The following is a 57,671-nucleotide window of genomic DNA, read 5'->3' on the forward strand; positions in this document are numbered from 1 at the left end:
ACGTCCTCCGGCCGGACCCCGCAGCCCTCGACGCCCTCAGCGTCCTCGGCGCCCTCGGCGTCCAGGAAGGACAGCAGCCGGACCGCCTGCTCCCGCAACGCCTCGTCGCTCTTCGCCGACAGCACCCATGGGACCGGTCCCAGGGTGGCCGTCCCGCGGACGGGCTCCTCGCTCGTCGCGGCCTGTTCGACGATGACGTGCGCGTTGGTGCCGCTGATGCCGAAGGAGGACACCGCCGCCCGGCGCGGCAGATCGCCCGCGGACCACTCCACGGCCTCGGTCAGCAGTCGTACGCCGCTCGCCGACCAGTCCACGTGCGGGGTCGGCTCGTCCACGTGCAGGGTCCGCGGCAGCACACCGTGGCGCATCGCCATGACCATCTTGATCACACCGGCGACGCCCGCCGCGGCCTGCGTGTGACCGATGTTCGACTTCAGGGAGCCCAGCCACAGCGGCCGGTCGCCGTCCCGTCCCCGGCCGTAGGCGGCGATGAGGGCTTCCGCCTCGATCGGGTCGCCGAGCCTCGTGCCCGTACCGTGCGCCTCCACGGCGTCGACGTCCGCGGGCGCGAGTCCGGCGGCCGCCAGGGCCTGGCGGATGACGCGCTGCTGGGAGGGGCCGTTGGGCGCCGTGAGTCCGTTCGACGCGCCGTCCTGGTTGACCGCGCTGCCCCGCACGACGGCCAGCACCTGGTGGCCGTTGCGCCGGGCGTCGGACAGCCGCTCCACGAGGAGCATGCCGACGCCTTCGGCCCAGCCCGTGCCGTCCGCGCCGGCCGCGAAGGCCTTGCACCGGCCGTCGGCGGACAGGCCGCGCTGGCGGCTGAACTCCACGAACATGCCGGGTGTGGACATCACGGTGACGCCGCCGGCCAGGGCCATCGTGCACTCGCCGCTCCGCAGCGACTGGACGGCCAGGTGCAGGGCCACCAGGGACGACGAGCAGGCCGTGTCCACCGTGACCGCGGGGCCTTCGAAGCCGAACGAGTAGGCCACGCGACCCGAGGCGACGCTGGTCGTCGTGCCGGTCAGCAGATAGCCCTCGATGCCTTCGACCGGCTCGTGCAGCCGGGGGCCGTAGTCCTGTGCCGTCGCGCCGATGAACACGCCCGCACGGCTCCCGCGCAGCGTGGCCGGGTCGATACCGGCCCGCTCGAAGGCCTCCCAGGCGGTCTCCAGGACCAGCCGCTGCTGCGGGTCGACGGCGGCGGCCTCGCGGGGGCTGATGCCGAAGAAGCCGGCGTCGAACTCGGCCGCCCCGTGCAGGAAGCCGCCGTGCCGCGTCGAGGACTTGCCGGGTGTGCCGGGCTCCGGGTCGTAGAGCGCTTCGACGTCCCAGCCGCGGTCGGCCGGGAATCCGGAGATGGCGTCGCCGCCGGAGGCGACCAGCCGCCACAGGTCCTCGGGGGAGCTCACCCCGCCGGGCAGGCGGCAGCTCATGGCCACGATGGCGATGGGCTCGTCGGGGTCGGCCACCGTCGCGGGCGCGGAGGCCGCCGCGTCCTCGCCGCCCAGGGACTGGGCGGCGAGATGGCGGGCGAGCGCGGCAGGGGTCGGGTGGTCGAACAGCAGCCCGCTGGGCAGGCGCAGGCCGGTGGCCCCGCCGAGCTGGTTGCGCAGTTCCACCGAGCTGAGCGAGTCGAAGCCGAGGTCCTTGAACGTCCACTCGCTCTCGACCTGGCGGGCTTCGGCGTGGCCCAGGACGGCGGCGATGTGTGCGCGGACCAGGTCGAGCACGACCACGTCGCGTTCGGACGGGGGCAGTCCGGCCAGGCGCCGGCCCAGGGCTCCGACAGGCGTGCTGTCGGTCTCGGCGACGGCGTCCGGCCGCGGGGCCGCGGGGGCCCAGCCGGTGGTGGGCACGGGTGTCGTGGCGTCGCCGTCCAGCCAGTACCGCTGCCGTTCGAACGCGTAGGTGGGGAGCGCGATCTTGGGGCGTGCGCCTCGACCGCCGCCGAACAGGGCGTCCCAGTCCGGCTCCACGCCGTGGACGTGCAGCGCGGCGATAGCCGCCAGCAGGGCCTGCGCCTCGGGGCGGCGGGCGCGCAGGGCGGGGACGAGCAGGGACTCGTGGTCGGCGCCGGCGCGGGCCATGGAGGTGAGCACGCCGCCGGGACCGAGCTCCAGGTACGTGCGGACGCCCTGCTCGTCGAGGCGGGCGACGCCGTCGGCGAAGCGGACCGCGTCGCGCACGTGGCGGACCCAGTAGGCGGCCGTGCACCCTTCGTACCCCGAAGGCTCCTCGGACAGCCGGCCCGTCACGTTGGACACGATCGGGATGCGCGGGGCGTGGAAGGTCAGGCCCTCGGCCACATCGCGGAACTCCGCCAGCATGGGCTCCATGTGCGGGGAGTGGAAGGCGTGGCTGACCCGCAGCCGGCTGGTCCTGCGGCCCATGGCGGCGAAGGCGTCGGCGATCTCGGTGGCGAGTTCCTCGTCGCCGGAGACGACGACGGAGTCCGGGCCGTTCAGGGCGGCGATGCTCACGCGGTCCGTGCGGCCGCCGATGCGGGCGCGGACCTCGTCCTCCGCGGCCTGGACGGCGATCATGGCGCCGCCGGCGGGCAGCGCCTGCATCAGGCGGCCGCGCGCGGCCACGAGGGCGCAGGCGTCGGCGAGCGAGAGGACGCCGGCCACGTGCGCGGCGGCGAGTTCGCCGATGGAGTGGCCCATCAGCACGCCGGGGGTGATGCCCCAGCTCTCCAGCAGCCGGAACAGGGCGACCTCGATGGCGAACAGCGAGGTCTGTGTGTAGAGGGTCCGGTCGAGTGCGGCGGCTTCCTCGGTGCCTTCGGGAGCGAACATGACCTCGCGCAGCGGCCGCGGCAGCAAGGGGTCGAGGTGGGCGCACACGTCGTGCAGCGCGGTGGCGAACGCCGGGAAGGCATAGGCCAGTTCGCGGCCCATGCCGGCTCGCTGGCTGCCCTGGCCCGAGAAGAGGAAGGCGAGTTCGCCGCGCGGGCCGGTGCGGCCTGTGGTCAGTGCGGCGTCGATGCCGCCGGTGGACAGCTCGCGCAGGGCGCGCAGGACGTCGTCGCGGTCCTCGCCCACGATGACGGCCCGGTGTTCGAAGGCGGTGCGGCCGGTGGCCAGCGACCAGCCGACGTCGGGCAGGGAGAGTCCGGGGTGCGCCTCGGTGTGTGCGAGCAGGGCGGCGGCCTGGGCGCGCAGCCCGGACGCGGTCCTGGCGGACAGCGGCCAGGGGGTCGGCGTCGCACCCGTCCCCGCCTCCGCGGTCGTGCCCGCCGGGGTCGCCTGGTGTTCGGCCAGCACGAGGTGGCAGTTGGTGCCGCCCATGCCGAACGAGCTCACGCCGGCGAGCAGTGGGCGGCCGTCCTCGGCGGCCCATTCGCCGTGTTCGGTCTGCACCCGCAGGTTCAGCCGGTCCAGCGGGATCGCCGGGTTCGGCGTCTCGAAGTTGAGGCTGGCGGGCAGTTCACGGTGGTGGAGCGCCAGGGCCGCCTTCAGCAGGCCGGTGATGCCCGCGGCGCCCTCCAGGTGGCCGACGTTGGTCTTGGCCGAGCCGACCCGCAGCGGGCGGCCGGGCTCGCGTCCCGTGCCGAGCACCGCGCCGAGCGCGGCTGCCTCGACGGGGTCGCCGACCTTGGTGCCGGTGCCGTGCAACTCCACGTAGTCGACGTGCGCGGGGTCGATTCCGGCCCGTTCGTAGGCGAGCCGCAGCACCTGTTCCTGCCCGGCCTGCAGCGGCACGGTCAGCCCGTCGCCGCCACCGTCGTTGTTGACCGCGCTGCCGCGGATCACGCAGTAGACGGGGTCGCCGTCCGCGACGGCCCGGGCGAGGGGTTTGAGGACGACGATGCCGCCGCCCTCGCCGCGGACGTAGCCGTTCGCGCGGGCGTCGAAGGTGAAGCAGCGGCCGTCGGGGGACAGGCCGCCGAACCTGGCAGCGCCCAGCGTGCTCTCGGGGACGATGTTGAGGTTCACACCGCCCGCGAGGGCGATCGTGGATTCGCCCTTGCGCAGGCTCTCGCAGGCCAGGTGGACCGAGACCAGGGAGGAGGACTGGCCGGAGTCCACGGTCAGGCTGGGGCCGTTCAGACCGAGGAAGTACGAGACCCGGTTGGCGATGATGCTGCGGTGCAGGCCGGTGACGGTGTGCGGCGAGATGGCCGTGAGTCCGGAGCGGTGGTGCAGGGTCGCGTAGTCGTCCCAGATGGCGCCGACGAACACTCCGGTGCGGGTGGAACGCAGCGTCTCGGCGCGCACATGCGCGTCCTCCAGCGCTTCCCAGGCCAGCTCCAGCACGAGCCGCTGCTGCGGGTCCATGGCGGCGGCCTCCTTGGGGGAGAGACCGAAGAACCCGGCGTCGAAGTGGCCGATGCGGTCGAGGAATCCGCCTCGGCGGATGTCGGTCCTGCCGGGTGCGGACGGATCGGCGTCGGCCAACGCGGCCCCGTCCCACCGGTCCGGGGGGACGTCGGTGATCGCGTCCGCGCCCTCGCTCAGGAGCCGCCAGAAGGCGGCTGGGTCGGCGGCCCCGGGCAGTCGGCACGCCAGGCCGACGACCGCTATGCCATCGGCGGAATCCGCCGAAGCCGAACCGGCACGATTCCCCGTTCCGTTGAGCTCGGACTCGACCATAGTGCACTCCACCCACCCACACAGAGAATGAAAAGGCACCGCACCGTGCCGGCCCACGGACGATCGGTTCGACCGGGCGGCAACAAGTCGCGGTGTGGCCCCAGTTTCGGTCCCGCGGTCACGCTCCGCCGCCGCAGCAGATCAGTTTTAGGGGAATCCCCAAGGGACGAGGTGCACGGGCATTGACGGCCGGGGACATCTCTAAGGAGAACCCTAGGGACGGTCGTGGGAGAATTACCGTCTGTACGACCCCTCAATTCTCCTCAGGGCAGCGTCCAGAAGCGGACGGTGACGAGATAGAAGAGGGCGGCCCAGAATGCCATCGCCGCCACGACGATGCCGAGGCCGCGGACGTTCGTCCTTGCCGCTGATTCGTCCGGTGGCGGCCGCAGCCACCGCCCCAGCAGCGGGTTCACGTAGTAGGGCATGGTGAGGAAGCTCATGATGAAGCTCGACAGCAGATTGCCCACGAGCAGACCGATCCAGAGCGGCATGTGCAGCGGGAACAGCACGAGCGTCAGCACCACGACGGTCGGGTACAGGCCGACCCACACGGCGAGGGAGGTCCTGGTCTCGGAGGGCGGTGGCGGTGCCTCCTTGCCGTTGCCCTCGAAGGCGAACCAACTGCCGAACGAGTTGTCGATCGTGCGCAGCTTGAAGTCGCTGAACTTCTCGCCCTCGGCCAGGATCTCGTGTCGTTGGGGCGACGTCAGCCAGGCGTCGAGGTGTTCGGCGCTGTCGTAGCGGTACAGGGTGGTCCATTCCTCCTGCAGGCCCTCGATGGGGCGGAACAGCTCGGTCCCGCGGAACCCCTCGAACTTGCTCTCCTCCTCGACCATACGGTGCTGCCAGGCGAGGAAGTCGTCGACGTGGTTCGGGTGGACGCGGTGGGTGACCACCACGGTGACCAGTGGATCCAGTGACTGGGTGCCGCTGCTGACCACCTGCTGGGTCGCCGGACCGTCGAAGTACTTGGCGCCGACATCGAGATACGTCTGCCTGGTCGCGCTGTTGATCCACGCCTGCAGGTGCGCCACCGAGTCGAACCGGTACACGACGACCCAGTCGGGTTGCAGCGCTGTCGGCGGAGAGACCTCGGCGCCGAGGAAACCGGGGTAGTAGGCGGCCGCGGCGTTGAGGTCCTCCTGCCAGGTCTCGAACTCCCGCCCCATCCCGGGCAGGACCTTCTGGCCGATGATCGCCGTCGCCGCGGCGGCTACGTTCTTCCGGGTGGTGTTCATGTGGCTCACCCTGTCGACACCGACTGCTCCGCGGGGAGTCGGCCGTAAACACGTTCCGGTGTCAGCGGCAGCGCCCGGTAGCGGACGCCCGTGGCGTCGTGCACCGCGTTCGCGAGCGCGGGGGCCACCGGGTTGACGCAGCACTCCGCCATCCCCTTCGCGCGCATGGGCCCCACCGAGTCCGCCGACCCCACCAGGAGGACCTCGGTACGGGGGATGTCGGCGTAGGTGGGGATGCGGTAGTTCCGGAAGTTCGGGTTGACCATGACGCCGCTGTCGTCGACGTGATGGTTCTCGGTCAGCGCGAAGCCGATCCCCTGGGCGACGCCGCCCTCGATCTGGCCACGGACCTGCGCCGGATTGATGATCACCCCTGCGTCCGCCGCCTGCACGCTGTACAGGATCCGTATCTCACCCGTCACGCGGTGCACGGCGACCCGGAAGCCCTGTGTGTTGGAGGTGACGCTCCGGGGCGAGCCGTATGCCTTGCGTGCGGCGGTGAACCGGATGCCGCGCGCCCGCGCCAGCGCGACGAGTTCGGCCAGTGACACCCGCCGGTCCCCGCAGACGACACCGTCGTCGTCCATCGTGCACATCACCACGTGGACGCCCGTGTGTGCCGCGGCGAACTCCAGGATGCGGTCGCGCACGGCATTGGCCGCCCGCAGGACCGCGTTGCCCGCCACGAACAGGCCGGCGCTCGCGAAGGCTCCGGTGTCGAAGCCCGTGCGGTCGGTGTCGGACTGCACCAGCCGGATCCGCGACGGCGTCGTACCGAGCTGGTGGGCCGCGATCTGGACGTGGGCCGTGGAGGTGCCCTCGCCGAACTCGACGGTTCCGACGGCCAGTTCGTAGATGAGGTCGTCGCCCAGCGTGACCCAGGCCTCGGAGAGGTGTTCGGTCGGGGGCGCGGTCTCGTGCAGGGAGCTGGCCACGCCGGTGCCGACGAACCACTCGGGACCGGGGGGCGGCTGGTCGGCCGTACGGGCCAGGGCGTCGCCCACCAGATCGATACACCGGGCGAGCCCGTCCTCCGTGAAGATCACGTCGTCGGGGCCGTCGTGCAGGGCGACCAGGGGCTCCCCCGGCCGCACGATGTTGCGTCGGCGCAGTTCGAGCGGGTCGATGTGCAGGGCGCGGGCCAGTTCGTCCATCGCCGACTCCACGGCGAACGCCGGCTGTGTCATCCCGTAGCCGCGCAGGGCCCCGCTCGGGACGGTGTTCGTGTAGACGGAGTACGCGTCGTACTTCTTGTGGGGGCAGCGGTAGATCATGACGGCGGCTCCGCCCGCGTACACCGTTTCGCCGCCGTGGTTGCCGTAGGCGCCCGTGTTGGACACGTTGCGTACCTGGACCGCGGTGAGTGTTCCGTCGGCCTTCGCGCCGAGCTTCACCGTCAGGGTCATCGGATGCCGCGGCGACGCCGTGGTGAACTCCTCCTCACGGGTGTACTCCAGGCAGGTGGGCCGCCCGGTGTCCAGGGTGGCGAGCGCCACCAGGTCCTCGGCGATCACCTCCTGCTTGCCGCCGAATCCGCCGCCGACCCGCTTGCAGAACACCCTCACCTGGTCCGGGCGCAGCGCGAACAGGTACTCCAGCTTGACCTTCGCGATCGACGGTGACTGCGAACTCGTGCGGACGTGCAGCCGGCCGTCCTCCAGCCAGGCGATCGAGCCGTGGGTCTCCAGATGCGCGTGCTGCACCCGCGGTGAGAAGTACGTCCCTTCGTGGATCACGTCGGCCGCGGCGAACCCCGCGTCGACGTCGCCGATGTGTGCGTGGAGTTCGAGCAGGATGTTGTGGACGGGGTCGCGGACGAACGGATCGTGCGAGCCGTGCAGTTGGGGCGCGCCGTCGGCCATGGCCTCCTCGGGGTCGAACACCGCCGGCAGCACGTCGTACTCGTCGGCGAGCCGTCGGCAGCCCTCCTCCGCGGCCCCGACCGTGTCGGCCAGGACCACGGCGACGCGCTGGCCGGCGAAGCGGACCGTGTCGTCGAGGATGCGGGTGTCGTCCGGGTCGACCAGGTGGTCGGTGTGGATCGCCGTGGTGAAGCGTTTAGGGGGTACGTCTTCCCAGGTGTAGACCCGGTGCACGCCGGGCACCGCGAGCGCGGCCGTCTTGTCGACCGAGATGATCCGGGCGTGCGCGTGGGGTGAGTGCAGCACCTTGAGGTGCAGCATGCCGTCGATGTGTGTGTCCATGGTGAACTCGGCGTGCCCCGTCACCACGTCGTGGGCCGCGGGCGCGCCGACGCTCGTCCCCACGGCCTTGCCCGGGGCCGCGGTCTCCACGGCGCCGACGCCCTTCACGGCGTCCTCGATCGCCCGGTAGCCGGTGCAGCGGCAGAGGTTGCCCTTCAACGCCCTCGGCAGATCCCCCTTCTGGTCCTCGGTGAAGGTCGCCGACGTCATGATCATGCCTGCGGTGCAGAAGCCGCACTGGAAACCCGGGGCGTCCTCGAACTGCCGCTGCATGGGATGCAGGGCGCCGGGCCGTCCCAGGCCCTCGATCGTGGTCACCTCATGGCCGTCCGCGCGGAAGGCGGGGGTGATGCAGCTGTGCACCGGTGCGCCGTCCAGCCATACCGTGCAGGCGCCGCAGTCGCCCGCGTCGCACCCCTTCTTGACGCCGAAGTGGCCGAGTTCGCGCAGGAAGGTGCGCAGGCACTGACCCGGGGCCGGTTCCCGGTCGAACTTCCGGCCGTTCACGAGGTAGGTCATGGCAGGTCCCCAGCCATGAGTTCGCGGCGTATCTCCTCGGCGAAGTGGTGGGTGAGATGGCGGCGGTGGTCGGGGGTCCCGTTGGGATCGGCGAACCACACGTCGGCGGGCACGGCGTCGATGCTCTGCCGCAGGGTACGGGCGTCGGGCAGGGAGTCGAAGGCGATACGGACCGGACGGGTGGTCCCGGCGGTGACGGTGAGCAGCAGGTCGCTCGCTCCCAGGCGTTGTGTGCCGACGAGGAACACCGTCGAACGGCCGAGCCGGGTCAGCGTGAAGCGGCGGTGCGCGGCGCGTTTGCGCAGTGCGTGTTCCGGGATGGTGACGCGCCGGAGGATCTCCCCGGGTGCGAGAACGTTGCGGTGGTCACCCGTGACGAAATCGAGGGCGTCGACGAAACGCACGGAGCCGTCGGCCGCCCATAGTTCGTACCGCGCCTCCAGCGCGACCGCCAACGTGATCATCGGGCCGGCCGGCAGGGACATACAGATGTTTCCGCCGACGGTCGCCGCGTTCCAGACCTTGAACGAGGACAGGAACGCCTCACAGCTTTTCCGGAGGAGAATTCCGGCGGTCCAGCCCTTCGGCCATCTGAAGGCGTACAGGTCGCGAATGGTGCAGGTGGCGCTGATCTCCAGGCCCTCGCCGGTCGGGACGAGAGGCTCCCAGGGCAACGCCGTCAGGTCGATCAGCCTTCGCAGGTCCGGCTGCTCCGTGGAGTAGAGCCAGGTGCCGCCTGCGAGCCAGGCGTCGCCCTCGTGCCAGTCCACGCCTGGCCGCTCGGACGGTCGCCGGATTACTTCGGTGATGGTGTTGAGGTCCATGAGAACCGACCTACGGGAGAGCGGACCTACGGAAGACGGCTTTCGCGTGGCACTCTTGGCATGGGTTTCCCGCTGACCGGGGGAATCTCGGCCGCCAGGCCGCAGCGTTCGGGGTCACCGCGTCGGGGGGACCGGCGGGCACAGACGCCTTTTTCACAGCGTAGCGCAGCATGTGGAGGAGGCCCGCCGGAAGATGACCACGGAAAGTGGTCGGTGCACCCCGGACAGTCACACGGCTGTCCCCCGGGCGGCAGCCTCGCTACCGCACTCGGTTCGGGGACCGCTGGGTGGTCACGGCCGAGGACCCGGACGCCGTGCCGCCCCCGGAGGCGAAGCGGCCGCGACGCTGCTCGCCCGTGACGACCTGACGGTGGGCGCACGGCTGCCGACACCCCGGGGCGGCCCGCGCCTCGCGTCCCGCCGCTGCCGCCGGGGGCCGCGCGACGGGACCGCCGTACCGCTCCGGATGGCCGTGTCTCTTGCGTGATGCGCCGGTCCACCCGGTCGGAGCCGGATCACCGGCGCCGCGCCCACCAGGAGCACGGACACCTCCCGTTCCGCCGCGGGGCATGGCGCGCTGCGTCACTCTTGCCGCCGCCGGCACCGGCACAGGCACCGGCGGCCAAGGGAGCCGGACGCCATGATCCGCCGCCGCGTCATCGGGCGGAAACCGCCGGAACGAGCGCCTACGGAGCGTCACCGCCAGCGCCGCCCTTGCCTGACGTGGCACGGGGAGCCGAGCTGCGGCGGCCGCCACGGCGGTCGGAGCCTCGGGCTCCGGTCCCGACGGCGTCCCCCTTGGCTCCGCCGGCCGTCGCCCGCCGACCGGATCCACGGACGGCCTTGCCGGAGGCGGCCTCGGTGGCCGCACCGGCCGCGGACCGGCGGTCGGAACCGCGGCCACGCGCTCCCCCGGCACCGCCCGTGGCCCCGCTGGTTCCCGTCCGGCGGGCAGAACCGCCCCCACCGGTTGCGGCGGCGCCACCCGACGCTGCCGTTCCGGCCGGTGCCCGGCGGTCGGAGCGCCGGCTCGCCGTGCCGGCGGCCGTACCCGTCTCCGCTTCGGCCCCGCCGCCGTTTCGGCGTCGGCGGCCGGATCGCCTGCCGGGCTTGGTACCGGCCTTCCGGTCCGGCCGGGACGCCGTCGGTGCCGCCGGCTGGGGGACCTCGATGGTGACGGCCGTACCAGAAGGCTCCCGGGCGCCGGTGAGGGTGGCCAGTTCCGTGTCGCTTGACGTGATGCGGGCCGTTCGAGGACGGATGCCCGCGTCCGACATGAGCCGGGTGACGTCCCGCTTCTGCTCGGGCAGGACCAGCGTGACCACTGTGCCCGAGCCGCCGGCGCGAGCCGTGCGTCCGCCCCGGTGGAGGTAGTCCTTGTGGTCGGTGGGGGGATCGACGTTCACGACGAGGTCGAGATCGTCGATGTGTATGCCCCGGGCCGCGACGTTCGTCGCCACCAGCGCGGTGACCTGGCCGGTCTTGAACTGTTCCAGGGTGCGGGTCCGCTGCGGCTGGGAGCGGCCTCCGTGCAGTGCCGCCGCGCGGACACCGACGGCCAGGAGCCGCTTGGCGAGCCGGTCGGCGGACCGCTTGGTGTCGAGGAAGAGGATGACCCGGCCGTCGCGGGCCGCGATGCGCGTGGTGACGGCCTTCTTGTCGGTCTCGTCCAGGATGTGCAGGACGTGGTGCTCCATGGTGGTCACCGCTCCCGCGGACGGGTCCACGGAGTGCACCACGGGGTCGGTGAGGAACTGCTGGACCAGGCGGTCGATGTTCTGGTCGAGGGTGGCCGAGAAGAGCAGGCGCTGGCCGTCGGGCCGTACCTGCCGGATCAGCTTGGTGATCTGCGGCAGGAAGCCCATGTCGGTCATCTGGTCGGCTTCGTCCAGCACCGTGATGCGGACGTCGTCCAGGACGCAGTCTCCGCGTTCCACGAGGTCGTTGAGCCGGCCGGGGCTGGCCACCACGACTTCGACGCCGCGCCGCAGGGCGTCGGCCTGTTTGGTGATGGACAGCCCGCCGACCACGGTCGCCAGCCGGAGGTTGACCGCCGTCGCGTAGGGGGTCAGCGCGTCGGTCACCTGCTGGGCGAGTTCACGCGTGGGCACCAGCACCAGAGCGAGGGGTGCCTTGGGCTGCGCGCGCAGACCGGCCGTGCGGGCCAGGAGCGCGAGCCCGAACGCGAGGGTTTTGCCGGAGCCGGTACGTCCCCGTCCCAGCAGGTCACGGCCGGCCAGCGAGTTGGGCAGCGTGGCGGCCTGGATGGGGAACGGGGTGGTGACGCCTTGCGCGGCGAGGGTCTTCAGCAGTCCCGCGGGCATGTCCAGACCGGCGAAGTCCTCGACGGCGGGGAGTGCGGGTGTCGTGCTTTCCGGCAGCCGGAATTCCCTGGGCGACGACGCGGACGGTGGGGGTGACGAGACGCGCCGGTTCGGCTTCTGGGACCTGCGGGACATGCGGTGATCTGCCTTCCTGGAAACAGCACAAACCGGGGTCCGCACCGTGACGGTGCGGACCCCGGTGCGTGGATACGCGTCCGGCGATCAGGCGGGGACGATGTTCTCCGCCTGCGGGCCCTTCTGGCCCTGCGTGACGTCGAAGGAGACCCGCTGGCCCTCCTGCAGCTCACGGAAGCCCTGGGTCGCGATGTTCGAGTAGTGGGCGAAGACGTCGGGGCCACCGCCGTCCTGCGCGATGAAGCCGAAACCCTTTTCAGAGTTGAACCACTTCACGGTTCCCTGTGCCATGACCTTCTCCGTTCTGTAGGCAGAGGCCCCATCCGGAGATGCCGGAAAAACAAACAGTGCGCCTGCAGGGGAAACATTCCTGTCAGGCGCACATGGGTTCATGGGTACCACAACTGCAACTCCAGAACCTTAACACAGCTCGGCGGCCCGGGGTGGATCAAGGAGGCACGCACGGCGGTCTCCAGCGCCTGACCTGCGCACACTACGGGTGGTAGATCTCCTCCATGGCGGTGATCTGGCCCTTGCTGTTGACGCGGTAGTAGAAGTACGGGCTGTTGGTGAGCCTGTGGTTCACCAGCCACTTCGGGGCGACCTTCACGGTCGTGGTGTCCTTGAGGACCTTGACGGAGGCGCCGGACGCGAAGCCGGACGACCGGGCCGCTCCACTCGGGGTGTAGACGACGTCCTCGTCGTTCCCCGCGTTCACCTTGCACGTCTCCGGGGTGACGCGCACGACGGTCTTACCCCGGACGAACTTCGCGGAGTCCAGCTTGAAGAAGTGCTTGTACCCCGAGGGCAGGTAGCACGGCTTCCAGGACGTAGCCCCCGCGGCCCCGGCCGAGGCGGCCTGGGCGGACACGCCCGCGGTGCTCGCCACCGCGTTCGTGCCGGCACTCGAGGACCCGCACGCGGTGGCGACGAGCGCGGCGGTGGAGGCGAGTACGACAGCGGCGGAGACGTAACGCTTCATGAGCATCCTCCTGCTACGAGAATCTTCTGACAGCAAGGGAGACAAGGGACCACAGGCATGGGTTTCACCGGCCCTCGGCTGTGACGAGACGGTGACAGTCGACCCACGGCACCTTCGGTGGCATCTCGGGCTGGGCCCCGAGCCGGAGCGTCTCCTCATCGTGCCCGCGTTCCCGGGCGTGGTGGACCGGTTCGAGCCCTTGGTGGTCCGGGACGGCGAGGTCGTGTGGCCCTGGGGTCCTCCTCCAGCCATGACGCGGGAGTAGCGACGGCAGTGGAACGGGGTCGGCCACCGCACGCCCCGCTGCAACCGCCCACCGCGTGTGCTCGTCTTGTGCGCTGACTGTGCAGGAAACAGGGATGCGGGGGACGTTGTGACGCGGAACGTGACGAAGGCCGGTCTCGTGGCGGTGGCCATGGCGACCGTGCTCGGGGCCTCGGCCTGCGGAGGGAAGGCCGGCGCGGCGGCCGGGGGAAGCGGAGGGACGCTCCCCGCGCACGGGAAGGGGCAGTCCGTGAGCGCCTCCGGGCGCGGGGCGTCGTCCGGCTCGGCGTCGACGTCTCCCGGCACCGTGGGCAAGTTGTCCGGGATCGCGCGGACCACGGCGTCGCCCATCACCCGGCACGTGCCGTGGAACCTGGACATCCTGGACCAGCGGTCTCGGCCGCTGGACGGGAAGTTCACCACCACCGCCACGGGCAAGGGCGTGCACGTCTACGTGATCGACACCGGGATGGACATCGGCCACGAGGAATTCGGCGGACGCGCCCACCTCGGCGCCGACTTCGTGGGCCCGAAGGACTCCGGTGACTGCTTCAGCGAGGACGGGATGGGCCACGGCACGTTCGTGTCGGGCATCATCGGCGGGGCGAGGTACGGGGTGGCGCCCAAGGCGGAGCTCGTCCGGGTCCAGGGCGTCCTGTGCGAGAGCGAGGGCGGGGGCTCCCCGGCGGCGGCCGAGGCGGCCTTGGTGAAGTCGGTCAAGTGGGTCACCGCGCACGCGCAGAAGCCCGCGGTGGTGAACATGTCGCTCAACTTCGACCGCCGTTCGACGGCCGTGGAGTCCGCCGTGAAGAAGATGGTCGACGCGGGGATTCCGACCGTGGTGTCGGCCGGCAACTTCCATGACGACGCCTGCAGGCACTCCCCGGCCGGCGTCCCCGGCACGATCGTCGTGGCGGCCTCCACCTCGAACGACCGCGTGTGGAGTGACAACGGCTCCTACGGATCTGGCTACGGGCGGTGCGTGGACCTGTACGCCCCCGGCCAGAAGGTGACCGCCGCACTCGCCGGCGGCGGCACGACCACGGAGAACGAGGGCGCGACGTCCTGGGCCGCGCCCCATGCCACCGGCGTGATCGCGCTGTACCTGTCGGCACACCCCCACGCCACGGCCGACGAGGTCCACGTCTGGCTCGACCACACGGCCACCCGCGGTGTCGTGCACGGCGTGCGCCCCGACACCCCCAACCGGCTGCTCAACACCGGCGGCCTCTGACCCGGTCCGCAGGTCCTGCCTCAGGCCGCGGGCTGGCGTACGACGGGCTGGGGCGCGGAATCGGGGTGGCGCCGGGCACCGCCGCCCGTCGGCGGCGGTGACGCGACCGGGGTGGGCGGGGAGCTCTCCTTGGGGGTGCGCGAGCGAGCGGTGATCACCGCTGACAGGCCGGCGGCGGCCACGGCGGAGATCGCGCCGCCGAGGACGAGGCTGAAGCGGGCGCCGAGGGAGTCGGAGACCAGGCCGACCAGAGGCGCACCGACCGGTGTGCCGCCGAGCAGGACCAACAGGTAGACGGAGACCACGCGGCCACGCATGCCCGGGTCGGCGTTCAGCTGGATCATGGAGTTGGCGGTGGTCATCACGGTCACCGAGGCGAGCCCGGTGGGCAGGAGTACGAGCAGGAAGCCGGCATAGCCGGGCATGAGTCCGGCCAGGGCCTCCAGGGTTCCGAAGACGATCGTGGCCGTGACCAGGCGGCGGGCGGTGGGAGGTTTTCGTTTCCCGGCTCCCCTGAGCGCACCGACGAGGCTGCCGACGGCGTAGGCGGCGGACAGGTAACCGTAGGCGGCGGAGCCCGAGTTGAAGACCGTCGTGGCGATCAGGGCGATGGTGACCTGGAAGTTGAAGCCGAAGGTGCCGACGAAAGCGATGACGGTGATCGGCAGCAGCAGTTCGGGGGTGGTGCGGATGGCTCTGAAGGCGTCCGACAAGCGGGTGGGTGCACGGTTCTTCTCCCTGGGCGCGTGGAGTTCGTCGGCGCGGATGGTGACCAGTCCGTAGAGGACGGCGAGGTACGAGGCCGCGTTGCTCAGGAAGACGGCTCCGGTACCCGCGGCGGCGACCGCCAGGCCCGCCACGGCCGGACCGATCGCGCGGGCGACGTTGAACTGCGCCGAGTTCAGGCTGACGGCGCCGGCCACCCGTTCCCTGCCGACGAGTTCGGAGACGAAGGCGTTGCGGGCCGGGCTGTCCAGCGCCGTGGCCGTGCCCAGGAAGAAGGCCAGCACGTACACGGCCCCCAGGTTCACCGCGCCGGTCACCGTCAGGACGCCGAGAACCAGCGACTGCACTCCCATGGCGGACTGGGTGACCACCAGCAGGCGGCGTTTGGCGAAGCGGTCGGCGAAGACGCCCCCGAAGAGGCCGAAGAGTGTCTGCGGCAGGAACTGCAGGGCGGTCAGGACGCCGACGGCGCTGCCGCTGTTGCCGGTGAGCTTCAGGACCAGCAGGTCCTGAGCGGCACGTTGCATCCAGGTACCGACGTTGGAGACGAGCTGCCCGATCACGTAGCGGCGGAAGTTGCGGGCCCCGAGCATGGCGAGTACCTCGCTCGGGGCCCGTCGCTTGCCGCCCCTGCGGACCCTGCGGTGCCGGCCGCCCACGTCGAGGGCGGCAAGGCGGGCGCGGAAGGTCTGCGGCCTGTCGCTGCTGAGGACACTGCGGTGCTTGCTCATGACCTCCTACCGGTGCGGTCCGGCGAGGGCGGGGGCGTGGTCGAGGTGATGGAACCGCGGCGCGGGATGCATCAGGAACTCGTGGTGGGAGATGTTCCAGGCGTACGCCCCCGCCAGCGAGAAGGCGACCTTGTCACCGACGCGCAGCCGTCCCACCTGCACGCCCCGCGCGAGGACGTCCTTGGGCGTGCACAACTGGCCGACCAGGGTGACGGCTTCGTCCCGTGCCTCGGGGCGCTTCCAGGACCGGTCCCAGGTGTCGACGGGGATGACGGTGAACGGCTGGTTGTGCTGTTTGGCCGCCGGCGTGCGCAGATGATGGGTCCCGCCGCGCAGGACGGCGAAGACGCGGCCGTGGCTGCGTTTGATGTCGAGGACCTCGGTGACGTACCAGCCGCAGTACACGGTGACCGAGCGGCCCGGTTCGATGCGCAGGGTCAGGTCCGGATGTCCCTCCAGCAGACGGCGCAGGCCGGTGCCGAAGGCCGCCCAGTCGAACCGCCGGTCGGGGCGGCCGTAGTCGACCCCCATGCCACCACCGAGGTTGACCTCGGTCAGTTCCACGCCCCTCTGGTCCGCCCATGCGGTCGCCCAGGTCAGCACCCGGCCGGCGAGGTCGAGGTGGGCGGTGGCACCGAGGCCGCTGGCGAGGTGGGCATGGATGCCGCGCAGCCGGACGCGTGGGTCGTCGGTGACGAGGGCCAGGCAGCGGTCGAGGCGTTGGGGGTCCAGGCCGAAGGGGCTGGGCTGACCGCCCATGGCGAGGGCCACCGGCCCGACGGCGATCGGGAGGTTGACCCGGAGCAGGACGTCCACGCTGCGCTCGCCCAGCAGGCCGGTGAGCAGGTGAAGTTCTTGCTCGCTCTCGATGTGCAGGCGGTCCACTCCGCCGCGGAGGGCCTGTTCGAGTTCGGCGGGGGTCTTGCCGGGACCGCCGAAGGCGATCGGCGCGCCTGGGCAGGTGCTCTGGAGGTGGTGGAGTTCGCCGCCCGAGGCGACCTCGAAGCCGTCGACGTGGTCGCGCAGGACGCCCAGGAGGCGAGGGTCGGAATTGGCCTTGGCGGCGTAGAAGAGCTGGACGCTCCCGGGCAGGGCGGCACGGATGGCGGCCGCGTGTTCGCGCAGGTCCTGCAGGTCGTAGAGGTAGGCGGGGCAGTCTTCCGCACCCAGCCCGGCGGCGTGCCTGAGGAGTTGCGGCCTCACCGGGTCACCTCCCGGGGGAAGCCCTCGCCCAGCGGGCTGGGCAGGGGAACGTAGTCGGCGTGCCGGTCGGCCTGCCGGGACCAGCGCAGCAGCAGGTTGGCCTTGGCGGGCAGCGGGACGCCCGAGAGCAGGGCCCGCAGCCGGGGCGGCTCGCCCGCACTGCGTGCGTAGGAGTCGAGGTGGTCGCGGACCAGCCCCCACAGGGCGGGTTCCAGAGCGGGGTCGGTGTCGGCGAGGGCGGCGAGGACTTCGGCGGTGTGGTTGACCAGGAGGCAGTAGGCCACCCGGTTCCAGCCGCGCTCGGCGTCGTACGTCATCGGAGTGCGCACGTCTTCGGGCAGGGCGGCGAGGAACGCGCGGTGGTGCTCGGGGAGCAGCTTGGTGCCTTCCAGGTCGCGGAAGAGCAGCTGGGCCGGAGTGCCGTCGGCGCGTACGCCGACGACGACGTTCTGCAGATGGGGTTCCAGGACGATGCCGTGCTCGAAGTAGGCGGTCAGTACGGGCGGCAGGAGCAGGCCGAGGTAGGCGTCCCACCAGGCGAGCGCGTCGCCGTCGCCGCGGGCCAGCAGGCGGGAGACCTGGGCCGGGCTGGTGGGGTGCTCGTCGGCGATCGCTGCGGCGAGCAGCGGGGTCACGTCCGGGCGCAGGTGTTCGCGCAGGCCGGTGCGGACGATGACGCCGAAGCCCTCCAGAAGACGGAGGTCGTCGTCGAGGGTGAGGGTGCGGTAACCCGGCTCGGCGAGCAGCGAGCTTCCGGGGTGCGCCTGTCCGATGTGAGCGAAGACGGGCAGCAGGAGCCGGTTGAGGGCGACGGCGCCGGACAGCTCGTAGGCCGCGTTCTTTCGGACGCAGTTGGTCAGACGGACGTTGAGGCTGAACTTCAGGAACGTGTCGGCGTCCGGCTGGTAGAGGGTTCGCACCGAGGCGGTGGGGGCGAAGTCCGGGCCCATGACGCCCGTGTCGATGACCGAGCCCGCGGCCATGGCCCTGCGCAGGGCCGGATGGTCGCCGAGCATCCGGTACTGCCACGGGTGGACCGGCAGGGTGACGTAGTCCTCTCGCCCGTCCGTATGGAGGGCGTCGAGCCTGCTGAGATCGCCTTCCTCACGCACCAGACTCCGGTGCACGGCGAGGTGGCGCAGGGGGAACCGGGTGCCCGTCTCGGGGCCGTAGTCCAGCCAGTCCTGCGTATCGCCGGTGCGCGACTTGGGTGAGGGGTGGAAGCGGTGGCCGAAGACCAGGGACTGTTCGGACTCCAGGTACGGGTCCTCCGGCAGGACCGCCGTGGCGCGGTGTGCGAGGACGGTGCGGATGGTGTTCCGGCTGTCGCCGACCTGGTCCACGAACTCGTCGTTGGCCACACCGGTCCGCAGTTCCAGCTCGTCCCGGATGTATCCGGCGAGCTCTCGCCAGCCGATCGGGGCCCAGCGCGCCCGGTCGTAGCGCTTGACCGGTCCGTCGAAGCGGTGTGCGCCGATCAGGGAGACGCGGCGCAGGGGGACGCGGAGCAGGATGTCGCGGCGGGGCAGCGACAGCAGCAGGTGGTCCTTGTCGACGGTGACCTGTCGCTCGGGCGCGGAGACCTCACGGATGAGGCAGTTGAGCAGGGTGTGGGCGGTGACGGTGTCGGCCACCTGAGCGGGACGGGCCGTGGTGGCGAGAGCGCCGCCGGTGGTGCTGGGGAAGGTCATGCGGAACGACTCCAGTCGGTGCAAGGAGGTGTGCGGGCAGGCCGTGCGGCCGGAAGCGGACTGTCAGCGGTGGCGGGCCAGGGGGCTGGGGACGGGAGTCCACCGGGCGACGCCGGAGTCCTGCGCCAGGCGCATCGCGACGGTCGCCTTCAACGGCAGCGTGTCGCCGAAGAACACCTGCCGGTCCCCCGCCGCGTCGGGGAGGCCGTCGTAGACGCGTCGGCCGACCGCGGCCACCGCCGCCCACAGCTCTTCGGGTGCGGCTCCGTGTGTGCGCGACAACACGTCCACCAGTTCGCTGAAGACACCGCTGAGCAGGCCGCCGAACAGCTTGGTCCGCAGCGCCGCCTCGTCGTCGCCGGCCCGGGTACCGGCCAGCGGCGGCAGCGAGAAACCGTGCCGGGCGAGCCGCCCCGGGTGGATGCGGACCCCGTCCAGGTCGCGGTAGAGCACCCGCACCGGACGTCCGTCGCGCAGCGCGACGAGCGTGTTCTGGCCGTGCGCCTCCAGGGCCACGCCCAGGGACAGGAGCGTCAGCGCGGGCGGCAGGACGAGTCCGGCGAATTCCGCCAGCCAGGTGACCGGGTCACCGCTCACCATCCGGGCCCCGGTGCCGTGGACCGCGGTGAGCGGGACGGCGATCTCCTGGGAACCGAGGTGCCGTTCGCTGGACTCCCGGATCACCGCCGCCAGGCTCGCCGAGGCCGTGCCGTCCACGCGGATGGCCCCGCCGGCGAGTTCGCGCAGGATGCGCAGGCTCTCGCCGTGACCGGCCTTGTCGACGACCGCGGTGACCAGCTCGGACAGCGGCGCCCCGTCAGCCACCTCTGCCGGGGAGATGGTGCGCCGGTAGTTGGTGACCTGCACGTCCAGCGCCGTCTTGATGTGGCAGCCGGGCAGGGCGTCGAGGGGGGACAGGGTGCGCATCGACAGCAGTGGGCGGGCGGCGATCGTACGGTCCACCACCGTCAGGCCGGGCTGGTGCGGCAGGACGTGGTCGCGCTGCCAGGGGTGGAGCGGCATCAGGACGGTGTCGCCGTCGCGCAGCTCTTGCGGCCAGTCGCCGGTGCCCTGCCAGCGGTCGGCCGGTACGGCGACGAGCGCCAGGTCCACGACGCGGTGGTGCTCGGGCGCGTAGGCGAGCACCTCGGCGACGGACATGCCGGTGCGAGTACGGCAGCAGGGGTGCTGCGGATGGCCGTCGACCACGGCCTGCTCCGCGTCGACGGAGTCCCGTACCTCGTGCGGCTCCGGGTTGGCCGCGCGGGCGAGGGCCAGGTTGGCGATGCTGTTGTCGAGCTCGGCAGCCAGACGTGATGCGCTCTGCGGGTGGGCTCCGAGGGCGGCGAGGAGCCGGACCGGCTCCTCGATCGGGCCCTCGGGGCCCCGCACGGTGAAGTCGGCGGGGATCGGGGCGAAGCGTTCGGCGGCAGCGGCAGGGCCGGAGAGCTGTCCACCGGACGTGAGGCGGATGACGAGGGAACCGTCGTGGCGGCGGTCGGCGACACCCGGCAGGGGTTCGCGGGCGAGGGCGCCCCATAGCCGGCCGAGCACCGTGGCACGCGCACCGGGGAGCGCGGCCTCGAAGGGCTCGACCAGATCGGGTCGCACGTGGCGCAGTTCGTCGTTCGTGCTGCTGTACGGCATGTTTCACCGTCCCGTGGCATAGGAAAGCAAGGGGGAGGCTGCGGAGGTGAAAAGAAGGCGCCGCAATGCGAGCGCCGTCCGCGATCAGCCGCCGACAACGTTACGGGATCGTTAGTTAACTGATCGCCAGAGAAAAGGAAGGCCGGTATCAGAATCGATCCAGCATTCGGCGCGCTCGGCCGTCCCGAAAAATGCAGCTGTCGTCGGACAATGAGGGGGATGTCCCGTGTGCCCGTCTCGGTGAGCCAAGTGACCGCGCCAGACGGACGCTTGGACAGGAAGCGTTTGCCGGGTGACGGAGCCGGCTCTGCCCTTTCTTAACAGATTGCTTGCACAACGCTGGCCTTTCGCTGACGTTCTGCTGGGCGCGGGATCCGTAGGGTCACCGAAAGGCAGGAGACGGTAAGGAATACGGTTGTTCGGGTTCGCCGAAGGTAATTCACGCGACACTCAGCCGTTTTCCCGGCGCGGCGTCCTGCGGGCCTGTGAGTCTGTCGGCATGCGTGTCTTACTGATCGAGGACGACGACCGGGTCGCCGGCCCGCTGGCGGAAGGCCTGAGCCGTTTCGGGTTCACCATCGAGCACGCCCGTACGGGCGCCGAAGGACTCGCCGCGGCGGGAGCCGAGATGGTGCTGCTGGACCTGGGGTTGCCGGACATGGACGGCATCGATGTCTGCCGGACGCTCCGACTGCGGTCCCAGGTGCCCATCATCATGATCAGCGCGAGAAACGACGAGGTCGACCGCGTTCTCGGTCTGGAGCTGGGGGCCGACGACTACCTGTCCAAACCGTTCGGGGTGCGGGAACTGGTCGCGCGGATCCGGGCCGTCTTCCGTCGTGCCCGACCCGCCGCGGCCGAGCCGGTCGCGGTCATGTCCGCTGCGGGAGGCGGCCACGCCGTTCCGGTGGCCCAGGTCCAGCGGATCGGACCGCTGAGCATCGACCGGCGGGGCCGCCAGGTCCACCTGCGCCGACGCTCCATCGCCCTGTCGCCCAAGGAGTTCGACCTGCTCGCCCATCTCGCCGACGATCCCGGCGCCGTCCGCACTCGACAGCAGATCCTGGACGCGGTGTGGGAACCGAACTACTTCGGGCCCACCAAGACCCTGGACGTCCACGTCGCCGCACTGCGGCGCAAGCTCGGCGACCCCGCCTGGATCGACAACATCCGTGGCGTGGGATTCCGGCTCATGCCACCCACCGCCGGCGCGTCCACCCGGCTGGCGGAAGAGAACGACGAGGGAGGCGACCGGTGACCCGCCGCCTCCTGCTCAGCTATCTCAGCCTCACCCTGCTCGTACTGTTGTGCCTGGAAGTGCCGTTCGGCTACGTCTACGCCCGCGGTGAGACCTCCCGCTTCACCGGCAACGGGCAGCAGGCCGCGGTCATGCTCGCAGAGGTGCTGGAGGAAAAGGTCGAACGGCGTTCCGTCACCGACGTGCCGGAGCTGGTGGAGAGCTTCGCGCGGCGCACCGGCAGCCATGTCGTGGTCGTGGACGGTGAAGGAAGACTGCTCGCCGACTCCCGCGACGCGGTGCCCGCCGGGACGGACCTGTCCGCGCAACCGGACATCGCGGCCGCCCTGCGCAACGCGTCCCGTGCGCGGACCCAGCGGGATCCGGCTCTCGACGAAGCGGCCTTCTTCGCCACCGTGCCGGGCGCCTCGGGCGCAACGGTCCGCTGCGTCGTACGGGCGTCCTTTCCCCTCACGACGGTGACGTCCAAGGTCCATGACGCCTGGCTGGTACTGGCGGCCGTCGGACTGGGGGTGCTGGCGGCCGTCGCGTTGATAGCTCTCGCGCTGGCCCGCTGGATCACCCGCCCGGTGCGGGCGCTGGAGCACGCCACGACGCAACTGGCCGACGGCACCCTGAAAGACCTGCCCGCCACCGACCTCGGCCCTCCCGAGCTACGACGCCTGGCCGCCAGCTTCGTCCGCACCGCGACCCGGCTCCAGCATCTGCTCAAGGCCCAGCACGCGTTCGCCTCGGAGGCCTCCCACCAGCTGAAGACCCCGCTGACCGCGCTGCGGCTGCGGCTGGAGAACTTCGAGCCGCACCTCGACCCGCGTGCCCGGTCCAGCCTGGACGAAGCGGTGGACGAGGTGGAGCGGCTCAGCCGGATGGTGCACGGGCTGCTCGCACTGGCCCGGCTGGAGAACGCGGCGACCACCCCGGAGGCCGCCGACCTCGACTCCGCCGTCGCCGACCGCGCGGCTGTGTGGACCGCCTTCGCCGGCGAGCACCGCGTGGACATCGTCGTCGTCGGGCCGAAGATCGGCCGGGTGCGGGCCATCCCCGGCGCCCTGGACCAGATCATCGACAACCTGCTCTCCAACGCGCTGCGGGTCGCACCGCCCGGAACCACCATCACCCTGGCCACCGCCTGGGCGGGCGGAACGCCCGCAACCGTGGAGCTGCACGTGATCGACCAGGGTCCGGGCATGACCGAGGAGCAGCGGCGACGCGCCTTCGACCGCTTCTGGCGGGCGAACGACGCCGACCACGAAGGCACCGGCCTCGGTCTGCCCATCGTGCAGCAGCTGGCCCGCGCCTCGGGCGGCGACGTGACCTTGCGGGCCGCGGTCGGCGGGGGACTCGATGCCGTGGTCCGCCTCAGGACCGAGGACGTCCACCGCACGGCTCCTCCTCGACGTCCCCGGCCCGCGATGTGGGCGAAGCAGGCAGCGGTGCCTCCCCTCCCCGCCGAACGCCCCTGTGCCGCATCCGACCGGCAGCAGTGAGGCGGTGGGACCACACCGGCGCGCCGCGCACCCATGTCGAAACATTGGCCATCTGCTGACACGGCACTGGCGGGCTTCTGGCCCCGAGCCGCCCTTCTCCCCCGTAGGGTCGTCGCGACAGCGCACCAGCCACACGATCACGGACACAGCGATGCCGACGAACAGCGATCCCTCGTACACCGCAGGGGCCCAACAGGTCGTCCCGGCCGAACCACCAGCGGAGACCATGCAGCTCCTGCTCGTCGAAGACGACGACCGGATCGCCGGCCCCCTCATGGAAGGGCTGAACCGCTACGGCTTCGCCGTCGACCACGTCAAATCCGGAGCCTCCGCCCTGACGGCCTGCACCGCCGATCTCATCCTCCTGGACCTCGGACTGCCCGACATGGACGGCATCGACGTGTGCCGGGCCCTGCGCATCCGTTCCGCCGTCCCCATCATCATGATCACCGCACGCGGCGAGGAGACCGACCGCGTCGTCGGTCTGGAAGTCGGAGCGGACGACTACCTCTCCAAGCCCTTCGGTGTACGCGAGCTGGTGGCCCGGATCCGAGCCGTCACCCGCCGCACCCACCCCGACAGACACGCCCCGCCGCACACCGGCACGACAGCGGGACTCCCCCTTCAGCGCACGCAACTTCCGCAGGAGCGTGGCGTCCAGCAGCTCGGGCCGCTGACCGTCAACCGGCGCACCAGGGGCGTCACCCTCGACGGCCGCCCGCTCACCCTCACCCCGAAGGAATTCGATCTCCTGGCCCAACTCGCCAGTGACCCAGGCGCGGTGCACTCCCGCCAGCAGATCCTGGACACGGTGTGGGACCCGAACTACTTCGGCCCCACCCGCACACTCGACGTGCACGTGTCGGCGCTGCGCCGCAAGCTGGGCGACCCGGCATGGATCGCCACCGTCCGCGGCATCGGCTTCCGGCTCACCGTGCCCGGCGACAGCGCCTACGCCTGAACGGCGGCACACGGAGTCGTGCACGGCCCGAAGAGTCCCTGGCCTCGCGTGCGTCGACCGCCTGCGAAGAGGCACGCGACCGCCTCTCGCGCGGCCCCCGGCACCACGGCCCAGGACGACGCGCACGAGGCGAGTAGGGTGTAGCCGTGATCACCTCGCCGCCCGCTCCGGGCACGGCCTGGGCCCGCCACCGCCGAGTGGTGCGGCCGGCCGTGCTGGTCGCGGTGCTGCTCGGGCTGTTCCTCATGCACGGCGGCCCGGCCGCGGCCGACGGCGGCTGCCACGGGGCCATGTCTGACACGACGGTCATGCCAGCAGCCCCTGGCACGATGACCGCGCACCCCGTGGAGACCCCCCGGGCGGCGGGGGAAAAGCCCACCGCGCATGCGGGCGAGGCCATGCGGGGTGCACTGTGTCTCGCCACCCATCCCCGCTCGGAGATCCCGCTGCCGCCACTCACCGCGGTCGCCCTGGTGTTCCCGGCCGGCGTCCTGCTGCCCTGGGCCCGGCGGGGGTACGGCGACACCCGGCACCGCGGGCCACCGGCCGGCGGGCGCTCCCTACTGCTCCAGGTGTGCATCGCGCGGACGTGAGGAGACCTGCGGACTTCGGCCCATCGCTTCGGTCCCGCACCGGTCTCCCGTCCACCCGCGCCACGTCACGGCGCCCACCTGGAAAGACACACCCATGTCCCAGCGTCTGCGGACGACTCGCCATGCCCTCGCGGCAGCCGCCGCCACGGCAGTACTCACTCTGGCCCTCGCCGCGTGCGGCTCCGGCAACGACTCGGGCCGCTCCTCCGCCATGCCCGGCATGGACCACGCAAGCGCGCCGTCCCCGTCGGCATCGGCCGACGGGATGGGGTCGATGCCCGGCATGGACACCGCGTCCACCGGAAACGGCCTGGCCGCCGCGAAGGGCGGCTACCGGATGATGTCCGCGGCCACCACCCTGCCCACCGACGAGGCCGCCGTCTACCGCTTCACGATCACGGGCCCGGACGGCAAGCCGGTCACCGACTTCGCCGTCGACCAGACCAAGCGGATGCACTTCTACGCCATCCGCTCCGACCTCACCGGCTTCCAGCACCTGCACCCCACCATGGCCGCCGACGGCACCTGGACCGCGCCGCTGGCCGCACTGCGACCGGGCCCGTGGCGGCTGTACGCCTCCTTCACCCCGGACAGCGGCTCCGGCGAGGGCGAGGACCTCGTCCTCAGCCGCACCGTGAAGGTCCCCGGCACGGCGAAGGCGACGACGCTGCCCAAGGTGTCCGGCACCACCACCGTCGACGGCTACACCGTGGCGGTGAAGGGGGACCTGATGGCCGGCATGGCCCACGAGCTGACCGCCTCCCTCACCAAGGACGGCAAGCCGGTCACCGACCTCCAGCCGTACCTCGACACCTATGCCCACCTGACCGCCTTCCACCAGGGCGACACCGCCTTCGCCCACCTCCACCCGGAGACCAGGGTCGACGGCGACCACGGCGGACCGGCGCTGAGCTTCCACGCCGTGTTCGCCCAGTCCGGCGACTGGCGGCTCTTCCTCCAGTTCCGGACCGGCGGAAAGCTCCACACCGCGGCCATCACCCTGCACGTCGGCTGACGGCCACGCCCCGACGGCTGCCCGGCCCGTCCACCCAGGTGGCGGACGGACCGGGCCCCGGCCGGCCGGAGGCGCCGAGCGACCGGCGCGGGGCCGAAAAGCCCTGGCGCCCCTTCAAGGCCAGAGGGACAGTAGGAAGAGGAAGCCTCCCTGGGAGGTGGGCAGAGTGTGGTACTGGCATGGCGGTGGCTGGGCCCTGATGGCCTTCATGCCCATCGTGTGGATCGTGCTGCTCGGCCTCGCCCTGTGGGCGGTGGTCCGGCTCACGCAGCACTCGGGGCACTCCAGCGGGCCGGGCCCGGGGTGGCAGCCGCGGGAGACTCCCGAGGAGATCCTCGACCGGCGCTTCGCCTCGGGTGAGATCGACGCGGACACCTACACCGAGGCACGCGAACGCCTCGCCGCCCACAGGCCGAAGCCCCGGTGAGAGCGGCGAGGCGGTGGGCATGCGGCAGCGGCCGCTGATCGCGAGCTCGTAGTCGCCGATCAGATCCCTGGGGCGACCGGCTTGCGGAGCTCGGCTGTTCCAAGGCCGCGCACAAGCGGCTGTCGTGCTGCCGAGCCTGAGTCGCAGCCTTGCGGTGGCTGTTCCCACCAACTCGCTGACACGCGTCGATGCCGGGCCACCTCCCGACCGCTCGGCAGACCCGGCCAGGCGGTGGTGCCGCTGGCGCTCGGCGCTTCCTTCCTCGTCTTCGGGGCGGGCGCGCTGGGCGTGCCGGAGATCCTCGTGACGCTGGTGGCGCTGTCCGGGATGACCCCTGCTGCCGCTGGTCCCTGCCTGGCTGACCGGCGGAGCCCTGTCCTGGACGGTGTGGTTCGGCGGCGGGGCCTGACGGCGTCGACACCGAAGCCCGGTGACCGGCCGCCGTACGGGCAGGACGCGGGTGCAGCGGATGACGAACTCGGGCCCGTGGAACCCGACGCCCCCGCAGTGTCGTGCGTCAGCCCGTCCCGCCACGGGACCTGTCGGGCAGTCAGCCGCTCACTGCGAGGACACCACGACCCGGAGTGATCGGGATCAGACCTCTTCGACATCCACGAAGAGGAGCCGCACACCGCCGGTCGCCAGCTCGAAGGCCTTGGCGACGAACGCCGATGCCTCTTCGGTCGTCACAGCCCTGCTGGCCGCGTCGTAGTCGGCGAAGTACATGTCGAGTACGCGATACGCCGGCGTCGCGCTGCCGTCCTCCTTCGGCCAGACCTTCGCGCTCTCGATCCGCTGGACTCCGGGGATCTTCTGCGCCAGGTCGAGCTGCTCGTGGTGACCGGCCTCGAAGGCCTCGGGGGATTTCGGGTTCTCGTAGATTGCAGTGATCTTCGTCGGCACTATTCTCTCCTCGTGTTCTGCTACTGGGCTTTCCACTTGGCATTGTCGGGAATTGACTTGTTCGGCACGCGGACCTGGATGATGGAGGGGCCGCTCACGTTCTCCAGAGCGCCCGTCACGGCATCCCTCAGCTCTCCATACGTGCCGACTTCCCACCCCCGGCAGCCGAAGACCTCGGACAGCAGGCTGTAATTCCACCGGTGCAGGATGCACGGTTTGTAGAACGGCTTGTCGGCATGGAAGACCGATGCGTCGGCGAGCCACTGCTCCACGGCGTAGACGCCGTTGTCGATGACGAAGATGATCGGATTGAGGTGGAAACGAGTCTGCGTCGAGAGGCACTGGGCGGTCATCTGGAAGCCGCCGTCACCCGTGAAGACCATAGCCCTTTGGTCGGGCCGCTTCGCCAGGGAGATACCGGTCGCAGCCGGCCCGCTGTAGCCGATCGACGAGTACGACGACTGGACGACGAACCCGCCCGGTCCTGGCACGTCGAGCAGCAGGCTGCCGAAGTAGTTCATGCTCGCGTCGGCGCTGACGATGGTGTTCCTGTCGATGTACCGCTGGATGAAGTTGTAGAACCCCTGGTACGTGATCACGTCGGACGAGCCCATGGTCGGCGCGCTCTGCGCCGGCCTTTCCAGCAGCCTCCGCACCTTGGGCGCCACTTTTTCAGCCAGGATGCCGTCGATCAGATGCTCCAACGCGACCTGTCCGCCGAAGTAGGTTCCGAACTTGACCGCGTCGAACGACGCAAACGCGGTCTTGTCGTAGTCCGGGTCCCAGCCCAACGAGTTGATGTCCGTCAGCCACACGCCGAGGGCCAGCACGAAATCAGCCGTCCCGACCAGATCCGTCACGGCCGGCGCTGACGCCTGGCCGTCGAGTACGCCGGCGAACAGCGCATCGTCCTCGGACAGGACGGACTTGCTGAGGAGTTCCGTGACGAAGGGGACGTTCAGTTGCTGGATCAGGCTCAGGGCCTTGTCCTGCAGGCCGAACCGGTCGATCTCCACACCCACCCAGATGAGCGGGTTCTCGGAGCTTTCAAGCCGTGCGCAGATCCGTGCGACCGACTGCTCCAGGCTGGTCTCGTCCGACAAGATCCTGGCCGGCTTCAGAACGCCCCTCGGCGGCTCGCATTCCAAGTCGACCATGTCCTGGAGGAGCTCGATGTAGATCGGGCGCCGTTCGGTTATGCACTGGGTGAGCGCATAATCTATCAGCGTCGGCGCAAGGTCCGGGTTGTCGACCCGTACGGTGGCGGCCGTAATATGCTCGAACGACTGCATGTCCGTTTCGCGTCCGCTGATGAAGTGGTGCGCGCTGAAGCCGGTCTGTTCGAAGGTGAGCGTCTTCTTGATGCTCGGCGTGCCGTTGATCAACACCAGCGGCACCTTTTCGACGTAGGCACCGGCGACGGCGTTCACGGCACACAGCGCACCCGCGGAGTAGGTGACGCAGAGGGCCCCGATGCCCTTCAGCCTCGCGTACCCGTCCGCCGCGTAGCCGGCATTGACCTCGTTGACTTCCTCTACGATTTCGATGCTGCTCGGCGTGACGTAGTGGTTCAACCAGTCAATCGAGTAGTCGCCCGCGATGGAGAACAGATGTTCGAGGCCCAGTTGGCGAAGCCGGTCCACCAGGTACTGCCCTACGGTGCAGGTCTCATTCACGTCTGGATACCTCCGCGGTCAGTAGTCGCTCGCGCCGCCGAACAGCCGGGGCATGTAGATGTCGAAGATCCCCGGACACTTGCGTTCGGGATACCGCTGGAGCATGAAACCCTTGAAGGCGTCGCCTGCCAGCCCGTTGCCGATCGCCTGCCGTGCGGCCGAGAGGTACTCGATGTTGCGAGCGACTTCGTTTTTGTCGGCCGGCAGGCCGTGGCCCGGCATGAACAGATCGTAGTCCGACAGCAGCATTCCCTGGAGCACCCGGATCCAGTGGTCCATATGATCCGTCAGATACAGATGGGTGCCGCTGTAGATCAGGTCCTGGGTGAAATAGACTCCCAGATCCGGAAGCTTGATCGTCAGGTGGAAGTCGATTTCGGTTTCTGTCACCCGGTCGAATATGTACCTGACCCCGTCGATGGTCTCGGTGCCGGGGCCGACGGCTTGCTTGGGCACGACTATCTGGTCGGGAACGAGGTCGCCCAGTTTCCAGTGGTCGCTCCTTGAGGCTTCTCCGTGCTCTTGGATGAAGCTCATGGTCTCGGGCAGCGCGTAGATCGCGATGTCGCTGAACGCCGCTCCCAGGCCGAACCAGTGGTCGGGGTGCCGGTGCGAGAGGTACAGCCTTTCGATCGGCTTGCCCAGGCTGTCCGCGTAGTCCCTGAACGCCCTTGCGTAAGGAACCAGGAACTGCCCATCGACGAGGACCAGTTGGTTCCTGGTCTCGATGATGTGCGTGGCGTTCGCGATGTTGTTGTACGCGAAGGAGGAGACGAAGGTGTGGATACGGACATCGCCCTCCTGCTTCACGACCATGATGATGGGATCTGACACCTGAGCCAGCATGCGGGACCCTTCCGAGGTCATGTGGTGTGCTCTCGCAGTTCCGCCAACGCAGCCCTCGCGACGTCGTAGGCGCTGTCCACGCCCGGTACCGGGTCGTCCTCGCCCGGCCGCCAGAAGCGCCGGCGTGCCATGCGCATGGAACTGTCGAACGGCGGGATCGCGTTGAACACTTCGATCAGGTACGGCCCGCGATACACCGGCTCGATCTCGTTCAGGATGATGTCCCAGGGGATCCAGCTGTCCTTCACCGCACCCCGGTCGGGTGCGGATATGTGGACGTAGGAGAGTCGATCCTGCCGCACGGCTCGCGCGATGTTGTCCTTGAAGACCGACGGCCCCTGGCTTTCCATCACGACTTGCGCGGTGTCGATCGTGACGCCGCCCTGCGCGTGCCGGAGGCTGTCGAGGAAGTCGAGTACCTCCGAGACCATGTTGGGCGGGGGCGTCTCCCAGCTCTTGACGGGTTCGATGGCGAGCTGTACTCCGCGCGCCGCGGCGTACTCCGACAGCTCTTCGAAGACGGAACGCGCCGCGTGATAGCGCGGCTTCATCCAGTCCTGGAGGGCGTCGCTCCACAGCGGTTCATCGGTGTCCGTGGCCGGAAAGACGCCGTAGGGGTAGAGGAAGGGCCCTGACATGATCGAGTCGCCGCCCAGGACCCGCGTGATGTCCACGCGTGACTTGAGGTAGGACAGGGCCTGTTTGCGCTGTTCCTCGTACGGTGACGTCGGGTCGAAGGTCCGCGTGGTCCCGACGTTGGTGGTGAACTTCGCCTCCTGCAGCCCTGCCTGGTCGAAGGCCTTCCTGAGGCCGATGTAGCTGTCGACCTCAAGCTTGTGGTCGACGGTCGGGGGCTGGGAGGCGATGTGCACGTCGAAGCCGTCGTAGCCCATGTCCGTGAGGGCCTTCAGATGACGGATCAGGATCTGGGTGTAACCCGGGTCCTGCGGCCGCAGGTCGGCCGTGAACATGAAGAAGCTGAAGAAGACGTCTCGCCTGAATGTCGCGTTCATCGTCACCAGCCCAGGACGTCGGCGAGGTAGGCGCGGGCCTTCTGGGCGTACTCCAGCGGGTTGGCCTTCTTCGGGTCCTGCTCGGCCTCCACGACCAGCCACCCCTGGTAGTCGGCGTCGGCCAGCACCTCCAGGATGGGCCGGAAGTCGATCGCGCCGTCTCCGGGCACGGTGAAGACGCCGAGCTCGACGCCTTCCTGGAACGACAGGCCTTCTTCACGCACCCGGCTCACGACCTCGGGCCGGATGCTCTTCATGTGGACGTGGCCGATGCGGTCGGCGTAGGCCTGGGCCATGTCCAGTGGATCGTCGCCGGCGAAGGCGATGTGGGCGGTGTCGAGCAGGAGGTGGACCAGGGCCGGATCGGTCGAGGCCATCAGCCGGTCCACGTCGGCCCGGGTCATGACGCCGGTACCCATGTGGTGGTGGTAGCTGAGCTTCATCCCGGCCGATCCCGCGATCTTGCCGAGCTCGTCCAGGCCCGATGTCAGGGCATCCCACTGGGCGTCGGTGAAGACCGGGCGGTTGGCGAAGACGTCGACGGGGAGCAGGTGCGACGATGCTCCGAACTCCGCCACGACCAACTCGGTCCCGCCCAGCGCCTTGACATGGGCCAGCGTCTCCTCGAAGGCGGCGATCGTCTTCTGCCGCATCTTGCCGATGGTGAAGTAGGTGCTCGTCCAGGGCTCGGACACCTGCAGGCCGCGGAGATCGAGCGCGGCCTTGAGCGCGGCGGCGTCCGAGGGGTACTTGTGCCCGATGCTGCAGCCCTGGAAGCCGGCGAGCGCCATCTCGCTCACGGCCTGGCCGAAGGAGATGCCGGCGTCGATGGTGGGGAAGTCGTCGTTCCACCACAGGGTGCAGCAGACGCCGAGCTTCACCTTGTCCGGGCCGAGGCGGTCCGCCAAGTCGGTCATTTCGTCGCCCCATTCAGGTAGCGGTCCTCGATGCGGGGTGGCTGAGCCCAGGAGCCGTAACCGGGGGCCTTCGCACCTGGCGGATTGGCCCCGATGGCCCGCCACAGCAGCCCCTCCTGGTAGGAAGCGGCCGTGACCGTGGAGGTCTCGCCCGCGGCATGGGCCCCGTAGCGGTCGGTCCACTCGGGTGGCAGTGCGTACCACATCCCGGCGTACCAGAGTTTGATCACATTGCGGGCCACCGGGCCGAGGCGGTCGTCGCTGAAGATCCGGTGGCGCAGGGCGCGGTCGAGCAGAGCCCGGTCGGGCAAGGTCCGGTAGGGCAGGGCCCGGTCATGGCCGCCGGCGTCAACGGCCGCGTCCGCCCGGGCCGCCCGGTGGGCGGCCAAGAGGGCGGTCACGACCTCGTCCCCGCAGGCGGCCTGTACTTTGGCCAGGTAGTCGCGGGCCAGGCCGGTGCCCAGCAGCACGGTCTCTTCAAAGGCGGTCAGGTCGACCGACAGGGACAGGAACTCCTCGAACGACGGGGCGGTCACCGCGTCACCCCCTGGGTACGCTCGCCGGCGGCCGGTGCGGCCTCCGGATCGGACCCGAACGCGGCCGGGATCTCGAAGGTGGGAGCGGCGTGCAGGCCGTCGCTGCCCGGCAGGGGGTTGCGTACCAGCCGGTTGAACCCGTCGCGCAGCCGGAACATGTCGCAGACGGCGTCCTGCAGGAGGCCCGGCTGCCCGTTGAACGCCTTGGTGAGCAGGGCGAGGAAGGCCCCGTAGGCGGCGTTGAAGTCGCGGGCGACACCGGCGAGTTCCGAACCCGGCGGGTAGTCGGCGAGCCGGGCGCTCACCTTCACCGGGTACACATCGTCCCAGGCGACACTGAGCGGCGGCCCCGAAGGCGCGTCGGGTTCGTCGCCGACCTGGTAGTAACGGCCGAGCTGCAGCTGCCGGAACCGGTAGTAGTGGGCCAGCTCCCCGTCCGCGTCGTAGATGCCGGAGTCCAGGCCCTCGCCCTGAGCGGCGATGAAGCGCAGCGCCCGGCAGGCCGAGTCCAGGTCCGAGACGACGATCACCGCTCCGCCGCCGGAGTAGAAGTACTCGGGCCCCACCTGCAGGTCCGGGTCTCCGGAGAAGAGCTTGGGGTCGTCGGCCGCCACCTTCCCGAGCCCTTCGATGATCTCTGCGTAGAACTCGCCGATGCTGTAGAAGCGCATGCCCTCGGCCGTCGGGCTGAAGGCGAGGACCGGACTCCCGCTGTCCGGTGTGCGCACCAGCCGTGCGTCGGCACTGGGGGCCTGGCCCGGCCGCTCGATCTTGCAGAACGTCTCCACCGCCTCGGGGGACAACGGCCGCAGGTCGACGGTGAAGTCGTTCTCGCCGTCGGGCAGGTAGGCCGGGTAGGACGGCACGAAGCCGGGGCGGTTCAGGTCGGGCTTCCCGCCGATGGCGTTCAGCACGTTGGCGACGAGGGTCAGGTGCAGCATCTCCTCCACCGCGACCACCCGGATGATGTGGGCCGCGTCGGAGTTGGTGGTGGACCGTATGGAGTAGTACGCGGTCAGGTACGGCGGGATGGTCGCGTGCTCCAGGGCCAGCGCCACGTGCAGATAGCTGATCAGGTCGTCACGGTTGTTGATGGTCGACGCGGTCACCGGGCCACCTCCTGAGGCCGGCGCGGGCCGGCTTCGGTCGAGGTGACCTCGATCGGTGCGGTCTCGGAGTCGAGCTGGGCCAGTATGGCGCGGGTGCTGCGCAGACACAGGGCGGCGATGGTGAGTGTCACGTTCGACGTGCCCACGGTGGGCATGCTTCCCCCGCCGACCAGGTAGAGGTTCTCGTGGTCCCAGCTCCGCTGATCCGCGTCGACCACCGAGGTCGACGGGTCGCGGCCCATCATGTGGGTGCCGGAGAGATGGTTGCCCCCTCGGATCTCGTACCCCTCGCCGCCGTGGACGGCGTAGCCCCAGAAGTTCGGGTCGTACGCGGTGTGGTCCTCGGCTCCGAGGCGGGCGAAGATCCGTCGCGACAGCTGCCTGGCGTACGCCACCCCGCGCATCGTGTAGTCGGGGATGTCGTAGGTGAGGATGGGCCGCATGTTCCCCAGCTGGTCGGTGTAGGCCGGGTCCACGGTGATGCGGTTGCTCGGGTTGGCGGGGACCTCGACCATGAAGGCCAGCTGCAACTGGCGGGAGACCCGGTCCACCAGGCCCTGGCGGAGGGACTCGCCGTAGCGGCCACCGGCGTCCACCAGGTCGATCAGGTCGGTCATCGGCGCCCCCCGGGCCCAGCCCCAGCCGTCGTTGTGGATGTCGACGCTGAACGCCGCCTGGCGGCGGCGGAAGCGGCCCCCGCGCAGGTCGGTGATGCCGCCCGTGCAGTTCGTGCCCCGGAAGGTGCCGGCCACCTCCGGGAGCAGGGCCCACGCCAGCAGGTAGGCGTGGTCCATGAAGTTCCGCCCCATCAGGCCACTGGAGCTGCGCAGGCCCGAGGCCAGCATCAGCCGGGGGTTCTCGACCGCGTTGGCGGCCAGGATGAACAGCCGGCCCCGGGCTCGCATGGTGGTGAAGTCGGCGCTGTCGGGCCGGTCGTAGTGGCGGTACTCGATCTCGGTCACCCGTCGCGTCTGCTCGTCGACGTGCACCTTGTAGGCCACCGCCTGGGCCACCAGGTCGACCCGGCCGCTCTGGAGGGCCACCGCGAGGGTCTTGCCGGCGTGGTATTTGGCCTGCACCGGGCAGATGGGCACGCAGTTGTTGTTGCCCTGGCACCGCCCGCCGACCTCGACCTGGTAGGTGCTCACCGCGCCTCGCGGCACGTAGCCCTTCCCGCCGTCGAAGGCCGGGTTCGGTATCCCGTTCCGCCCCTGCGGGAACGGCCGTACCCGCAGCTCGCGCCGCTCCCCGTCGAGCTCGACCGGCATCCCGTCGAGGTCCTTGGCGACCATCCGGTCCAGGTAGGACAGGGGCAGCCCCTTCATCGGGAACACATAGCCCTCGTCGAAGGTCATCCCGAGGTAGGCCTGGTCCTCCACGTCGGCGGAGACGCCGATCTCGCGTTCGGCCTCGTTGTAGTACGGGGCGAGGTCCTCGTAGGTGAGCGGCCAGTCGGCCCCCTCGCCGTAGAGCGTGTGCATGCGGAAGTCCTCGGGGAGCATCCGCAGGGTCTTGGCCTCCCAGTGCATGGTGGTGCCGCCGAGGACCCGGGTGTAGGTGGTGTCCGTGGCGAAGGGCCCGCTCTGGACGAGGTAGGCCGAGGCGTCGGGCGCGCCCGGGGAGATGCGCCGTGCGTCGGTGCCACGGGGCATCGGGGCGCCTGCGACCACCGGGTAGGGGGACTGGTTGTCCTTGCCGGCAGCCGAGTAGAAGCGGTCGAGGTAGCTCTCGTAGCCCCTCAGGGTGAGGTCCTCGGCCGGGCCCGCTTCGAGTATCAGTACCCTCTTGCCGGCGTCGCTCAGCCGCGAGGCGATGAGGGCGCCGGCGATCCCGCCGCCGACGATGACGGCGTCGTAGAGGACTTCGGCCGCCGCCGCGGGGGCGGTTCGCTTCGCCGCCCCCTCGGGGAACTTCGCGTACATGGGGCAGTCACTCCTCCGCTGCCGGGCGCGGTCGGGACCGGTGTGGGGTTGAGGATTCGAGTCGGTCGGCCATGGGTCACACGGCCTCGGCCCGGGCCCGCATGGCGGACAGGTAGGCGGCGTAGCTCCACGTCAGGTTGTGCACACTGCGCTCGAAGCCGGTGGTGCCGTCGAACTGCTCGGAGAGCTCCAGGTTGTCACTGTGGTAGATGACGGCCTGCACCATGGCGTCACCGGTCGCCGTCAAGGCGGCGGCCGCTGCCGCCGGGGCCGTCGACGCGTCGATGCCGGACTGGGCGAAGAAGGGTGCGGACAGGTCGTCCACAGGCACCTTGCCGCTCGACTTGATCGTGGCGGCCAGCTTGTAGTGCAGCTCGGCGACGTTGCAGGTGGAGAGGGCCCACGGGTGGCCGCCGAGCACCGGGTGCGCGGTGTCACCGTCGTAGACGTCACCCGGGTAGCGGCCGAACAGCGGCCCGATACCGAAGCTGTCCTTGTCGGCCTTGTTGATCGGGTAGAAGGCGATGCCGCCCTCCTCCCACTGCGAGCGCAGTTGGGCCGCTGTGGCCAGCAGCTTGGGGTCGGTGACGGGAACGGCGCCGTAGACGGCCGACTGGACGATGTCGATGTTCGGGTCGTAACCGCTGACGACCGGGTTCTGGGGCGAGGGCTGGGACCCGTCACCGGGATCGGCCAGCATGCTCACGTACTTGCTCCCGTCCCAGTGGCCTGCAAGGGCCTGGCGCAGCCACTTGACGGCGGGCCGCAGTCCGGTGGGCTTGTCGATGCCGACGATGGTCGAGGCCTGGATCTCCTCGAAGCAGCGCAGCTGGGCGGAGCGGGCGAAGAAGCTGTACCCGTTGTGCTCCTCCCACAGGTTCGTGGTGGGGCCCTGGTAGACGCCGAGGAGGTAGGCCACGTTCGCGTTCACCAGGTCGACCGCCCGCTTCTGGGTGCCGACGTCGAGCTGGTCGTAGGCGGCCAGGATGGTGATCGTCTGCAGGGCCGGCCCGTCGTTCTGCTCGGTCCACGGGCGGGCGTCCCCCGCGATGTTGAAGCAGGCGTGCCCCTTGGTCAGCGGCGGCTGGGTGTTGGAGTGGCAGAGGTCGGCGAACTGCACGTAGTCGTTGAGCGTCTGCACCGTCCCGCCCGGGCGGGTGGGCATGCCGGCCTGGGCCACCTCCATGGCCGTGATGGCCCCGTCGCGCACCCAGTTGAAGACGTAGTCCTCGTCGATGCCGGGGGTGTCGGCCGGGAAGGAGGGGGCGGCGATGATGCAGCCCGGCTTCGAGTTCCGGGACACGTCGCCCGGCGACTGCGGGTCGCTGAAGACGAAGCCGTCACTGGCGATGTTCCGGAACATGAAGGTGTACATGATCGGCACGAGCGACGGCAGATCTACCGCTCCCGGAGCGAAGGAGATCTGGACGTTCGCCCGCGCTCGGGAAGTGCCGGCCGGTCGGTTCGAGCGGGCCGGCGTGCTGGATTCGGACATTGCTGAACTCCCCCGTTGTCTTTCGGGCGGGACTATCGGATTCGGTCGGCACCCCGGCCACGTGGATCGAAAGGCTTGGACCGAGTGCGCCCATGAGTTACGCCCATCGGGTGTGTGAGCTTGCGGGGCGAGCAAGCCGGATGGACGGAACAATAGGATGCAGATTGTTCATGAGGACTTCGATGGTGTCAGGCTGCGCGGTTCATATCGCTGCCGGTAATGCCTGACGCGAAGATTGTTGTCACGTCAGCAGCGGTGTGCGGGAACCATCGAGATCGCCCAGTGGGCCGTGGGCGCGTTCCGGTCGACTCGGTCGACCTGGGCACACGAGCCGGCCGTGCCCTGGCGGCCGCGGCAGGCCCTCTCGTGAGCCACCCGCGCGGAGTGGCCGGAAGGACGCGCGGGCAGCCACGGGGCCTCCCGTGACCGGACGGGTTACGCATATCTGAGTAACCGTCAGAATGCCTTGTACGTAAGCGACTTCTCAGGCGGCGCGCAGCCCCACGGGACTCCGGCGGCGTCGCACGCCTGTCAGGCGGGGCGGGCGGACCGGTCGCCTCGGAGCCGGCTTCTCGCCCTGGGGACGGGGCGAGTGGAGGGGCGCACGGCAACGCCGTCAGGCCTGCGAGGAGACCCTGAATCACGTACCCGAGTCGACGCCATTCCCCTAATCGCATTAATAGGGAATGCATTCCTTCGCCCCCCGTTTTCTCACAAGCGCGCGACGCAGAGACTTTCCGGCAGCGGGTCCCATGGCAGCTTTTCACTGAACGGCATGGAGGAATTTTTGAAGCAGCTGAGACGTGACCGTTCCACGCGATGCGTATGCCGCTTGGCGTGCCTTTATCTTTGCGTACCGCAGGCTACAGTTAGCCGGGCAGGCACCGCAAGAGAAAATTCCAATGTTGCGCATGAGGTTGGAATAAACGAGTGCAACTTACTGGTGCATAACTGTGCGCCGAATCCTGAGGGTGCGCGACCCGGCGTCGACAAGTCCGGACCGGTCAGGGCGTCGGGCGCTTCCGCTCGGGCCTGCCCTTACGGTCTCGCTCCTGCAGCAGCCGCCCGGTCTGTGCGGACACCGGCGCGGCCAGCAGGGCGGTGACCAGGTCGACCAGCCGGCTGGTGAACAACCGGTCGTCCCTGCGGGGGCGTCCGGCGGCCCGGGCGGCGAGTTCGGCGTGGCAGAACCTCATGGCGGTGAAGCGGGTGTGGAACACCGCGGTCGACTCAGGAGCCAGTAGCGGCTCCACCAGGCGCCGCCAGGGATAGATGCTCGACCCCTCGGTCACGACGGCCTCGACCAGGGGTTCGGGGCGGTTGAGCAGTTCGGCCACGATCTGCAGGAACGCGCGGCCGCCGTCGGGGTCGGCGAGTTTCGCGGCGGCCGGCAGCACCAGTGCGGCGGCGAGGGATCGGAGGTCCATGGCGCCGCTGTCCTCGTACTGCTGCAGCAGCACCTCCCGGCTGGCGTCCACCGCGGGGAGGTGCTTGTCGAGCACGGCGCGCAGCAGACCCGCCCGGTCGCCGAAGTGGTATTGCAGGGCCATCGCGTTGCGCTGGCCGGCGGCCCGCTTGATCTCGTTGAGTGACGCACCGTCGACACCCTTCGCCGCGAACAACTGCTCGGCGGCCCGGATGAGGGTGGCGCGCGTGTCACCCGCCTTCCGGCTGCGAGGCGACGTGGCCTGCGTCTCATGTGCTGTCACGGATGCCCATGCTAGCGTCGCCCCGCCGAAGTAATACACGTGCATTAATGACTGATAAAGGCGCCTTGGTGCGCCGCGGGAGTCAATCCAGTGAAGGCACTGACCTACCACGGCCCCCACGACATCCGCTTCGAGGATGTCCCCGACCCGGCCGTCACCAGTCCCACCGACGCGGTCATCCAGGTGACCACGGCCGGCATCTGCGGCAGCGACCTGCACATCTACGGCGGTCACGGGTTCACCCCGGAAACCGGTTACACCCCGGGACACGAGTGCGTCGGCGTGGTCACCGACACCGGCGACCGGGTCAGCCGGTTCAAGCCGGGTGACCGCGTCCTGGTGCCCGCCTCGGTCGGCTGCACGCTGTGCGGAACCTGCGCGAAGGGACTCACCGCCAGGTGCGAGCGAGCGCAGGCGCCGACGGACCTCTGTTACGGAGTGAGCCCGCACCTTCCGGGAAGTCAGGCCCAGTTCCTCGCCGTGCCCCATGCCGATGTCAACCTGGTGCACCTGCCCGAGGGCATCTCGGACGAGGCGGCCGTCGTTCTGACGGACAACGCCCCCACGGCCTGGTACGGCTGCCGCCGGGCCCGCATACAGCCCGGCGAAACGGTTCTTGTCATCGGCCTGGGCCCGGTCGGCCTCATGGCCGCACAGTCCGCCTTCATGATGGGCGCGGCCCGCGTCCTGGGTGTGGACCTGGTCGCGGAGCGCCGCGCCTTCGCCGAAACCCTGGGCGTCGAGCCCGTCGAGGGCGAGGACGCGCGAACGGCCGTGCGGGAGATGACGGCAGGGCGCGGACCGGATGCCGTGGTGGAGGCCGTGGGCTCGGACGCCACCATCGGGCTGGCCCTCAAAACCGTCCGGCAGGCAGGACGGGTCAGCGTCATCGGTGTCAGCCAGAGCAAGGCCTTTCCCTTTCACATGGGACTGGCGCAGATCAAGGAGCTGGAGTTCGCCATCGGCCTGTGCTCGATCCATTACGAACTTCCCGCCCTGATCCCCCTCGCCCAGGCCGGCCGGATCACCCCGGAGGCCGTGGTCTCCCACCGCCTCGGCCTGTCCGAAGGCCCCGCGGCGTACGAACTGTTCCACAGCCGCGCCGCAGGTGTCCGCAAGATCCTCCTCGACCCCTCCCGTTGATCCGCCGCCGTGGGCCGGTCCCCGTCCGGGGGAACGGCATCGTCCCTGAAACGTGACCCACAGCAGGCTTACAGGCATCCCAACCAGTCGGTATGGTACGCGGCCCGAAGGCTTCCTCCCCCCGTTCACCTCCACGGATTCGAGCCGTGATGGAAGGCCAGGCCATGACATACGCCGACGAGAACCAGCACCCGCCATCAGGGCCGGCCGGATCGCCCTGGTCCCGCCCCGAGCCCCAGTGGTACGGATACGACGCCCCCGGACACGACTGGTACGGACAAGCCACGTGGGACGAGCCTGCGCCGCAGGCTCGTCCCCACCAGGACGACCTGACCGCCCTGCGCTCGGCGTACCGGCTGCTCCGCCGGATCTCCACGCTGACCGCGCTCGGCTCCTTCGTGGTGTACGTCGTACTGTCCTGCTCCGCGCCGGGCCTGATGGGGGCCAAGATCGCCGGGGAGCTGAGCCTGGGAATGGCCCTGGGAGTCCTCCAGCTCGTGGTCACCTTCGCGGCGGTCCACTGGTACGGACGCAGCGCACGACGCTCGGTGGATCCGCTGGCCCGTGTCATCAGGGAACGGACGGCCCCCGCCGGCGGCAACGCGGGAGCGGTGAGATGAACGACTTCAGTTCCGGGACGCAGGCCAGCGTCCTCATGCTGTTCACCGCCCTGGTCACCCTCACGCTGCTGATGTGCGTGATGGCCGGCCCGGACCGCGACGATCTGACGAACTTCTACACCGGCTACCGCTCGCTCACCCCGCTCAAGAACGGCCTCGCCATCGCGGGTGACTACATCTCCGCGGCCACGGTGCTGAGCACCACCGGCATCGTCGCGCTCGCCGGGTACGACGGCTACGTCCTCGCGGTCAGCACGGCCCTGTCTCTCGTCCTGCTGATGTTCCTGCTGGCCGAACCCCTGCGCAACGCCGGCAGGTTCACCATGGGCGACGTCCTGGCACGCACCATGCCGGGGCGGGCGGTGCGTGTCGCCGCCTGTGTGGTGACGCTCGCGGCCACCCTGCCGTTCCTCGTCGTCCAGCTCTCCGGGGCCGGGTCGCTGCTCACCTTCATCCTGAACCTGCCGCACGTGGCCGGTGCCAGGACGGTGTGCATCGTCATCGTAGGCAGCCTGATGATCATTTACGCGGCGCTCGGCGGGATGCGGGGCACCGCGTTCATTCAGATGATCAAGATCGTGCTCCTGCTCGGCACCAGCGCCGTCGTCGCCGTCCTGGTCCTGAACCGCTTCGACTGGAGCCCGGGCGAACTGCTCAGGGCCGCCCAGCACGGCAGCGGCGCGGGCCCCGCCTTCCTCCAGCAGGGCCTTCAGCTGGGCACCTCGGCCGCCGAGCGGCTGGACTTCATCGGTCTCCAGATCACCGTGGTCCTCGGTGTCGCCTGCCTGCCCCACATCACGATGCGCCTGTACTCCGCCCAGGACGTGCCGGCGGTGCGCCGTTCCATGTCGTGGGCGGTGGGCACGGTCACCACGTTCTGCCTGCTCGTGATCATCCTGGGAACGGGCGCGGCGGCGCTGGTGGGATCGCGGTACATCACCGCGGCCGACCCACAGGGCAGGACATCGGTCCTCATGCTGTCCCAGGTGCTCGGCGGGGCACCCGGCTCCGCGGGCACGACGATCCTCTACTCGGCCGTGGCGGGCGTCGTCTTCATCACCTTGCTGTCGTCGGTCGCGGGGATGACCCTGGCCGCGGCCTCCTCGCTCGCCCACGACCTGTTCGCCCATGCGGTGCGGCGGGGTCTCTCGAAGCCGCGTACGGAGATGACGGTGGCGGTGTGGACGAGCGTGGGCGTGGGAATTGTCGCCATCGGGCTCTCCGTCCTGGTCCAGAACTGGAACGTCGGGGTGCTGACCACGCTGGCCATCTGCATAGGCGCCTCGGCGGTGGCGCCCGCGCTCACCTACTCCCTGTTCTGGCGCGGATTCACCCGCACCGGCCTGCTCGCCACCCTCTACGGCGGAGCGGCCTGCGCGATGCTGCTGATGGTCTTCTCCAGGGCCGTTTCGGGCACGCCGACCGCCGTCTTCCCGAACGCCGACTTCGACCTGTACCCCCTGCAGTCCGCCGGACTCGTGTCCGTCCCGTTCGGCTATCTGGCGGGCTGGCTGGGCAGCCGCCTCGATCACCGGCGCCGCGCCGCCGTCAGCCGGGAGAACCGGCGGCTCTACGAGGAGAGCGAGGCGCGGCTGCTCGCCGCGGCCGAGTGACACGGCGGCGGGAACCCCGCGAGGGCCGGAGACGGTCAGGCGAACGTACCGGTCAGGGATTGTTCGGTCCACACGGTCTTGCCCTCGCGGGTGTACCGGGTGCCCCAGCGCTCGGTCATCTGGGCCACCAGGAACAGGCCTCTCCCGCCCTCGTCGGTGGTACGGGCGTGGCGCAGGTGGGGTGAGGTGTGGCTGGAGTCGCTGACCTCGCACACCAGACACCGTTCACGGATCAGGCGCAGGGTCGCAGGACCGCCTGCATAGCGGTAGACGTTGGTGACCAGCTCACTGGCGATCAGCTCGGTCGTGAACGCCAGGTGTTCCAGGCCCCATTCGCTCAGCTTGGCCGAGGTCAGTGCCCGGGCCCGGGCGGCGCTGGCGGGCTCCGAGGGAAGACTCCAGGAGGCGACGTCGTCCGGTGACAGCATCCGGGTGCGGGCGATCAGCAACGCGACGTCGTCGGCGGGGCGCGCGGGCACGAGTGCGTCGACCACCGCCTGGCACGTCCGTTCCAGCGCGTTCGCGGGGCGGGCGAGTGCCGCACACAGCTTGGCCAGACCCAGGTCGGTGTCGATCTGCCGTTCGCCGATGAGTCCGTTGGTGTACAGGCACAGCAGGCTGCCCTCGGCCAGTTCGACGTCCCGGGCCTCGAAGGGCAGGCCGCCCACGCCGAGTGGTGGGCCGGCGGGCAGGTCGAGCACGGCCGCCTGTCCGTCCGGAGCGGTCACCACCGGCGGCGGGTGGCCGGCCCGGGCCCCGGTGCATCGCCCGGAGACCGGGTCGTACACGGCGTACAGGCAGGTGGCACCGACGACCTGCTCGCCCACGGGCCGTTCGCCGACCGCTTCCTGTTCGGCCGCCAGGAGGTCGACCAGGTCGTCGAGACGGGACAGCACTTCGTCCGGTTCCAGGTCGAGGCTGGCCAGCGTGTGTACGGCGGTGCGCAGCCGGCCCATCGTGGCGGCAGCGTGGATGCCGCGTCCCACCACGTCGCCGACGACGAGGGCGACCCGTGTCCCGGACAGCGGAATCACGTCGAACCAGTCGCCGCCCAGGCCCGGGGCCGCGCTGGCCGGCAGGTACCGCAGGGCCACCTCGACGGCCGACTGGTCCGGAACCGCCCGGGGCAGAAGGCTGCTCTGCAAGGTGAACGCGGTCTGTTGCTGCTGGGTGAAGCGCCTGGCGTTGTCGATGGAGACGGCGGCGCGCGAGGCGAGTTCCAGGGCGAGAGTGAGGTCGTCCGCTTCGAACGGATCCGGGCGACGCGAACGCCACAAGGTCATCACGCCCAGCACGAGGCCACGCGCGGCGACCGGTACCACGATCAGCGAGTGGGCGCTCAGGTCCGGAGCGTGAGCCCCCTGCCGGCCTTCCGTCGAGAACCAGTCCGCCGAGAGAACCGGTTCCAGGACGGGCCGCCCTTCGGCCAGGCATCTGGCCTGCGGTGTGCCCGGCGCGAACTGGACCGGCTCGCCCTGGGGGTGGGGCGGACCGGCTTGCTGGGCACCGACGCCGCAGGCTCCCACCCGCACCACGGGCCCTGCCAGGGCCTGCGCCGGTTCCTCCCCGCGGGTCACCGGCTGCAGCAGGTCCACCGACGCATGGTCGGCGAGGTGAGGCACCATCACCTCGGCGAGTTCCCGGGCGGTCTCCGCCACGTCGAGGGTCGTTCCGATACGGCTGCCCGCCTGGTCGAGGAGCGCGAGCCGACGCTGGGCCTGATGGCGTTCGGTGATGTCCTCGATCATCTCGGCCACCCCCAGGACGCGGCCGGAGGGATCCTCCATCGGGAAGGACGAGACCATCGCGACGCGCTCGCGTGCCGGATCCCACTCCAGGCGGACGAACTGCTCGGAGTAGACCATCGGCCTTCCGGTCTCCATCACCTGACGCACCCGGTCCACGGCCCTGCGGGCGTCGTCCGGGAGGAGGTAACAGCCGGTGGACAGCCCCCGGAACTCCGCTGCCGGGACACCGGTGAAGCGTTCGATGGCCCGGTTGACCCTGAGCAGCCTCAGGTCGGGGCCGTGGACGACCAGGCCGATGGGGCACCGGCGGTACAACCCGTCGAGCACCGCGCGGTCCCTTTGCCACTCCAGGACGTCGGCCGTGGACGCCCCGGCGAGGAGCCACTCACGGATCCCGTCGCCGCGTGAGAGCGGCTGGGCCCTGAGCCCCATCTCCACGATCTGCCCATCGCGGTGCCGCAGGTTCAGGACCCCGTGCCAGCCGCCGGCTCTCCTGCAGCGCACCGCGGCCTCCCCCACGGCCGGCAGGTCGCCGGGGTCGGCAAGCACCTCGGATGCCGGACGACCGATCACGGCTGCCACCGGATGGCCGAGCAGTTCCTCGGCCCGCCGGTTCCATCCGACCACGACTCCCCGGTCGTCGAGCACCGCCAGGGCGGCGAGGTGCGGGGCGAACGGATCGTCGTGGCTCTCGCCGGACTCCTTCATGCGCTTCTCCACCGCTGGACTCCACCTTGCACTCGGTCGTTCCGCACTTCTCCCGCGCACGCCGGCCTGCCAATGTCATGCAAGCAGCTCACGGAGGTGTCCCCAGCTCACGTGCCGCCAGGGCCCAGCTGAGCTCCACCGCGGTGTCCGGAGCGTCCAGGCTGGTGCCGGTCAGCTCCTCGAACCGACGCAGCCGGTAGCGGACGGTGTTGACATGGACGTGTGCGCTGCGGGCGACGTCGCGGATGTGCCGTCCCTTCTCCAGGTATCCCCGCACCGACTCCTCGATGAGGGCACCGAACTCCCCCTCCGCCTCCAGTGGGCGCAGATAGCGGTCGAGCAGCAACTCGGCGAGTTCCGGCTCGGCGACGACGGCCACCCGCCAGGACAGGTCGGCGAGGTCGTACACGCCGCGCCGTCCGTACGCACGGGCGGCTTCCAGCAGCCTGCCGGCGGCGCGGAAGGAGTGGTGCACCGCGGCCAGGTCCGTCGCCGGGCCGAGCCCCGCCGTCACCTCCAGGTCACCGGTGCGCGGCTTCTGCTCGACGACTCCGACGACAGCCTCGTCCAGCACGGTGAGCAGCGCCACCCGGCCGTTCCTGCGGCCGTGGGAGTCCAGGGAGCGTTCCAGCGCGTCCGGGCCGGAGGTACCGTGAGGGACGGCCCTGATCGCCCGGTACGGCCGCGCCAGGTCCAGTCCGTAGATCGCCGCACCGCTGTGGATCTCCGCCGCGCTCAGCGTCCCGTAGAGCAGTCCGCGCAGGAAGTCGGCGCGGCGGCGGGCGTCGAGCAGGGCGGAGGCGACCTCCGCCTGCCGGTGGACGGCGGCGATCTGCAGGCTCCCGGCGTCCGCCAGCTCCCACAGGCGCTTGGTGCGGTCGACGACGAGGCCGGGATCCAGGCCGCGTCCGGTGGCCTCGGCGAGGAACAGATCCCGTATCGCGCTCAGCGCCTGGCGGAAGGCGGGCAGCCCGTCGCCGAGCGGCACGCCCCGGTCGACCCGGTCCCGGGCCACGTCGGCTTCGTCGAAGTCCTCCGGCGCGGGCACCGTCCCGTCTCGCACCACGGTGAGGGCCCGCTGGAAGTGCCGATGCCAGATCTGGTCCAGGAGGTCCCGTGGGACCGCGCGGTAGGACGGGATGTGGTCCGTCAGATCCGCGTGCAGGCGCCCGCCCATGTGCCCCTGCTGCGCGGCCATCGCGGCGATGACCCGTTCGAGGGACACCGCCGCGCCCGGCTGTCCGGGCATGGTCCTCACCTCCGCCCGGCCGGTACCGGCCGTTGTGTGACTGAACAATATGCCGCCCTCCGGCCTTGGCCGGGGAGCCGTCGACAGCCGGCCGTCCCCCGAAGCACAGTGGCACGGCGGCCAGAGCGGCGGATCGGCGGGCGTGCAGCGCGGCGCCGACCGGCGTGCCGGCAGCCGCCGCCGTGGTACGGACCCACCCAGACGAACAGTGCGGAGACCACCATGACCCACGAGCACCATCAGCGACCCCACCCCGCCACCGACGCCGGTCCGCGCCTCTCGCCGCTCGCCGAGGACGGCTGGGACCCTGCCACCCGGGAGCTGCTCGCCCCTGTTCCCCGGGACGCCGACGGCCGCCCCGCCAACGTCTTCACCACTCTGGTGCGGCACCCCGGCCTGTTCCGGCACTTCCTGCCGTTCGGCAGCCATCTGCTGCGCGACGGCCGTCTCGCGGACCGGACCCGGGAACTGCTCATTCTGCGCACCGCCTACAACACCCGGGCGCCCTACGAATGGGGACGGCACGTGCCGCTGGCCAGGGCCGCCGGGGTCACCGACGAGGAGATCCGGCGGGTCGGCGCGGGCCCGGACGCCCAGGGGTGGCCGCCTGGCGACGTCCACCTGCTGCGTGCCGCCGACGAACTGCACCGGGACGCACGTCTGTCCGCGGCCACCTGGTCCGCGCTCGCCGCCGACCACGACGAGGCGCAGCTGATCGAAATCACCATGCTCGTCGGTCAGTACCACATGGTCGCGTTCTTTCTGAACTCCGCCGGTACGGAGCTCGAACCCGACTACGAGGGTGAAACCCTGCCGGCACCCGCCGGGGCCGGCGCGGACGCGACGGAAAGGGCGCACGGCGATGTCTGAGACCCGGCGAGGCGTGACCCGCCCGGTCGGCCTCCTGACCGGCCGGAAGGTACTGGTCGTCGGTGCGGGCACCCGGTCCAGCGACGATCCTGAGGCCCCGGTGGGCAACGGTCGGGCGGTGGCGGTGCTCGCCGCCCGCGAGGGAGCGGCCGTGGCCTGCGCCGACGTCTCCCCCTCCGCCGCGGCGGCCACCGCCGCCCTGGTCGGCGAGGAGGGCGCCCGAGGCCTCGCTGTCGTCGGTGACGCCACCGATCCCGGCCGGTCCTCGGCGATGGTCGCCGAGGCCCGCCGTGGGCTCGGCGCCCTCGACGCGATCGTGGTCAACGTCGGGATCGGCCTCGGCGCGGGCCTGGCGGACACCTCGCCGGAGCAGTGGGAGCGCGTGCTCTCGGTCAACCTGGGCGCCCCCTTCCTCGCCGCCAAGTACGGACTGCCCGCGCTCGACGACGGAGGATCGGTCGTCTTCGTCGGTTCCGTGGCCGGGCTGCGCGCGGCCACCGACTCGCCCGCCTACGACAGCTCCAAGGCGGGCCTGTTCGGACTCACCCGTCATGTGGCCAAGGAGGGTGGGCCACGCCGGATCCGCGCCAACCTGGTCGTCCCGGGCCTGATCGACACCCCGATGGGCCGTGAGGCCTCCGCCCGGCGGGCGTCGCGTTCCGGCTCGTTCAGCCGCACACACCTCGGGCGTCAGGGCACGGCCTGGGAGGTGGCCGAAGCCGTCATCTTCCTGCTCTCCCAGCGCGCCTCCTACATCACCGGGCAGAGCCTGGTGGTGGACGGAGGGTTGAACGCCGTCTGAGTGCTCCGGTCCGTGATGACTGAGCGGGGGCGGTCCCCCGGTGCCAGGGCACCGTCCGGGACCGCCCCCGCCGTCTCACTCAGCCGGCGGACCGAACTCCTTACGGGTGTCCACCGGCTTGCCGAACAGCTGCCACCGCTGCCCCTTGAACCGCATCAGCTGCATCGTCTCCAGCGGGAAGGCATCCCCCGGGCCTGTGGACATGGTGACTCCGGGCAGCAGGAGCCCCACCTTCACGTCCTTCAGGTGGCGCACCGCGTCCCGCAGCCCCTCCCTGGTCGGGCACTTCATGGTGTCCAGGGCCTGGTGCAGGCTGGAGGCGACGGCCCAGCCGTAGGCGTTGAACTGGTTGGCCGGGTCGGCGTCGGGGGCGTACTTGTGCAGGGCGCTCGTGTAGGTCTTCATCTCGGGGTCGTTCGCCCACCGCGGGTCCGCGGGGTCCTTGAAGTAGGTGGCCGAGACCACGCCCTGGACGTTCTTGAACCCGACGGGCTGGAGCACGGCGGTGGACGAGGCCACGTTGTTCACGATGTGCAGCGGGTTCCACCTGGTGTTCCTGGCGTCGGCCGCGAGGGCCTGGCTGCCGAACTTGGGGGTGGTGACGTCCAGCAGCACGTCCGCCCTGGAACGGGCGAGGCTCGCCATCTGCGCCGACACGGAAGGGTCGGTGACCTCGTAGCTCTCCTTGGCGACGACCTTGATGCCGCTGCCGGCGACGGCCTTCTCGAACCCGCCGAGCAGGTCCTTGCCGAAGTCGTCGTTCTGGTAGAGGACCGCGACCCTGGCCTTGGGCCTGGCCTCCTTGAGGTACTTGGCGTACACCCGTGCCTCGGCCACGTAGCTGGGCTGCCACCCGATGGTCCAGGGGTGCTTGGCGTCCGTGCCCCAGGCGGAGGCACCCGTGGCGACGAAGGGCTGTGGCACCTTCTGCTGGTTGAGGTAGTCCCACACCGCTGCGGTGGACGGGGTGCCCAGGGTCTGGAACACGGCGAAGACCTTCTCCTGCTCGACGAGTCTGCGGGCCTCCTCCACCGCCTTGGGCGGCTGGTAGCCGTCGTCGCGGACGATGAACCGGACCTTGCGGCCGTCTATGCCGCCCTTGTCGTCGACGTACCTGAAATAGGCGGCCACCCCCTTGCTGATCGTGCCGTACGCGGAGGCCGGTCCCGACAGCGGGTAGATCCCGCCCAGCGTGATGGTCTTGTCGGTGATGCCCGTGGTCTGCTGGCCCTTGCAGGCACCGCCGGCGGCGGTGTCCTGGTCGTCGTGTCCTCGCTGGGTTCCGCAGGCGGTCGCGGTGAGCAGGGCGGCGGCGGCGACCGCGGCCGCCCGCCAAGCGGTGGTCTTGCGCATGTGACTCATTCCTTTTCCGTGCGGGGCGGTGCGCCCACGGGTTCGGCGTCGACGACCGCGGGGTCCGCGGGGCCGGGGGTCGCGAAGGGCCCGTCTCCGGCCTGGGGTTCCGGCCGCGCGTCGGGCGGGGACCCGGTCTCGGGTGTCCGGTCGGGTGCGGCGGCCGGGCGGGGCAGGCGGCGGGCGACAAGGCCCCGGACTCGGCCCGGCAGACCGGCCAGTCCCGTCGGCGCCACGTACATCACCGCGATGATCAACAGGCCGAACACCACACCCGGGGCGGCCTCGTCGAGGTCCTGGGACACGCTCGGCACGTACATCACGAACGCCGCCCCCAGCAACGGTCCGTACAGCGAGGCGAGCCCACCGACCACCAGGCCCGCCAGCAGGGTGACGGACAGCACGAAGCTGAAGGAGTCGGGCGAGACGAAGCCGATCACCCAGGTGTACAGGCACCCGGCCACACCCGCGAACATCGCGCTCCACGCGAAGGCGAGGGTCTTGTGCAGCGACAGCCGTACGCCCATGACCTCCGCGGCGCTCTCGTTGTCCCGCAGGGCCAGCAGTGCCCGGCCGACCCGGGACCGCAGCAGGTTGCGGGCGAGCAGCAGGGCCACCGTGGTGACGACGAGGACGACGAAGTACGTCCACTGGTCCTCGGCCAGCCCGCTCCACGCGGGAGGCTGCAGCTTCTCCACGGTCAGGCCCATGGAACCGCCGGTCAGCGGTTCGAGGCGCTTGAGCAAGGGTGGCAGGAACACCGCGAACGAGAGGGTGACCAAGGCGAGGTACAGGCCGCGCAGCCGCAGCGCGGGCACTCCGAAGCCCAGACCCAGCAGGAAGCATCCCGCGGCCGCCACCGGCAGCGTGGCCAGGTGGCCGGTGTCGTGACGGTCGAGCATGACCGCCGCCGTGTACGCCCCGGCCGCGAAGAACGCGCCGTGCCCGAGCGAGATCTGCCCGCCGAAGCCGACCAGCAGGTTCAGGCCGGAAAGCGCCACGGCGTACAGGAGCACCATGGTCAGCTGGAAGACCTGGAAGGGGGCGAAGTAGAACGGTACGTAGCCGGCGGCGGCCGCCGCGAGCAGCACCGTGAGTGTGGCCCGCAGGCGCCGGACGCGGTCCGTGCCGAGGGTGGTGACGATCGTTCTCACGCGCGCTCCACCGCCGCCCGTCCGAAGAGGCCCTGGGGCCGTACCAGAAGCACCGCCAGGATGATCACCAGGGGGACGCCCACCTTCAGATCGGCGCCGATGACGTCGACGTACGCCCCGGTCAGCGTCTCGGCGACGCCCACGAACAGGCCGCCGACGACCGCGCCCACCGGGCTGTCGAAGCCCCCGAGGGTCGCCGCGGCGAAGGCGTAGACCAGCACTCCGCCCATCATGTTGGGCTCCAGGAACAGCACCGGGGCGACGAGCACGCCCGACACCGCGCCGACCGTGGCGGCCAGCCCCCAGCCGAGCATCAGCACCCGGCCCACCCGGATGCCCGACAGCCGGGCGGAGGCCGGATTGCCGGCGACCGCCCGCATGACCAGGCCGATGGAGGTGTGCTGGAACAGCAGGTACAAAAGCCCCATCACGACGGCCACCACAGCGATCATCCCGAGCGTCGACCAGTCCAGGCGCACCCCTGCCAGGTACAGCCCGCCGTCGGGGAACGGCTGCGGGAAGTCCTTCACCGTGAAGGACCAGACCAGGCCGGCCAGCGCGTTGACGAAGATGAACAGGCCGACCGTGACGATGACCACCGTCAGCTCGGGCGCGCCCTGCACGGGCCGGATGACGAGCCGCTCGACCAGCATGCCCCCGGCGAAGGACACCGCGAGGGTGACCGGCAGCGCCAGCCAGAACGGCATCCCGGACGCCACCAGCTGCCAGGCGACGTACGTCGAGAGCATGGCCAGCTCGCCCTGCGCGAAGTTCACGATGCCGGTGAACCGGTGGATCAGCACCAGGGCCAGCGCCAGGCTCGCGTACACCGCGCCGGAGCCCAGACCCTCCACCACTTGCTGGAGAAGATCGGTCACGACGCTCACCCGGCCTTCCGGGCGAGGGCGGAGACACCGAGGTACACCTCGGCGACCTGCCCGTCCTCGCGGATCTGCCGTGCCGGTCCGGACAGCACCAGGCGGCCGGCCTCCAGTACGTGCGCCCGGTGCGCGATGTCCAGCGCGAGCTGGGCGTTCTGCTCGACGACGACCACGGTGGTGCGTTCCTCCTCGTTGACGGTCCGGACGATCTCGAACAGCTCGCGGGTGACGAGCGGGGCGAGCCCCAGGGACGGCTCGTCCAGGAGGAGCAGCGTGGGCCGCAGCATCAGCGCTCTGCCGATGGCGAGCATCTGCTGCTCCCCGCCGCTGAGGCTGCCCGCGGCCTGACCCGACCGCCGGCGCAGCCTGGGGAAGTGGCCGTAGACCCGTTCCAGGTCGGCCGCCACGGCCGCTCGCTCGACGCGGCTCCGCCGCCACAGACCGCCGCGCAGGTGGGCGCCGATGCGCAGGTTCTCCTCCACGGTCAGGTCGTTGAAGGTGCCCCGGCCCTCGGGGACGTGCGCGACGCCGAGGCGGGCGGCGTGCTCGGGCGAGCGGCCCAGCAGTTGCGTGCCGTTCAGGGTGACGGAGCCACGGCCGCGGACCATGCCGCACAGCGCCCGCAGGGTCGTGGTCTTGCCCGCGCCGTTGGGTCCGAGGACCGCGCAGACCTCGCCGCGGGCGACGGAGAAGTCCAGGCCCTGGAGCACGTGGGCCTGGCCGTATCCGGCGTGCAGGCCGGAGACCGTCAGGAAGTCCGCCTCCGCCGTCGCCTCGGTCCCGGTGGGCTCGCTCATACGGCCACCCCCAGGTACGCCTCGACGACCGCGGGGTCGCGCTGGATCTCCTCCGGCGCGCCCTCGGCGATCTTGCGGCCGAAGTCGAGGCAGACCACCTTGTCGCACAGGCCCATCACGAACCCCATGTGGTGTTCGACCACCACGAGGGTGAGGTCGAAGTCCTGGCGCACCGAGCGGACCAGATCCGCGAATTGGCCCACCTCGCCGTGGCTGAGCCCGTTGACGGGCTCGTCGAGCAACAGGAGTCGGGGCCGTACCGCGAGCGCCCGGGCGAGTTCGACGCGTTTGAGCGTGCCGAACGGCAGCCCGGAGGCGGGCTGGTCGGCGACGTCCGCGAGGCCGAGCCGCCGTAGCAAGTCGTCCGCCTGGTCACGCAGTTCCCTCTCCTCCCGCCGGACGCGGGGCAGCCGGAGCGCCGCGGCGAGGTGTCCGGTACGCCCCCGGCTGTGGGCCCCGACCATGACGTTCTCCCGGACCGTGAGCCGCGGGAACAGGCCCAGGTTCTGGAAGGTGCGGGCGATGCCGCGCTCGGCCACGGCGTGCGGCGGCAGGGCCAGCAGGTCCTCGCCCTCGAACCGCACGGTTCCCCCGTCGGGGGCGCAGCGCCTGGTGAGGCAGTTGAACAAGGTGGTCTTGCCGGCTCCGTTCGGCCCGATGAGCCCCACGGCGGTGCCCGGCTCGACGGTGAACGCGACACCGTCCAAGGCCGTGATCCCGCCGAAGCGCACGGTGATACCGTCAACCGCGAGCATGAGTGACGCCCCTTCCGACGTGCTGGGGGGTGGGCGAGCGTCACAGTAGGTGGGGGTCTTCCGCGCGCACATCGGGTGTGAGCACCCAACTTCCCGGTCCCCGCACTGTGCGCCGCGCACAGGTACCGGGAGATGTCTCACGCCGAGCCTGTTGACGGAGCACGAGGTGGACGGCGACGATCGGCGCCATGCCTCGCGGTCCCGCTCTGGGCACTCCCCGACTCTCCGAACCGCTCCGCCGGGAGCGGTGGCGGATCCTGCGCGCCGTCCACGACCGGGTGGAGGAGGTGGCGGAGACGGCCGTCGAGGTGATGCGCGCGGAGATCCCGTCGTACGCGCTGCAGGACGAGCGGTTCTTCGACGAGGTACGGGGGCAGGTGCTGGAGCATTACCGGATGCAGTTGGCGGCGCTCGCCGGTGACCGCGACATCTCTCCCGAAGACCTCGTCTTCAGCCGCGCGGCGGCCATGCGCCGGGCACGCGCGGGTTTCGCGCTGGAGGACTGGATCAGTGCCTTCCGGGTCGGCCGGCAGGTGATGTGGGACGCGCTGCTGGACTGCGCGGGCACGTCCGCCGAGGCCCAGCAGGCCGCGCTGTCCCTCGTCACCCCGCTGATGCGGTACGTCGACTACGCCAGTACCCATGCCGCGCAGGCCTACGTCGAGTACCAGCAGCACGTGGTGGCGGACGCGGACCGGGAGCGACGGGATCTCCTGGACCAGCTCCTGGCCGGCCTGGCTCCGACGCGCGGTCCGCTGGCCGCGGCGGCGCAGGCATACGGCATCGGACCGCACTCGCCGATGATGGCGGTCGTGGCGGTGTGCGTGGGCGACACACGCACCGGGGACCTCATGTCGGCCGAGCACGGATATGCGACCAGCGCGTCGATCAGCGTGGCCGGGCCCTGGGCCGGCAGAACCCTGGTCGTGGTGCGCCATGCCGAGGTGGTGGCCGTGCCCGTGGTCCGGGCAGGCATGGACGCCGAGGACATATGCGCCCACTTCGAGGCCGTGCAGCAGCGGCTCGCACGGAAGGGCACCATGCTCTCCATGGGCATCAGTACGGTCGCACAGGGCGCGTGCGAACTACCGCGCGCCTACGAGGAAGCGCTGGCCGCCCTCGACCTCGTGCCGAGCGGGGGCGGGGTGGCGGCGCTGCCGCGGCTGTCCCCCTTCGACTACCTGGCGCTGCGCGCCGACGACCTCGCCCGCCAGCTGATCGATCCCCGGGTGCGTGCGCTGCTGGAGGAGGACCGCAGACGCGGCGACACACTGGCCGCCACCGTACGGGCCTTCGCGGAGGCGGACCTCAATCTGCGACTGGCCGCGGACCGGCTGCGGGTGCATCACAACACGGCGCACTACCGGTTGCGCCGGATCGAGGAACGCACCGGCCGCAATCCGCGCCGGATCGCCGACCTCCTGGAACTACTGGTCGCCCTCGCCATCCGCGACGGGGCCGGGGAAGGTGCAGATTGCCAGTGAGCGGCATCGTGGAGTCCGCCGGGACCGAGGCGGCACGCCGGCTTCCGGACGGACAGGGGCGCGCGGGACTGCCCGAGGGGCAGGCGGAGCAGGAGCGAACGGTCCGGCACACGCTGATGGACGTCGCACTGGAGGTCTTCACCGAGCGCGGTTACACGGACGCCGGCCTCACCGAGATCGCGGCGCGCTCCGGCATCCCGGCAGGCACCCTCTTCCAGCACTACGGCGGAAAGCGCGGTCTCTACCTCGCGCTGTGGGAGGAGTTCCGGGAGGAGCAGGAGCACCGGACCGCGGCCACGCTGACCGCCGAGCGCAGCCGTGGCGTCAACGACCCCGTCGCCCTCTTCGTGGCCGGAGCCAGGGCGTACCTGGAGGGTGCCTGGGACAACCGGCGGCTCGCCAGGCTCCTCGCCGAGGACGACGGCCCGGCGGGCTTCGACGCGCTGCGCCGCCAGTGGGACCGCGCATGGGTGCGGCGCAACGCCCGGCTCCTGGAGGTGGACGAGCGTCGACGCGCCGGCCGGGTCCGGGTGAGCGTACTGACCACCGTGATCGGCGGGGCGGCGCGCGAACTGGGCGACTGCGGCGACGGGACGGAGGCGCGGGAGATCGTGGACGAGGTGTGCGGCATCCTGGTCCATCTGACGACACCGCCCGGCTGAGCCGCCGGATCAGCGGTGGCCGGGGAACCGCAGGGCGTTCGCCCACAGCCGGGTGACCGTGGAGACGAGTTCCTCGAAGTCCACCAAAGGACCCTGCTCCTGGCGTTCGCCGAGCACGAAGGCGTGGTAGGCCATGACGCTGACCATGCCGGACAGCGCACGGGAGGCCAGCATCGGATCGACCTCGCGGTCGGCGACACCCCGCGCCTGCAGGTCCGCGATGCCGCGGGCGTTGCGGAGGATGAAGGCGTCGGCGCGCCGGCTCCGGAATGCGCGGAACTCCGGCTCCACCTGAGCGACCTGCTCAAGCAGTGCCATCAGTTGGGCATTCCGCTTGTACGCCTCAAGATACGCGCGGTTGCTCGCCTCGAGAACCGCGTAGGGATCGTCGGCGTCCTGCACCCGGCCCATGCCGGGGTGCATCATGTCCTCCTGCGCCTCCAGCAGGACGGCGGCGAGGACCTCTTCCTTGTTGGCGAAGTAGGTGTAGAAGGAACCGGCCGCGCACTGGGCCTCTTTGGTGATGTCGGTCAGGCGGGTGTCGAGGTAGCCGTCCCGTTCGAACACCTTGCGCGCGGCCTTCACCAGAGCGGCCCGTGTCCGCGCTCCCCGCTTCGTCGTGGGCGGCTCGCGAAGGTGCGAGAGGGGCGCCATGGGCGGTGCCTCCTCGCCGTGGATCTCCTGGGGCGACGTGCTGTCCATCCCGGAAACTGTACTCGCATCCGACGCCCTGCCCGGAAGCCCGAAATGCGAGGTCAGGGGGTGATCCCGAAGCGCTCGGCAAGCTGGTGGCGGGTGTCGGCGGCACTGGTGTGCAAGACGCCCCCGATGCCGATCCTGGCCGCTCCGTCGAGGTTCTGCTGCAGATCGTCGATCATGACCGCCTCCTCGGGGCGGATCCCGAGGCGTTCACAGGCAAGCGCGTACATGCGCCGGGAGGGTTTGCGGATCCCGACCTCGGCGGAGATGACGACCACGTCGGCGACGGCCGCGAGGTCGACGCCGTCGTAGGTTCCGGTACCGAACGAGTTGGACACCAGCGCGACCGGACGGCCGGCGGCCCGGAGACCACCGAGCAGCGCGAGCATGTCCTCGTCGATCGACAGTCCCGCCTGCATCCGGGCCGTGAGTCCCTCGGCGGGTACATCGGCGCCGTGGACGCGGAGACGTTCGGCGAATCCTCGCTCGAAGGCCTCCGTGTCGATACGGCCGCACTCGTGGTCGGCCAGGAGCGTGCGGGAGGCCTGGTCCCTGCCGAGAAGGTCCAGCGGCAGACGCGGATCACCGCCCAGCGACGCGCCGAAGTCCGTGAAAGCCCGCAGCACGGAGGAGGTGATGACGCCGCCGAAGTCCACCAGGACCGCGGTTCGGGTCTTCTCCACCACGTTCGACACGGTGTTCAGGCCTCTCTCGTAGGTGGTGTGCACGGGCCGCGATGCCGCGTTCAGGCGATCTCGAACAGGCCGGCCGCGCCCATCCCGCCGCCGACGCACATCGAGATCACCACGTACCGGACCCCGCGGCGCCTGCCCTCGATGAGGGCATGTCCCACCAGGCGCGCTCCGGTCATTCCGTACGGATGACCGACCGAGATCGCGCCGCCGTCGACGTTGAACCGATCCGGGTCGATGTGCAGTTCGTCGCGGCAGTACACCGCCTGGGAAGCGAACGCCTCGTTGAGTTCCCACAGGCCGATGTCGTCGACGGTGAGGCCGTGCTGCTTCAGCAGTCTCGGGATGGCGAACACCGGACCGATGCCCATCTCGTCCGGCCCGCAACCGGCGACCGCCATGCCCCGGTAGACACCCAGCGGTTCCAGCCCGCGGCGCTCGGCCTCGCTCGACTCCATCAGCACCGACGCCGAAGCCCCGTCCGACAACTGCGAGGAGTTTCCCGCCGTCACGCTGGAGCGCGCGCTCACCTGCCCGTCGGGCAGCACCGGCGCCAACCCGGCCAGGCCCTCCAGTGTCGTCGACGCGCGGTTGCCCTCGTCCCGGGTCAGGGTGACCTCCTCGTCCCGCACCTCCCCGGACTGCTTGTCGAGGACCTTCCTGACGCTGCTGAGCGCGACGATCTCCCGGTCGAACCGGCCGGCCTCCTGCGCCGCCGCGGTGCGCTGCTGCGACACCAGCGCGAACTCGTCCTGGCGTTCCCGGCTGACGCCGTAGCGTTCGGCGACGATCTCCGCCGTCTGCAGCATGGGCAGGTAGATGGCCGGCTTGTGCTCGACCAGCCAGGGATCTGTCATGCGGTGGGTGTTCATGTGGTCGTTCTGCACCAGGGAGATCGACTCGACGCCGCCGCCGACCGCGATCTGCATCCCGTCCGAGACGATCTGCTTGGCGGCCGTCGCGATGGCCATCAGGCCCGACGAGCACTGCCGGTCGATCGTCATTCCCGAGACGGTGTCCGGGAGTCCGGCGCGGAGGGCGGCCTGACGCGCGACATTGAAGCCGGAAGACCCCTGCTGCACGGCACAGCCGAAGACCACGTCCTCGACCTCGCCGCCTTCGAGCCCGGCGCGCCGTACGGCGTGCGAAAGGGCGTGGGCGGCGAGTTCCTGTGCCTGGGTGTCGTTGAACGCGCCGCGGTAGGCCTTTCCGATCGGCGTCCGTGCCGTCGAAACGATGACTGCTTCCCTCATGTCGCCTCACTGCTTCCTGTCGATCTGGGCCGCCCGGGAGCGCGGGAGGCGACAGGAGCCGCCCTCCGGACTGGTTTATAGTTGAATCCGGCGTCAGATTCAACTGAGGGGCTCATGCGCTCCTTGTCACATGGGGCCGGGGAAAGACAGGGGCCGAATGTCCGCCTCCTCCCGTCCGGGAATAGCCGCGGCCCCGCCCCTGGTTGCCGCGCACATGACGACACATACGCCGCGGCCCGAGGTGCTGCGATACACCGCCTTCTCCAGCACCCCCGAGGGCGGAAACCCCGCCGGCGTCGTGCTGGATGCCACCGCCCTGGACGACAGCGACATGCTGGCGATCGCCGCCGACCTCGGATACTCCGAATCCGCGTTCCTGACCGCGCCGCCGGAGGGCCTTGAGGGACAGGAGGGACGGGCGTACAGCATCCGCTACTTCAGCCCCAAGGCCGAGGTGCCGTTCTGCGGGCACGCCACCATCGCGACCGCCGTCGCACTCGCCGAGCGCATCGGCCCCGGGAGGCTGGTGTTCGCGACACGCGCCGGCGCCGTGCCGGTCGAAGTGGCCGAGGAGGGCGGAACGGTCAAGGCCACACTCACCAGTGTCGAGCCGCGCATCGAGGAGATCGCCGGCGTCGACGTCACGGAGGCGCTCACCGCGCTCGGCTGGCCGGCCGCCGATCTCGACCCGGCCTTTCCGCCCCGTATCGCGTTCGCCGGTGCCCGCCATCTCGTCCTCGGGGCGGCGACACGCGCGCGCCTCGCAGATCTCGCGTACGACTTCGCGCGCCTTGAAGCCCTGATGCACCGCCTGGACCTGACCACGGTCCAGTTGGTGTGGCGAGAGTCGGCCACCGTCTTCCATGTCCGTGACCCGTTCCCCGTCGGCGGCGTCGTCGAGGACCCGGCAACGGGTGCCGCGGCCGCCGCGTTCGGGGCCTACGCCCGTGAGCTCGGTCTGGTGCCCGAGGACGCCGTCCTCACCCTGCATCAGG

46 protein-coding genes (1 of these 46 running past the window's edge) are annotated in these 57,671 nt (G+C 70.6%); 15 read left to right on the forward strand and 31 right to left on the reverse strand.

Annotated features, from left to right (window positions below; translation table 11 throughout):
• The 7 genes from IE244_RS18920 to IE244_RS18950 all read right to left on the reverse strand — a co-directional run.
• Positions 1 to 4,601, reverse strand: a 4,601-nt coding sequence (locus IE244_RS18920; protein WP_191874726.1) for a type I polyketide synthase, incomplete at its 3' end; no start/stop codon positions are given.
• Positions 4,602 to 4,864: 263 nt separating this feature from the next.
• A complete protein-coding gene (locus tag IE244_RS18925; protein WP_191874727.1) occupies positions 4,865 to 5,842 on the reverse strand; it encodes an antibiotic biosynthesis monooxygenase in 978 nt (325 codons plus the stop codon).
• 5 nt (positions 5,843 to 5,847) lie between these two features.
• Positions 5,848 to 8,565 (reverse strand): molybdopterin-dependent oxidoreductase, encoded by a 2,718-nt coding sequence (locus IE244_RS18930; protein WP_191874728.1) that lies wholly within the window; start codon positions 8,563 to 8,565, stop codon positions 5,848 to 5,850.
• Positions 8,562 to 9,389: an FAD binding domain-containing protein gene (locus IE244_RS18935; protein WP_191874729.1), complete on the reverse strand. Its 828-nt coding sequence runs from the start codon at positions 9,387 to 9,389 to the stop codon at positions 8,562 to 8,564. The genes IE244_RS18930 and IE244_RS18935 overlap by 4 nt, the downstream gene beginning before the upstream one ends.
• Positions 9,390 to 10,075: 686 nt before the next feature.
• On the reverse strand, positions 10,076 to 11,848 hold the full coding sequence (locus tag IE244_RS18940) for a DEAD/DEAH box helicase (RefSeq protein ID WP_191874730.1): 1,773 nt from the start codon (positions 11,846 to 11,848) through the stop codon (positions 10,076 to 10,078).
• Positions 11,849 to 11,935: 87 nt separating this feature from the next.
• Positions 11,936 to 12,139: a cold-shock protein gene (locus IE244_RS18945; RefSeq protein WP_020943502.1), complete on the reverse strand. Its 204-nt coding sequence runs from the start codon at positions 12,137 to 12,139 to the stop codon at positions 11,936 to 11,938.
• 202 nt (positions 12,140 to 12,341) lie between these two features.
• Positions 12,342 to 12,830: a hypothetical protein gene (locus tag IE244_RS18950; protein WP_191874731.1), complete on the reverse strand. Its 489-nt coding sequence runs from the start codon at positions 12,828 to 12,830 to the stop codon at positions 12,342 to 12,344.
• 514 nt (positions 12,831 to 13,344) lie between these two features.
• Between IE244_RS18950 and IE244_RS18955 the strand changes: the two genes are divergently transcribed.
• Positions 13,345 to 14,328, forward strand: coding sequence for a S8 family peptidase (locus tag IE244_RS18955; RefSeq protein WP_229854209.1), 984 nt, complete (start codon positions 13,345 to 13,347; stop codon positions 14,326 to 14,328).
• A 20-nt stretch (positions 14,329 to 14,348) separates the two neighbouring features.
• On the opposite strand, the gene IE244_RS18960 is transcribed toward IE244_RS18955, so the two are convergent.
• The 4 genes from IE244_RS18960 to IE244_RS18975 form a co-directional block, all read right to left on the reverse strand.
• The gene (locus IE244_RS18960) at positions 14,349 to 15,785 is read right to left on the reverse strand and encodes an MFS transporter (RefSeq protein ID WP_191874732.1); all 1,437 of its coding nucleotides are present in this window, start codon (positions 15,783 to 15,785) and stop codon (positions 14,349 to 14,351) included.
• 6 nt (positions 15,786 to 15,791) lie between these two features.
• Positions 15,792 to 16,988, reverse strand: a complete 1,197-nt coding sequence (locus IE244_RS18965; RefSeq protein WP_191874733.1) for a type III PLP-dependent enzyme — start codon at positions 16,986 to 16,988, stop codon at positions 15,792 to 15,794.
• Positions 16,985 to 18,679 (reverse strand): IucA/IucC family protein, encoded by a 1,695-nt coding sequence (locus IE244_RS18970; protein ID WP_191874734.1) that lies wholly within the window; start codon positions 18,677 to 18,679, stop codon positions 16,985 to 16,987. The genes IE244_RS18965 and IE244_RS18970 overlap by 4 nt, the downstream gene beginning before the upstream one ends.
• 63 nt (positions 18,680 to 18,742) lie before the next feature.
• Positions 18,743 to 20,326, reverse strand: coding sequence for an IucA/IucC family protein (locus tag IE244_RS18975; RefSeq protein WP_191874735.1), 1,584 nt, complete (start codon positions 20,324 to 20,326; stop codon positions 18,743 to 18,745).
• A 499-nt stretch (positions 20,327 to 20,825) separates the two neighbouring features.
• Here IE244_RS18975 and IE244_RS18980 point away from each other — a divergent pair, with 499 nt between their 5' ends.
• The 6 genes from IE244_RS18980 (at position 20,826) to IE244_RS19005 (ending at position 26,067) form a co-directional block, all read left to right on the forward strand.
• Positions 20,826 to 21,584, forward strand: coding sequence for a response regulator transcription factor (locus tag IE244_RS18980; protein ID WP_191874736.1), 759 nt, complete (start codon positions 20,826 to 20,828; stop codon positions 21,582 to 21,584).
• Complete coding sequence (locus tag IE244_RS18985; RefSeq protein WP_191874737.1) at positions 21,581 to 23,071, forward strand: sensor histidine kinase; 1,491 nt, start codon at positions 21,581 to 21,583, stop codon at positions 23,069 to 23,071. Before IE244_RS18980 ends, IE244_RS18985 begins: the two co-directional genes overlap by 4 nt.
• 226 nt (positions 23,072 to 23,297) lie before the next feature.
• Positions 23,298 to 24,032 (forward strand): response regulator transcription factor, encoded by a 735-nt coding sequence (locus IE244_RS18990; protein ID WP_191874995.1) that lies wholly within the window; start codon positions 23,298 to 23,300, stop codon positions 24,030 to 24,032.
• 146 nt (positions 24,033 to 24,178) lie between these two features.
• Complete coding sequence (locus tag IE244_RS18995) at positions 24,179 to 24,625, forward strand: hypothetical protein (protein WP_191874738.1); 447 nt, start codon at positions 24,179 to 24,181, stop codon at positions 24,623 to 24,625.
• Positions 24,626 to 24,719: 94 nt separating this feature from the next.
• The gene (locus IE244_RS19000) at positions 24,720 to 25,640 is read left to right on the forward strand and encodes a DUF8832 domain-containing protein (protein WP_229854210.1); all 921 of its coding nucleotides are present in this window, start codon (positions 24,720 to 24,722) and stop codon (positions 25,638 to 25,640) included.
• A 166-nt stretch (positions 25,641 to 25,806) separates the two neighbouring features.
• A complete protein-coding gene (locus IE244_RS19005) occupies positions 25,807 to 26,067 on the forward strand; it encodes an SHOCT domain-containing protein (protein WP_191874739.1) in 261 nt (86 codons plus the stop codon).
• 594 nt (positions 26,068 to 26,661) lie between these two features.
• Here IE244_RS19005 and IE244_RS19010 read toward each other — a convergent pair.
• From IE244_RS19010 to IE244_RS19055, 10 genes are all read right to left on the reverse strand, one after another.
• Positions 26,662 to 26,970, reverse strand: coding sequence for an EthD family reductase (locus IE244_RS19010; RefSeq protein ID WP_229854211.1), 309 nt, complete (start codon positions 26,968 to 26,970; stop codon positions 26,662 to 26,664).
• Positions 26,971 to 26,990: 20 nt separating this feature from the next.
• The gene (locus IE244_RS19015) at positions 26,991 to 28,646 is read right to left on the reverse strand and encodes an alpha-keto acid decarboxylase family protein (RefSeq protein ID WP_191874740.1); all 1,656 of its coding nucleotides are present in this window, start codon (positions 28,644 to 28,646) and stop codon (positions 26,991 to 26,993) included.
• Between the two features lie 18 nt (positions 28,647 to 28,664).
• On the reverse strand, positions 28,665 to 29,492 hold the full coding sequence (locus IE244_RS19020; RefSeq protein WP_191874741.1) for an MBL fold metallo-hydrolase: 828 nt from the start codon (positions 29,490 to 29,492) through the stop codon (positions 28,665 to 28,667).
• A 17-nt stretch (positions 29,493 to 29,509) separates the two neighbouring features.
• The gene (locus IE244_RS19025; RefSeq protein ID WP_191874742.1) at positions 29,510 to 30,505 is read right to left on the reverse strand and encodes a sugar phosphate isomerase/epimerase family protein; all 996 of its coding nucleotides are present in this window, start codon (positions 30,503 to 30,505) and stop codon (positions 29,510 to 29,512) included.
• Positions 30,506 to 30,507: 2 nt separating this feature from the next.
• Entirely contained in the window at positions 30,508 to 31,422 is a 915-nt protein-coding gene (iolE, locus tag IE244_RS19030; protein ID WP_191874743.1) for a myo-inosose-2 dehydratase, read from the reverse strand.
• Positions 31,419 to 31,958 carry a hypothetical protein gene (locus IE244_RS19035; RefSeq protein WP_191874744.1) on the reverse strand — a complete coding sequence of 180 codons (540 nt, stop codon included), beginning with the start codon at positions 31,956 to 31,958 and terminating at the stop codon, positions 31,419 to 31,421. Before IE244_RS19035 ends, iolE begins: the two co-directional genes overlap by 4 nt.
• Complete coding sequence (locus tag IE244_RS19040) at positions 31,955 to 33,067, reverse strand: ferritin-like domain-containing protein (RefSeq protein ID WP_191874745.1); 1,113 nt, start codon at positions 33,065 to 33,067, stop codon at positions 31,955 to 31,957. The genes IE244_RS19035 and IE244_RS19040 overlap by 4 nt, the downstream gene beginning before the upstream one ends.
• Positions 33,064 to 34,989, reverse strand: coding sequence for a GMC family oxidoreductase (locus tag IE244_RS19045; protein WP_191874746.1), 1,926 nt, complete (start codon positions 34,987 to 34,989; stop codon positions 33,064 to 33,066). The genes IE244_RS19040 and IE244_RS19045 overlap by 4 nt, the downstream gene beginning before the upstream one ends.
• A gap of 76 nt (positions 34,990 to 35,065) precedes the next feature.
• Positions 35,066 to 36,484, reverse strand: a complete 1,419-nt coding sequence (locus IE244_RS19050) for a glycoside hydrolase family 15 protein (protein WP_191874747.1) — start codon at positions 36,482 to 36,484, stop codon at positions 35,066 to 35,068.
• Between the two features lie 1,004 nt (positions 36,485 to 37,488).
• Positions 37,489 to 38,193 carry a TetR/AcrR family transcriptional regulator gene (locus IE244_RS19055; protein ID WP_229854212.1) on the reverse strand — a complete coding sequence of 235 codons (705 nt, stop codon included), beginning with the start codon at positions 38,191 to 38,193 and terminating at the stop codon, positions 37,489 to 37,491.
• Positions 38,194 to 38,283: 90 nt separating this feature from the next.
• Between IE244_RS19055 and IE244_RS19060 the strand changes: the two genes are divergently transcribed.
• The 3 genes from IE244_RS19060 to IE244_RS19070 all read left to right on the forward strand — a co-directional run bounded on the left by IE244_RS19060 (position 38,284) and on the right by IE244_RS19070 (position 41,569).
• Entirely contained in the window at positions 38,284 to 39,336 is a 1,053-nt protein-coding gene (locus IE244_RS19060; protein ID WP_191874749.1) for an alcohol dehydrogenase catalytic domain-containing protein, read from the forward strand.
• A 164-nt stretch (positions 39,337 to 39,500) separates the two neighbouring features.
• Positions 39,501 to 39,956, forward strand: a complete 456-nt coding sequence (locus IE244_RS19065; RefSeq protein WP_191874750.1) for a DUF485 domain-containing protein — start codon at positions 39,501 to 39,503, stop codon at positions 39,954 to 39,956.
• Positions 39,953 to 41,569, forward strand: coding sequence for a sodium/solute symporter (locus tag IE244_RS19070; protein WP_191874751.1), 1,617 nt, complete (start codon positions 39,953 to 39,955; stop codon positions 41,567 to 41,569). Before IE244_RS19065 ends, IE244_RS19070 begins: the two co-directional genes overlap by 4 nt.
• Positions 41,570 to 41,604: 35 nt before the next feature.
• On the opposite strand, the gene IE244_RS19075 is transcribed toward IE244_RS19070, so the two are convergent.
• Both IE244_RS19075 and IE244_RS19080 read right to left on the reverse strand, forming a co-directional pair.
• The gene (locus IE244_RS19075; protein ID WP_191874998.1) at positions 41,605 to 44,025 is read right to left on the reverse strand and encodes a SpoIIE family protein phosphatase; all 2,421 of its coding nucleotides are present in this window, start codon (positions 44,023 to 44,025) and stop codon (positions 41,605 to 41,607) included.
• Positions 44,026 to 44,113: 88 nt separating this feature from the next.
• On the reverse strand, positions 44,114 to 45,274 hold the full coding sequence (locus tag IE244_RS19080) for a PucR family transcriptional regulator (protein ID WP_191874752.1): 1,161 nt from the start codon (positions 45,272 to 45,274) through the stop codon (positions 44,114 to 44,116).
• Positions 45,275 to 45,496: 222 nt separating this feature from the next.
• Here IE244_RS19080 and IE244_RS19085 point away from each other — a divergent pair, with 222 nt between their 5' ends.
• Both IE244_RS19085 and IE244_RS19090 read left to right on the forward strand, forming a co-directional pair.
• Positions 45,497 to 46,144, forward strand: coding sequence for a carboxymuconolactone decarboxylase family protein (locus tag IE244_RS19085; protein WP_191874753.1), 648 nt, complete (start codon positions 45,497 to 45,499; stop codon positions 46,142 to 46,144).
• The gene (locus tag IE244_RS19090) at positions 46,137 to 46,946 is read left to right on the forward strand and encodes an SDR family NAD(P)-dependent oxidoreductase (RefSeq protein WP_191874754.1); all 810 of its coding nucleotides are present in this window, start codon (positions 46,137 to 46,139) and stop codon (positions 46,944 to 46,946) included. The genes IE244_RS19085 and IE244_RS19090 overlap by 8 nt, the downstream gene beginning before the upstream one ends.
• Before the next feature lie 75 nt (positions 46,947 to 47,021).
• Here the strand turns inward: IE244_RS19090 and IE244_RS19095 are convergent, their stop codons facing one another.
• Genes IE244_RS19095 through IE244_RS19115 form a run of 5 tightly spaced genes read right to left on the reverse strand, consistent with a single transcriptional unit; the run spans position 47,022 to position 51,886 of the window.
• Positions 47,022 to 48,299 (reverse strand): ABC transporter substrate-binding protein, encoded by a 1,278-nt coding sequence (locus IE244_RS19095; RefSeq protein WP_191874755.1) that lies wholly within the window; start codon positions 48,297 to 48,299, stop codon positions 47,022 to 47,024.
• 5 nt (positions 48,300 to 48,304) lie between these two features.
• Complete coding sequence (locus IE244_RS19100) at positions 48,305 to 49,453, reverse strand: branched-chain amino acid ABC transporter permease (protein WP_191874756.1); 1,149 nt, start codon at positions 49,451 to 49,453, stop codon at positions 48,305 to 48,307.
• Positions 49,450 to 50,331, reverse strand: coding sequence for a branched-chain amino acid ABC transporter permease (locus tag IE244_RS19105; RefSeq protein ID WP_191874757.1), 882 nt, complete (start codon positions 50,329 to 50,331; stop codon positions 49,450 to 49,452). The genes IE244_RS19100 and IE244_RS19105 overlap by 4 nt, the downstream gene beginning before the upstream one ends.
• 5 nt (positions 50,332 to 50,336) lie before the next feature.
• Positions 50,337 to 51,131: an ABC transporter ATP-binding protein gene (locus IE244_RS19110; RefSeq protein WP_191874758.1), complete on the reverse strand. Its 795-nt coding sequence runs from the start codon at positions 51,129 to 51,131 to the stop codon at positions 50,337 to 50,339.
• Positions 51,128 to 51,886, reverse strand: coding sequence for an ABC transporter ATP-binding protein (locus tag IE244_RS19115; protein ID WP_191874759.1), 759 nt, complete (start codon positions 51,884 to 51,886; stop codon positions 51,128 to 51,130). Before IE244_RS19115 ends, IE244_RS19110 begins: the two co-directional genes overlap by 4 nt.
• Before the next feature lie 188 nt (positions 51,887 to 52,074).
• Here IE244_RS19115 and IE244_RS19120 point away from each other — a divergent pair, with 188 nt between their 5' ends.
• Both IE244_RS19120 and IE244_RS19125 read left to right on the forward strand, forming a co-directional pair.
• Positions 52,075 to 53,370, forward strand: coding sequence for a PucR family transcriptional regulator (locus tag IE244_RS19120; RefSeq protein WP_191874760.1), 1,296 nt, complete (start codon positions 52,075 to 52,077; stop codon positions 53,368 to 53,370).
• Complete coding sequence (locus IE244_RS19125) at positions 53,367 to 54,032, forward strand: TetR/AcrR family transcriptional regulator (RefSeq protein WP_191874761.1); 666 nt, start codon at positions 53,367 to 53,369, stop codon at positions 54,030 to 54,032. The genes IE244_RS19120 and IE244_RS19125 overlap by 4 nt, the downstream gene beginning before the upstream one ends.
• A gap of 9 nt (positions 54,033 to 54,041) precedes the next feature.
• Here the strand turns inward: IE244_RS19125 and IE244_RS19130 are convergent, their stop codons facing one another.
• From IE244_RS19130 to IE244_RS19140, 3 genes are read right to left on the reverse strand one after another with little or no spacing between them, the layout of a single operon-like run.
• Complete coding sequence (locus IE244_RS19130) at positions 54,042 to 54,734, reverse strand: TetR/AcrR family transcriptional regulator (protein ID WP_191874762.1); 693 nt, start codon at positions 54,732 to 54,734, stop codon at positions 54,042 to 54,044.
• A gap of 53 nt (positions 54,735 to 54,787) precedes the next feature.
• Positions 54,788 to 55,459: an HAD family hydrolase gene (locus tag IE244_RS19135; protein ID WP_229854213.1), complete on the reverse strand. Its 672-nt coding sequence runs from the start codon at positions 55,457 to 55,459 to the stop codon at positions 54,788 to 54,790.
• Between the two features lie 17 nt (positions 55,460 to 55,476).
• Complete coding sequence (locus tag IE244_RS19140) at positions 55,477 to 56,676, reverse strand: acetyl-CoA C-acyltransferase (protein WP_191874763.1); 1,200 nt, start codon at positions 56,674 to 56,676, stop codon at positions 55,477 to 55,479.
• Positions 56,677 to 56,890: 214 nt separating this feature from the next.
• Here IE244_RS19140 and IE244_RS19145 point away from each other — a divergent pair, with 214 nt between their 5' ends.
• On the forward strand, positions 56,891 to 57,671 hold the 5' portion of the coding sequence (locus IE244_RS19145; RefSeq protein ID WP_191874764.1) for a PhzF family phenazine biosynthesis protein. The gene runs 95 nt beyond the window's last position; the window shows 781 of its 876 coding nt (coding positions 1–781); it begins with the start codon at positions 56,891 to 56,893; its stop codon lies beyond the right edge, outside the window.

Origin of the sequence: Streptomyces filipinensis, from assembly GCF_014649495.1 — a bacterium.
Taxonomy (GTDB): Bacteria; Actinomycetota; Actinomycetes; order Streptomycetales; family Streptomycetaceae; genus Streptomyces; species Streptomyces filipinensis.

Bases quoted from the DNA above. Each gene is read 5' to 3' on its own strand.
- IE244_RS18975 (WP_191874735.1), bottom strand. From the start codon at position 20,326: ATGCCGTACAGCAGCACGAACGACGAACTGCGCCACGTGCGACCCGAT.
- IE244_RS18930 (WP_191874728.1), bottom strand. From the start codon at position 8,565: ATGACCTACCTCGTGAACGGCCGGAAGTTCGACCGGGAACCGGCCCCG.
- IE244_RS19070 (WP_191874751.1), top strand. From the start codon at position 39,953: ATGAACGACTTCAGTTCCGGGACGCAGGCCAGCGTCCTCATGCTGTTC.
- IE244_RS19075 (WP_191874998.1), bottom strand. From the start codon at position 44,025: ATGAAGGAGTCCGGCGAGAGCCACGACGATCCGTTCGCCCCGCACCTC.
- IE244_RS19000 (WP_229854210.1), top strand. From the start codon at position 24,720: ATGTCCCAGCGTCTGCGGACGACTCGCCATGCCCTCGCGGCAGCCGCC.
- IE244_RS19120 (WP_191874760.1), top strand. From the start codon at position 52,075: ATGCCTCGCGGTCCCGCTCTGGGCACTCCCCGACTCTCCGAACCGCTC.
- IE244_RS19025 (WP_191874742.1), bottom strand. From the start codon at position 30,505: ATGAACGCGACATTCAGGCGAGACGTCTTCTTCAGCTTCTTCATGTTC.
- IE244_RS19095 (WP_191874755.1), bottom strand. From the start codon at position 48,299: ATGCGCAAGACCACCGCTTGGCGGGCGGCCGCGGTCGCCGCCGCCGCC.
- IE244_RS19115 (WP_191874759.1), bottom strand. From the start codon at position 51,886: ATGCTCGCGGTTGACGGTATCACCGTGCGCTTCGGCGGGATCACGGCC.
- IE244_RS18960 (WP_191874732.1), bottom strand. From the start codon at position 15,785: ATGAGCAAGCACCGCAGTGTCCTCAGCAGCGACAGGCCGCAGACCTTC.
- IE244_RS18945 (WP_020943502.1), bottom strand. From the start codon at position 12,139: ATGGCACAGGGAACCGTGAAGTGGTTCAACTCTGAAAAGGGTTTCGGC.
- IE244_RS19085 (WP_191874753.1), top strand. From the start codon at position 45,497: ATGACCCACGAGCACCATCAGCGACCCCACCCCGCCACCGACGCCGGT.
- IE244_RS19140 (WP_191874763.1), bottom strand. From the start codon at position 56,676: ATGAGGGAAGCAGTCATCGTTTCGACGGCACGGACGCCGATCGGAAAG.
- IE244_RS19090 (WP_191874754.1), top strand. From the start codon at position 46,137: ATGTCTGAGACCCGGCGAGGCGTGACCCGCCCGGTCGGCCTCCTGACC.
- IE244_RS18950 (WP_191874731.1), bottom strand. From the start codon at position 12,830: ATGAAGCGTTACGTCTCCGCCGCTGTCGTACTCGCCTCCACCGCCGCG.
- IE244_RS19065 (WP_191874750.1), top strand. From the start codon at position 39,501: ATGACATACGCCGACGAGAACCAGCACCCGCCATCAGGGCCGGCCGGA.
- IE244_RS19080 (WP_191874752.1), bottom strand. From the start codon at position 45,274: ATGCCCGGACAGCCGGGCGCGGCGGTGTCCCTCGAACGGGTCATCGCC.
- IE244_RS19130 (WP_191874762.1), bottom strand. From the start codon at position 54,734: ATGGACAGCACGTCGCCCCAGGAGATCCACGGCGAGGAGGCACCGCCC.
- IE244_RS18980 (WP_191874736.1), top strand. From the start codon at position 20,826: ATGCGTGTCTTACTGATCGAGGACGACGACCGGGTCGCCGGCCCGCTG.
- IE244_RS18990 (WP_191874995.1), top strand. From the start codon at position 23,298: ATGCAGCTCCTGCTCGTCGAAGACGACGACCGGATCGCCGGCCCCCTC.
- IE244_RS18970 (WP_191874734.1), bottom strand. From the start codon at position 18,679: ATGACCTTCCCCAGCACCACCGGCGGCGCTCTCGCCACCACGGCCCGT.
- IE244_RS19050 (WP_191874747.1), bottom strand. From the start codon at position 36,484: ATGTCCGAATCCAGCACGCCGGCCCGCTCGAACCGACCGGCCGGCACT.
- IE244_RS19110 (WP_191874758.1), bottom strand. From the start codon at position 51,131: ATGAGCGAGCCCACCGGGACCGAGGCGACGGCGGAGGCGGACTTCCTG.
- IE244_RS18935 (WP_191874729.1), bottom strand. From the start codon at position 9,389: ATGGACCTCAACACCATCACCGAAGTAATCCGGCGACCGTCCGAGCGG.
- iolE (WP_191874743.1), bottom strand. From the start codon at position 31,422: ATGACCGACTTGGCGGACCGCCTCGGCCCGGACAAGGTGAAGCTCGGC.
- IE244_RS18925 (WP_191874727.1), bottom strand. From the start codon at position 5,842: ATGAACACCACCCGGAAGAACGTAGCCGCCGCGGCGACGGCGATCATC.
- IE244_RS19020 (WP_191874741.1), bottom strand. From the start codon at position 29,492: ATGCTGGCTCAGGTGTCAGATCCCATCATCATGGTCGTGAAGCAGGAG.
- IE244_RS18940 (WP_191874730.1), bottom strand. From the start codon at position 11,848: ATGTCCCGCAGGTCCCAGAAGCCGAACCGGCGCGTCTCGTCACCCCCA.
- IE244_RS19045 (WP_191874746.1), bottom strand. From the start codon at position 34,989: ATGTACGCGAAGTTCCCCGAGGGGGCGGCGAAGCGAACCGCCCCCGCG.